Here is a 55,631-nt window from a genome sequence, read left to right on the forward strand (position 1 = left end):
AAGCGCCAGATGTACGGAAGAGCAAAACTCGATCTCCTGCAGGCGCGGTTGATCGGTGCGTCGTAGACCTGCACAGCAGCAAATGTGCGTCAGAGCCAAATCTCGGTGGAAATACCGGGTCAGTTCCTACCGGAAATCAACACCGCTTCAGATCAGAGCGGGGACGGTGTTCGATCTTCCCGTCATCGAGAACCTTCGGCTCACCCGGAATGACGTACGGCCCCAGCTTCTTCAGCTCGGTCAGGATGACCTGTGCGGGCCCATTGAGGATGATTGTCTTCTTCCTCGTCTTGCTATCGTCAAGGAAGAGCAAACCACGCTGCAGGTCTACGTTGGACCATTTGAGCTTGAGGATTTCGCCACGCCGGGCGCCTGTCAGAATGAACAGTCGTAAGGCGGCGGCGGCAAAGGCGTCGATCTTGATGCGCCGATTTTCTGCTTTAGGCGCATGCTTGACCTTCTTTTCCGGATCGGGATCCCACGGAATGCCATCGGTCTCAGCCTCCCGGATAGCGTCTCCGAGCCTTCCAAGCTCCTCGTTCGTGAGGTACCTATCCCGATTGTCTTCCGGATATTTCTTGATGCCGCTGGCAGGGTTTTCCATGCTTGGAAGAGCCGTCACGCTCATCCCCCAAGTGTACATGGAACTGATCGTGGAAAGGACCCGGTTCGCCGTTATGGGCTTGTCCTTCAGGGTGACGTGAAGCTTCTCGATTTCTCCCCGGCCAACATCTTTCGCCTTCCTGCGGCCGAGGACTTCAGAGGCGATATTCAACCAATGGGCATAGAGCTTGTACGTGGAGCTCTTCTGCTTCGCATCTACGGACAATAGATAGTCGTCCTTCAAGACTTCGAAGGTTGGAGACAATCGATCGTTGGTTTTCTCTTTCGCCGGATCTTTTCCGTGGACCACTTCGGCCAAGATTGTCTTTGCGAGGCGCCTTGCTTCGTCTGGGGTTATCTTTTTGATGCTTCCGATCGTGTATTTTCGCGTCGCACCGTCTCGGCCACCTCCATACCGATACAGGACAACATATGACATCGACCCGGACGGGCGAACCCGGATTGCAAAACCCGTTACGCTGGAATCCGAGACGAAATACTCGCTCTCGCCCGGCTCGATCCTCTTGAGCAGGTTAAGGGTGATTTCTGCGGTTATAGCAGAGTTGATAGGAGGTTCTTTTTTTGCCATTAGATTTTGGGAAACACCAGGGAAGCACAGAAAGGTAATCTCAGTATCTCTTGGTCACCGACTATAGCAGAAGTTTATTGAAATCAAAGAGGTTTTGGTAGGCCCGTATCGCTCTGTATTCCAGGGTAATAGGATGGCCTGTTGCATGGCATGCAAGAGGTCAGCGGTTCGATCCCGCTTAGCTCCACCACGCTTCGCCCTTACGGGCTTCGCGTGGCGCAGCCGCGGGAAACCGTTAGGCCGAAGCAGTGCCCGGCATAGCCCATAGGGCGACGACGGGCTTAGATTTCAAAAAATATTGCTTCGTATATTGATACTTAGTGAGCGTATTGATCATTTCAGATTTTTAACGAGACTTGCGGGGCGCCGATAGATCGGGATGCCAATGTGGTACGTGTATATTCTGCAAAGCGTCGATTCTCCCGATCAGCAATATACCGGATCAACTTCCGACCTGAAGCAGCGGCTTGCAGCTCACAATTCAGGCAAATCGTCTCACACCGCGAAGTTTGCACCGTGGGTTCTGCGATGGTACTCGGCCTTTCCCGATAAATATCGAGCATTGGAATTTGAGACATATCTAAAATCTCATTCCGGTAGAGCGTTTGCCAGGAAGAGGCTACTTTGATCGGCTTCATTCCGCTGTAGCCGTCGGCATTTTCGTTCAGTGAAATGCCTCCGCATGTGCGTTTGCAATTCACTCCGGGAATACCCCAACATTGTGCTGGTCTCTCTCCTCCTGCAACTCATTCGATTTAGCTAGAACGAGAAAGCGTTTACCCGTCTCATAATGGCCAGTCGCTGAATGAAGAACTACTTCTCATTGTATCGCTCTCCCTCCTTGCCTGCATGGACTCGTCGAGCTCTTTAAACGCCGATCAATAGTTCTCATACGTAAGTAGACAGACGGATTCTACGAATAGTTTCATCGAGCTTGGACTCGACTTTTAATCGATTCTTTTGCAAGTTGCCGATCAGAGAAACGGAGGTGCTTGTAATAACATGACGGAAGTAAGTAAGCTTCATAAGGCAAAGACATTTTTAAACGATTTTGGGCTTATTATTACTGCCATTGCTGCCGTTGGTGGCGCCGCCATAGTGATAAATTCTTACAAAGAGAAGGTTGATCAGGCTCAGGTTGCGGTCGATTTGCTCACAAAGCAGGTCACTGAACTGCAGGGTACAATCAACCGCCTGGCAAAAGTGCCTGATGGAAAAACTGGCCCACAGGGTCCCAAAGGTGAACAAGGCGACCCAGGCGTTCAAGGTCCTCGGGGGGAACGCGGGCCGCAAGGCGAGCAAGGGCCGCCTGGCACTGGCTCCAATATTGATCGACTTGCGATAGAGACTCTAGTCAAAACCACTGTGGCACAAGAGATTGCCAAGTTACCCGGACCGACAAACTCCGGAACCAGTGCGCCAGCGAGCGCTACAATCGATTATTCAAAATGCCTTGCTTCCACGTCCGTCACATCTGCAAGCAGTTTGATCGTCAAAGAGGGTCTAGAGATTTGTGGGGCCGATGGTGAGCTACTGACAACCGTAACCAGAATCCAGACCTCAAACAACGGAGGCGTATTCTTTAAACAGCCCGGCTCGTCGGAGTGGTATTGCGGTAGTACATCAAAATGCTGGTTCGGCTTCGACGACGGTAGGCAGTTTGTTGTTGAGCGCATTTTCAAATCGGATGGTGAGGACGTCGCCTCCTTAAGGTTTTCACGAAAAAAATAGCGCTGTCCACCGGTGAAGCGGCATCGCGAAAATGGCCCAGCTTGGAGCGTTGGCCCGCTGCGAGGCGGCTGCTTTATCCATTGCTCCAACTGCTTTTCACGACCAGCATTTCCATATTGCCCCAAAGGCAATCATAGATCAGCGCCCTATCTCAACCCCAAGCCTTTACTTTAACCAGCCGTCCCATAGTTAAGTCCCCATAGCCAATGGTGTTTTTAGTTTGCGAAGGGAAAGTCCATGCTTGGTGCTTCAGTTCTGGTCGGGATTTTGATTACCTTCCTTGTCATCGTCCTGGTTCTCTACTTGGTCCAGCGCTTGCCGCTCGATGGCCGCACGCGGCAGATCGTGCAGATCATCGTCATCATCATCGGCATCGTTTCCCTGCTGAGATATTTGAGCGTCTGGTAGGCGGCCGCCTTATCTGCGGGGAGGCCTTTCCATAATTCTCGGCATCTCACCCATGCCATGCTAGCCTTCGGCCTTCCGCAACTCATCCGATTCGGACATGACCAGACAGCGCCGCCGTCGTCTTATCAAGACCCGCCGCAGGGTGACGGGGTTGCTCCTCGTTGCCTCGATCGCTTTTCTCGCCGGCATGACCGATGCGGTCGGTCTGATGCTCACCGGCAACTTCGTGTCCTTCATGACCGGGAATACAACGCGTGCGGCGATTGCTTTCGGCACGGGTGATTTCGGCCATGCGCTGGTGCTGCTGGCCGCGATCGTCACCTTCATTGCCGGCAATGCGCTCGGGATCGTTGTTGCCCACCTTGCCGACCGGCGCGCCTTCGTCGTGCTTGTCTGCGTCAGCGTTCTTCTTGCTGCTGCGGCGGGCCTTGGGTTGCCGTCGCTTCTGCTGGTGCAGTTCTACCTGGTCGTGCTGGCCATGGGCATGGTCAACGCCACGGTCGAACATATCGAGGGTCTGCCGATCGGGCTCACCTATGTAACCGGCGCGCTGTCGCGGTTTGGCCGCGGCATTGGCCGCTTTCTGCTCGGCGATCGGGATTTTGCCTGGACGGTGCAGATCGTGCCCTGGAGCGGCATGATATTCGGCGCCGTCATCGGCGCGGTCCTGGCCCATTCACTTGGCGCAGGCGCGCTCTGGCTGGTTTCGATCGCTGCATTCTTGCTGGCCCTGGTGACGCTCCTCATTCCCCGGCCGCTACAGCATCGCTTCAATCAGCGGCTGATGATTTCGTCGTCCATGGCGCGGCGAACGAAGTAGCCGTGTGTAACTTGCCCGGCAAATCTCGCTCTATGTGCAACTTCGGCAATTGTGGAATGAACAGATACCATTAAAAATCCTGTGGTTGATTTTTCGGCTCCTTTCTCTCTCCTCAGCGTTGCTGTCTAGTAAGGCCGTAAACATGCTGGGGATCCTGAAATGAATCGTAAATTTATTGCGGCGCTTGCGCTGTTGCCACTGGCTGCATGCGCGAAGCGCCCTGATGCCATCGTACCTACGGATATTCCGATGGCTGCCTATTCAAACCTTGATTGTGCTGCGCTCTCACAAGAATTGAAAAAGGAGCAGGCCAATCTCGCGGCGCTGTCCAAGCAACAGAATAATGCCGCCAACGGAGATGCCTTTGGCGTTTTCCTGATTGGCGTTCCGATGTCCAGCGTTACCGGGGGCGATAAGGAAGGCACCATATCGGTTTCAAAGGGCAAGGTATTATCGGTTCAAAACACAATGAAAGCCAAGGGCTGCAAATAGCCAATAAAAACTATTGGTCCATGCATCTCCACACCCTGCCAGAGCTCTTGCGCTCTGGCAGATTCGACAATGCTTGCCGACACTTGTTCTCCAGCCACTACACAGCGAGAGCATGAAGGTTGCGGCCTCAATGGCGCGGCGATCGAAATAGCCACATTGCAGTGCACAAAATCTGCTAGGGAGAAAACGAATCGTTTTTGCCGACAAGCTTGAGGTGCGCCGTGTTTGTTTTTTCGAAACTTGTCTGGATTTTCGGTCAGCCGCTGTCGCTGGCATTTTTCCTCGATCTGCTGGCGTTCATCGCCACGCTTCTGCGTTGGCGCGCCTCTGCGATCACTGCATCGCTATTGTCTCTGCTGATCCTGTTCGTCGCGCTGTACACGACGGCGGGCGCCTATGTCGTGCAGGGGCTGGAAGAGCGCTTTCCGCGCGCTGCCGCCGACCCTGCGGATCTAAAATGCATGATCGTGCTGGGTGGCGCCACGCAGAACGAGGTGACGACGGCGCGGGGCGGCTATGAGCTCGATTCGGCCGGCGACCGGCTCGTCGAGGCCCTGCGGCTGGCGCAGAAATATCCGCAGGCACGCATCGTCATTTCGGGCGGCGATGGTTCGATCGGCGGTAGCTATGAGGGCGATGCCGTCATCTCGGAGCGCTTCTTCACCGCACTCGGCATCTCGACGAGCCGCATGGTCGAGGACAGGACCTCGCGCACCACCTTCGAGAATGCAGTCAACACCAAGGAGCTGCTGGCGCAGAACGGCCTTTCGGATTGCCTGCTCATCACCTCGGGCTTCCACATGCCGCGCTCGATGGGCATCTTCCGCAAGCAGGGCATTCCCGTCGTGCCCTGGCCGGTCGATTATCGCAGCACCGGCAAGGAAACGCTGCACTTCGATTTCACCCAGCCCTCGCTCAATGCGCAATTGCTGGCAACCGGCTTGCGCGAGTGGACCGGCCTCGTCGGCTATTATTTCGTCGGCCGCACATCGGCGCTGTACCCCGCGCCCTGAGACCTATTTCTTGGAAATGGTGACGAATTTGACGCCGCGCACCCTGACGGTGATCTCGCACGGAACGTTGTCGGTGCGGTCGCAGAAGCGCGGGTGCATCTTCATGACCAGCACCATGTTGCCGAAACGCTGGATGAAATCATAGCCATAGGTCTGTGCTGTGGCGATGAGCAGATAGCCGCCCTCGGCCACCTGGACATAGAAATTATAGGGGCAGCCTTCGTCGGTGCAGTAGGGGCCTTTTTCGCCTTTGCAGGTGATCTCGCCCTCGTTGATGACGATATCCATCAGCTTGTCGTTGTTGATGTCCTGCTGGGTGGCGAAATGGTCGCCAAAGCTCACCTGGCCATCGCAAGCCTTGGTGAAATGTTCTTTCTCGAAAGCCACCGGGTCCTGCAAGAGCGATTGCTGCGCCACCGCTGCGGCGGGCATGATCACGAATGCGATGAGATTGAGAATCACGATCAGCAGGGATTTCACCGGGGGAGGTCCTCTTCGAAGCGCCGTCGCGGCCACCTTGGCGCCATGACCGCTGCGCCATCTTTACACGCGCCTGCTTGCGCGACCCTTGCCGTCGTGATTCATTTCGTCAAAATTGCCGCCGGCGCCCTTTTGGAGTTCCCGATGTCGCTTCTCTCGCTTTTGGATTATGTCGGCGTCGCTCTCTTTGCCGCAACCGGCGCGCTCGCGGCGTCGCGCAAGCAGCTCGATCCGATCGGCTTCCTGTTCCTGGCCGCCGTCACCGGCATCGGCGGCGGCACGCTTCGGGATATCATCCTTGGCAGGGTGCCGGTCTTCTGGGTGCTGAACCCGATCTATATCATCATCTGCGCCATCGTCGGTGTCCTGGTGTTCTTCACCGCGCATCTGTTCGAATCGCGCTATCGGCTGCTTCTCTGGCTCGATGCGGTGGGGCTTTCGGCCTATTGCGTGATGGGGGCGGCCAAGGGCATGGCGGCCACAGGCTCGCCGACAGTTGCCATCATCACCGGCGCGCTGACGGCGACCTTTGGCGGCATCCTGCGCGATCTCCTGGCAAACGAGCCCTCGGTGCTGCTACGGCCGGAGATTTACGTAACGGCGGCTCTCGTCGGCGCCGGCGTCTTCACGGCTGCCAATGCGACCATGCTGCCGCTCTATGCTTCGGCGGGGCTCGGCGTTGCGGCGGCCTTTGCCGTGCGCGGCGGCGCGCTCTGGTTCGGCTGGACCTTCCCGACCTATCATCACAAGCCTGGGCGGCATCCCGATGATGTCATGTGAGATGGAGATGGGGAGGCAATAGGAATTAGGCAGCAGGCAATCGCAAAGGACTGCGGAACAATTCTACTGCCTACTGCCTACTATCGCTGCTTGCGGCGCAGGCGAATGACAACGTCGACATGGGCGATTTCCATGCCCTGCGGCGGCTCCGGCAGGTTGCCGATCGTCAGATTGCTGATCGGAATATCGAGCACCTCATTATGGCCTTCCACGAAAAAGTGATGGTGGTCGGAGACATTGGTGTCGAAATAGGTCTTGGCGCTCTCGACGGCGAGAACACGGATCATGCCGGCTTCGGTGAATTGATGCAGCGTATTGTAGACAGTTGCGAGGGAAACAGGCACGCCCGCGGCGACCGCTTCCTCGTGAAGTTCCTCGACTGTCAGGTGTCGGTCGCCCTTGGCGAAGAGAAGATCACCCAGCGCGATCCGCTGCCTGGTGGGTCTCAGACCCACATTGCGCAGCCTGGTCTCGATCGCGATTTCGGCTTCTTCCGCCATTCAGGGACTCCGGATTCCTGATTTCCATAATTCTTCACTAAGCCATATAACTTTTGCCTTGATTGCTTTCAATAGTTTCAATGGGGTGGGAAGGTGCTCAAAAGCCGGAAAAATCGGGCTTTTGGCGCATTTGCCACTGGCAGCAGCTCTGGCGTTCCTGTATGCGACCACCACATAAGAGCTGGTACGTTCGATCGGACAGATAAATGAGAGTGTAATGGTTGCGCTTCATTTTCTGTCGATCTTGCACTAAAGCTTCACATCCATCGGCATTCATGCGGGGGAAACGGAATTTTTATGACGACGAGACAATCCAGCTTCAACTACGAGGAAATCCTGGCCTGCGGTCGCGGCGAACTGTTCGGCCCGGGCAACGCACAGCTTCCCCTGCCACCGATGCTGATGGTCCATCGCATTACAGATATTTCCGAAACCGGCGGGGCTTTCGACAAGGGCTACATTCGCGCCGCGTATGACGTGCGCCCCGACGACTGGTACTTCCCCTGCCATTTTGCCGGCAACCCGATCATGCCGGGCTGCCTCGGCCTTGATGGCATGTGGCAGCTGACCGGCTTCTTCCTCGGCTGGCTCGGCGAGCCCGGCCGCGGCATGGCGCTGTCCACGGGCGAAGTGAAGTTCAAGGGCATGGTTCGCCCGGATACGAAGCTCCTCGAATACGGCATCGACTTCAAGCGCGTCATGCGCGGCCGCCTGGTCCTCGGCACCGCCGACGGCTGGCTGAAGGCCGACGGCGAAACCATCTATCAGGCGACGGACCTGCGTGTAGGCCTGTCCAAGGACAAGGTTGCCTGAACTGCGGCGCTGCCGCCTCCACCAAGACAGACTGTTTAAGAAAAGGTCATCGACATGAGACGGGTAGTTGTTACGGGTCTGGGTATTGTCTCTTCGATTGGAAACGATGCTCAAGAAGTGACCGCCTCGCTGCGCGAAGCCAAGTCCGGCATTTCTTTCTCCCCCGATTTTGCCGAGCATGGCTTCAAGTGCCAGGTATGGGGCGCGCCGACCATCGATACCACCGATCTGGTCGATCGCCGCGCCATGCGCTTCCTGTCGCAGGGCGGTGCGTGGAACCATGTCGCCATGAAGCAGGCGATCGCCGATAGCGGCCTCGAGGAAGGTGACATCACCAACGAGCGCACCGGCATCATCATGGGTTCCGGCGGCCCGTCGACCCGCACGCTGATCGAAGCCGCCGATATCACCCGCAAGAACAACAGCCCGAAGCGCATCGGCCCCTTCGCGGTTCCGAAGTCGATGTCGTCGACGGCATCGGCGACGCTTGCCACCTGGTTCAAGATCCACGGCGTCAACTATTCGATCTCGTCTGCCTGCTCGACCTCGGCGCACTGCATCGGCAATGCGGCTGAAATGATCCAGTGGGGCAAGCAGGACGTGATGTTTGCCGGCGGACACGAAGATCTCGACTGGACCATGTCGAACCTCTTCGACGCCATGGGCGCCATGTCTTCCAAGTTCAACGAGGATCACCCCGAAACCGCCTCGCGCGCCTATGACGCCAATCGTGACGGCTTCGTCATCGCCGGCGGCGCCGGTGTGCTGGTTCTGGAAGAGCTTGAGCACGCCAAGGCACGCGGCGCCAAGATCTATGCCGAGATCGTCGGCTATGGCGCCACCTCCGATGGCTACGACATGGTCGCACCGTCGGGCGAGGGTGCGGCACGCTGCATGCGCCAGGCCCTGGCGACCGTGAAGGGCGACATTGACTACATCAACACCCACGGCACTTCGACGCCGGTGGGTGACAGCAAGGAAATCGGCGCTATCCGCGAAGTGTTCGGCGACAGGATCCCGCCGATCCAGTCGACCAAGTCGCTGACGGGCCATTCGCTCGGTGCTGCCGGCGTGCAGGAATCGATCTATTCGATCCTGATGATGCAGCAGCGCTTCATCGGCGAAAGCGCTCATATCACCGAACTCGATCCGGAATTTGCCGGCGTGCCGATTGTTCGCAAGCGCATCGATGACGCCAAGATCGACATCGCTCTTTCGAATTCCTTCGGCTTCGGCGGCACCAACGCCACGCTCGTATTCCAGCGCTACAACGGATAAGGCAATGACCGGAATCATGCAGGGTAAGCGCGGCCTCATCATGGGCGTCGCAAACAATCATTCCATTGCCTGGGGCATTTCGAAGGCGCTCGCTGCCCAAGGCGCGGAACTGGCATTCACCTTTCAGGGTGAGGCGCTCGGCAAGCGCGTCAAGCCGCTCGCAGCCGAAGTCGGCTCCGATTTTCTTCTCCCCTGCGATGTCGAGGATCTCGCTTCCGTCGATAGCGTCTTTGACGCAATTAGAGAACGCTGGGGCAAGCTCGATTTCGTCGTCCACGCCATCGGCTTCTCGGACAAGAACGAGCTGAAGGGTCTCTACGCCAACACCACGCGCGACAATTTCACCCGCACCATGGTGATTTCCTGCTTCTCCTTCACCGAGATTGCCAAGCGCGCCGCCGAGCTGATGACGGAAGGCGGCAGCATGCTGACGCTGACCTATAACGGCTCGACGCGTGTGATCCCGAACTACAACGTCATGGGCGTCGCCAAGGCAGCACTCGAGGCGTCCGTTCGCTATCTCGCCGCCGATTACGGCCCGCGCGGCATCCGCGTCAACGCCGTTTCCGCCGGCCCGATCCGCACGCTCGCCGGCGCCGGCATTTCCGATGCCCGCGCCATCCTGTCGTGGAACCAGCGCAACGCACCGCTGCGCAAGTCGGTCACCATCGATCAGGTCGGCTCGTCCTCGCTCTATCTCCTGTCGGAGCTGTCGGCAGGCGTGACCGGCGAAATCCACTTCGTCGACGCCGGCTACAACATCACCTCGATGCCGACGCTGGAAGCGCTGTCGAGCGCCGACGCCGAGTAACGTGCTGATTTGAATTGCCCTCCCGGTTACTAGCCGGGAGGACTAGCTTTCCGGATATCCTTTTAGAGGATTGCCGATGACGAATACGAACGCCGAACCCTTCGCATTCACAGAGCGGCTCATTCTCCGCCGCTTTGTGCCTGAGGATTTCGAGGCCTATCGCGCCTATCGCTCGCTTCCTGAGATCTATCGTTTCCTGTACCGCGATCCGCCTACGTTGGCGGTGATGAAGGAGCGTTTCGATGCACGTTTGAATTCCTCTTTTTGCGAAGATGGAGATGCACTCCTGTGTGCCGCCATTCGGCGGGAGGACGGTGCTCTGCTGGGTGACGTCAGCCTGAAGCTTGCCAGCAAGGCAGCCCTTCAGGCCGAGGTTGGCTATACCTTCAACCCGGCCTATGCCGGGAAGGGATATGCGACCGAAGCCACCGGAGCCATCATCACTCTTGGCTTTGAAAAATTCGGCTTTCACCGGATCTTCGCGCGGCTGGATGCGAAGAATGCCGGCTCCGTCGGCGTCGTTGAGCGGCTCGGCCTGCGGCGCGAGGCGCACCTCATCCAGAACGATCGGTTCAACGGCATTTGGGGCGACGAGTATGTCTACGCTGTTCTGCGCCAAGAGTGGTCGGAGAGAGAGCTGGCCAGATCGCGGTAGCCTGTTAGCCACCGCTTTCGCTGATATTGCGAGGTGACGCTTGGCGTGTCCGGATCAGACGGGCGCAAACCGATAATGTCCTGTCCGCTGATAGGCAAACAGGGTGTCGTCCTCGCTTGCCCCAGCACCGATGTTCTGGATGACCAGCGGACGTCCCGGCGCCTCTGTCGATGTTTTCGATGAGACGATGACGATATGGGTCAGATTGCCCGGAAGTATCTGCGTGACGAGGTCACCGGGGCGATAGGCCGCAAAATCCTCGCTGAGTGGTAAGGCCGCTTTCCGCCGGGTGAAGTAGACGGCGAGATTCGGCACGCGGCGGTGGTCGATATTGGGGTCGGTCGCCTTCATGCCCCATGCTTTGGGATAGGCGGAAAAATTGGCCTTCATGTCTTCGTGCAGCAACGCTTGCAGATCGAGCCCGAAGGCACGGCGATAGGCACGGATGACGACGTCGGTGCAAACGCCGCGATCTGGAGGCACATCTCCGCCCGGATAGGTTATTTTGACATAGGTGGGGTCATAGCGCGTGGTAACGCCGATCTGCGCTCTCGCGGCCTGTACCAGAGATGACGGCCAGGCTGGAGTGGCGGCGGTGGCCCGGCTCATGGTCGGCAACGTCGAGGCGAAGGCCAGAAGGCCGCTTTGCAGCACCGTGCGGCGCGTGACACCCATCATTGGCTTCCCCTCCTCACGATATCAGCAGCATGCGGCTTCTGTTCGAGAGACGAACCTTCCTTCGAATAGAGGCGAATCTATGGGTGATTCATGCATGGGTGGAGCGCGGGTGCGGCTCCTTTGTCCTAACACGCTGAAGGACGGATTGACCGCGAGAGCGCCGAATCGGCCGCGTTAACCCGCATTGGCTAAAATTTTACGAAAACTTTAGGTTAATTCTATGTTGCCGGGGATGGCCCGTTACCATCGGCCGGAATTGCGATACATCAGGCGCATTCAACAGTATCTCGTGCATGTCCATCGGCGGTCATAGACCATTTACGGGAACCCCAGCCGTGAACACCATAACTGTTGCCAATTCCAAGCTGCTCGCTCCACCGAGCGAGACGACATCGCTCTCCGCCATTGCCCGCTCAAGAGCGCTGGGGCCGGATATACTGCGCGCGATCGCTATCCTGCTGGTCATGCTGCTGCATCTGCCGGCCGAGGCGACGCCGCTGCCGCTTGTGGGTCTCAGACCCTATGGATGGCTCGGCGTCGACATATTCTTCGTCCTCAGCGGCTTCCTCATCGGCACCCAGTTGATGGCGGAGGCGGCGCGCAGTGGCAGCATTGATCTCAAGAGCTTCTATCTGCGTCGGGCGTTGCGCATATTGCCGGCATTTCTCGTCGTCCTTGGCCTCTACGCACTCATCCCGCCCCTGCGCGATGCGCCGGCCATGCAGCCGGCCTGGCGGTTCCTGACTGCCACGCTCAATTTCGGTCTCGATCCCCGCTCCGGTACCGCATTCACCGAGGCGTGGTCGCTGAGCGTCGAGGCGCATTTCTATCTGGCCCTGCCGGTGCTGGTTCTTTTGCTGAGACGCCATGCAACGATCGTCTCCGTCACGCTGCTGGCAGCAACGATCGTGATTGTCGGCATGGGCTTGCGGCTTGCCATATGGCAAGGCGAGGTCGGTTTGCCGGCAGCGGCGTACCAATATAACGAAGCCTTTGCCGCCTATCTCAGGGATATCTATTACCCGACTTACAATCGACTCGATGGCCTGGCCTTCGGCGTCGTTCTGGCCGCGGTCCGGCTGTTCAGGCCGCTGCTGTGGGAGCGCTATATGCCGCCCTATATCGCCCTTGTCATCGGCAGCATTCTTGCCACCTCAGCCATCATGATCTTTTCCGAACGAGGGCCTTTTGCGGAAACCAATCTGCCGTTCCTGCTGCAGCCGCTTCCCGGCGCAGTCGCAGGCTTCCCGCTGTTCTCGGCCGGAGTTGCATTCATCCTCGGCGCCCTGCTGGACCTGCAGCCGAAGATCGGGCGCTGGCATCTTCCGGCGGTCACAGGCATTGCGACGCTGTCCTACAGCCTCTATCTGACCCACAAGGCCGTCTACCAGCTCGACAGGATGGTTTTTGGCCGGGAGAACCTTCAGGGCCTGTCAGGCTTCGTGATCTATATCGCCACCTGCTTCATCGTAGCGGCGACGCTCTGGTTTGTCGTCGAAAGAAGCTTCCTGCATCTGCGGGATCATCTCATGTCCCGCATGCGCTGAGCCGACTGGCCCGTGCACGCAAAAAAGGCGGCCACTGGCCGCCTTTGCTTTGCTTATTTCTTTGCCCAGAGCACTTTGTAACGGGCATTGCGGCAAGCCTCGCCATGCTCCTTGAAGTTCTCCGCCAGCACGGGCTCGTAGGGCAGGCCGCGATTGGCGACCAGCATCAGGCGTCCGCCGCCGCGCAGCGCCGAGGCGGCTGTCTTGATCATAGCCTGGCCGAGCGAAGGTTCGGCGGCGTGGCCTTCATGGAAGGGCGGATTCATGATGATCAGATCGTATTTGTCCTTGACCGGCTCGCTCGCCAGATCGTGCCAGAAGAAGCGCTGGGCGACCTTCGGGCAATTATCAAGCAGATTGGCGCGGGCAGCCTCCAGCGCGTCGTAATGGGCCTCGTAGAGGTCGATACGGGCGATTCTTGGCGACTTCGTTGCCAGTTCTACGGAGAGATAGCCCCAGCCGGCGCCGAAATCGGCGGCGTCGCCGGTAAAGTCCGTTGGCAGGCGCGAGGCGAGCAGCTCCGAGCCGGCATCGATCCGGTCATGGGAGAACATGCCGGCCGTGGTGGTGAAGCGGTCGTCGACGCGCGTCGCCGGCTTCACGAGCTGTGCCGTCAGCGCCTTGATGTCGGCAGGGCGCGTGAACCAGAAGGCGACGCCATGATATTTCGGCATGTGCTCGACCGTGATGCCAAAGCCCTCGATGCGCTTGCGCAGCGGCTGGATGCCGTCTTCCTTGCCGCCGGCAACGACGACTAGGCCACCGTCCTTCACCCGCGACAATGCTTCGGCGATATGGCTTTCGTTCTCGCCCTTGTGCTTGCCGCAAAGCACGAGTGCGCCGTCATAATCTCCGCCCTCGATCTCCGGCGTCACGTTGATCCGCTGCGCCTGCAGTTGGCGATAGAAGGGGCGGAAGCCCTGGACGGCGGAAAGCTCGGCAGTAAAGCCGTCAGGCAGGGCAAAGCCGGCCTCGGCGCCGAGAAACAGAATCCGCTCGCCCTCGCCGGGCGCGTCAACGGTACCGGAGGCAAAGGGATGAAACAGGGTCTTCAGGGCGTCGCGGCTCATGGGCGTGGTCTCGTTATTGTTTCGTTGGTTGGGCCTGCGGGCAGATGTCTGTCCCTTGTGCTTGCCCCTCACCCTAGCCCTCTCCCCGCATTGCGGGGAGAGGGCTAGGGTGAGGGGCCGGGCACAGAGCTTCGGAAAAACCGAAATCGCCAGCCTTTTCAATATAAAAGGGGCGCGGAAACGAATCCCGCGCCCCGGAACCTGAATGAAGGCGCAGCTTATTCGGCTGCGTCATCCTTCTTCTTTTCGGCAGCGAGTTCCTGGCCGGTGGCCTGGTCGACAACCTTCATGGACAGGCGAACCTTGCCGCGCTCGTCGAAGCCGAGCAGCTTGACCCAGACCTTGTCGCCTTCCTTGACGACGTCCTGCGTCTTGGCAACACGCTCGGAAGCGAGCTGCGAGATGTGGACGAGGCCGTCACGGGCGCCGAAGAAGTTGACGAACGCGCCGAAGTCGGCGGTCTTGACAACCGTGCCTTCGTAGATCTGGCCGACTTCCGGCTCAGCGACGATCGAGTGGATCCACTTGCGGGCCGCTTCGATTTCCTTGCCGGAGGACGAGGCGATCTTGACGGTGCCGTCGTCTTCGATGTTGATCTTCGCGCCGGTCTTTTCGACGATTTCGCGAATGACCTTGCCGCCCGAGCCGATGACTTCACGGATCTTGTCGACCGGGATGTTCATGACTTCGATGCGCGGTGCGAATTCGCCGAGCTGGCCACGGCTTTCGGTGATTGCCTTGGACATTTCGCCGAGGATGTGCGTGCGACCGCCCTGTGCCTGGCCGAGAGCGACCTTCATGATCTCTTCGGTGATGCCGGCGATCTTGATGTCCATCTGCAGCGAGGTGATGCCGTCGGCAGTGCCGGCGACCTTGAAGTCCATGTCGCCGAGGTGGTCTTCGTCACCGAGAATGTCGGAGAGAACGGCGAAGCGTTCGCCTTCCAGGATCAGACCCATGGCAATGCCGGCAACCGGCTTGGCCAGCGGAACGCCGGCGTCCATCAGAGCGAGCGAGGTGCCGCAAACCGTTGCCATCGAGGACGAGCCGTTGGACTCGGTGATCTCGGAGACGACGCGCAGCGTGTAGGGGAACTGTTCAGCCGTTGGCAGCATCGGGCGGATAGCGCGCCATGCGAGCTTGCCGTGACCGATTTCGCGACGACCCGGGGAACCCATGCGGCCGGTTTCGCCAACCGAGTAGGGAGGGAAGTTGTAATGGAGCAGGAAGCGCTCCTTGTACATGCCGGTCAGGCTGTCGACATACTGTTCGTCTTCGCCGGTGCCGAGCGTGGCGACGACGATTGCCTGCGTTTCACCGCGGGTAAACAGCGCCGAACCGTGCGTGCGCGGCAGAAGGCCGACTTCCGAAACGATCGGGCGAACGGTCGACAGGTCGCGGCCGTCGATGCGGCTCGAGGTGTCGAGGATGTTCCAGCGAACGATCTTGGCCTGCAGGTGCTTGAAGACGGCGCCGATGACTTCGGCGGAATACTTCGGCTCTACGCCTTCCGGGAAGAAGTGTTCCTTGACCTTGGCCTTGACGGCGTCGACGGCAGCGTAGCGTTCAGCCTTCTGCGTGTTCTTGTAGGCGGTGCGCAGTTCGGCTTCGGCAATGCCGAGCATTTCGGCTTCCAGCTCGGAATGATCTTCCGGCGTGAAATCGCGCGGTTCCTTGGCAGCGACTTCGGCGAGCTTGATGATCGCATCGATGACCGGCTGGAAGCCGCGATGACCGAACATGACGGCGCCGAGCATGACGTCTTCAGGCAGTTCCTTGGCTTCCGACTCAACCATCAGAACGGCGTCCTGCGTGCCGGCAACGACGAGATCGAGGCTCGATTCGTCCATCTCGTCGAGATGCGGGTTCAGCACGTATTCGCCGTTGATGTAGCCGACGCGAGCGCCGCCGACCGGGCCCATGAAGGGAACGCCGGAGAGCGTGAGCGCTGCGGACGTGGCAACCATCGACAGGATGTCGGGGTTGTTTTCGAGGTCATGCTGGATGACCGTGACGACGACCTGCGTGTCGTTCTTGTAGCCTTCCGGGAAAAGCGGGCGGATCGGGCGGTCGATCAGGCGGGAAACGAGGGTTTCGTTTTCGCTCGGGCGTCCTTCGCGCTTGAAGTAGCCGCCGGGGATCTTGCCGGCTGCGTAGGTCTTTTCCTGGTAGTTGACGGTGAGCGGGAAGAAATCCTGGCCCGGCTTCGGCGACTTGGCGGAAACGACGGTGGCAAGAACCACGGTCTCGCCGTAGGTGGCGACGACGGCGCCGTCAGCCTGACGGGCGATCTTGCCGGTTTCGAGCTTTAGCGGGCGGCCTGCCCACTCGATTTCGACAGTATGGATATCGAACATATCTTGTCCTTACATTGTGCGGGAAAAGGCGCCGTCGCCGATACGTTCGGCAAGGCGCATCTTCAACCGCACGAAGTGTGACGCATCACGGGCAAGACAACGAGAGGCTTTCGAAATCAGGCCGAAGCACGAAGCTTCGGCTGAAAGCATCCGGCAATCCTGCCCCATGACAGGTCAACGGTTGTTGTTGGCAGCACCGGCCCATCCGGGCTGCCGGCAGTTTCGCTTCGCGCAAACAGAACGCGCGAGGGAAGCTGGTCTCAAGGGTTCATACCCTTCATAAGCATCCGGCGGACGTTCAGGTGAACGCCCGCCGGAAATTCGATTAGCGGCGAATACCGAGGCTGGTGATCAGCTTGGTATAACGGCCTTCGTCCTTCTTCTTGAGATAATCAAGAAGCGAGCGCCGGCTGGAGACCATCGTCAGGAGGCCACGACGGGAGTGGTTGTCCTTCTTGTGGTCCTTGAAGTGGTCCGTGAGGTTGTTGATGCGCTCGGTCAAGATCGCAACCTGGACTTCCGGAGAACCGGTGTCGCCTTCGACGGTAGCGTATTCCTTGATCAGCGCAGCCTTGCGCTCAGCAGTGATCGACATCGGATAGTCCTTTCTATGAGAGGAAATTAAAGTCGCCAAACGCCGGGATGTCGTCCAGCATTGGCCGCGAATGCAATCGGGCAGGCCCGATGCTGGCGCTGCCTATAAACCAAATAAGCCGCAATGGAAAGAGGCTTGTCCTCCAGGCGGTTTTCAGCGGCCCGCCATGGCATTCCGGATCATGGCATCATAACCCTCGGGATCCTGCAGCATGGCGAAATGGCTGGCGTCCTTCAGGATCACGAGCTTTGCGCCCGGTATCTCCTTTGCCATCATCTCAGTATGGTCGAGCTTCACCGCTTCATCATGGTCGCCGATTGCAAGCGTGACAGGCACGGCGATCTTTCCAAGGTCGGCTGCCGTCCATGCCGGCTGCGTGGCCCACATCTGCGAGATCTGGTTGACGAAGGCGTCGTATTCGTTCGGTGTCGGCGACAGTTTCCGGTAATATTCGCCGGCGACATCGATGTAGTTACTGAAGGTCTTGTTGTTCATGACGTCAGGCTTCACGCCGTCGGTGGTGACATTTGCCGCCTGGGCGATCACGCGTGTCAGCTTTTCGGGGTGCTTCATCGCCATGTCGATGCCGATAATGCCGCCATCAGACCACCCGACCAGCGTCACCTTGCCGATCTTCAGGTAGTCAAGCAACGCGACGTAATCCGAGGTCATCAGATCGTAGCCGAAGGGCTGCTCGCTGCGCGTCGAGCGGCCATGGCCGCGGCTGTCGGCAACGATGACGAGATGATCCCTGGCGAAATCGGCGACCTGAGCGCCCCAGACATCCGCATTCCCAAGTCCTCCATGGATGAAGAGGATCGGGTCGCCCGCGCCGTATTCGGCATAATACATCTTGATGTCGTTGATATCGGCCATGCCGCTGGCCTTCGGCTGTGGCATCGGCGGAAAGGCCGGGAGCGCGGCCCACCGCTCGGCGGCATGCGCGCTCGCAATTGTCAGGAACAACGAAAGAAACGTCAGTAATCCGATGGCAGCTCTGCGCATGGTCTCCCCCTTGGACGGGCCTTCATGACCCGTCGGGGAGCATATCGCATCGCTATTGCCCTGCAATAGCCGCCTCTTTGGCCCGGATGCCGGTCAGGCGAAAACGCGTTTCGGGCGGAATTCGCCTTCGCCGATCTCGCCGATGGCGATCAGCTTGCCGCGCGCCGTGGCATAGGCCTCGGTTTCGGCAATCGGCGCATCGCGGCCGCGCACGAGGATGGGGTTGCCCATCTTCAGGCGGTGGGCCTGATCGTCGTTGATGATGAGATGCGGCAGGGATGACAGTGCTTCGGCCGTATCGATCAGCAATGCATCGAGCGCGGCGAGCCGCTCGTCGGCATCTTCGATTGCCTCAAGCGCCACGAGATCCGCCAGCGGCACCATCGCCTCTTCGGCAAAGGGGGCGACGAAGCTGCGACGCAGCTCGGAGATATGGCCGAAACAGCCGAGATTGCGGCCGAAATCGCGGGCAAGCGCCCGAACATAGGTGCCCTTGCCGCATTCCACTTCAAAATGCGCCGTGTTGGCATCCGGGCAGGCCAGCAGCGTCAGGCGGAACACTTCCACCTCGCGTGAGGGGATCTCGACGGTTTCGCCCTCGCGGGCCAGGTCATAGGCGCGCTCGCCGGCGATCTTGATCGCCGAGAACTGCGGCGGGATCTGGCTGATGACGCCGGTATATTGCGGCAGCAGCGCCCGAATGTCCTCTTCGCTCGGACGCTTGTCAGAACTCTCGGTCACTTCGCCTTCGAGGTCGTCTGTGGCGCGTTCTTCGCCCCACGTGACGGTGAATTCATAGATCTTGCGGCCGTCCATGACATAGGGAACCGTCTTGGTGGCATCGCCAAGCGCGATCGGCAGCATGCCGGAGGCAAGCGGATCGAGCGTACCGGCATGGCCGGCCTTTTGGGCCTTGAACAGCCACTTGATCTTGGAAACGGCCTCGGTCGAGCCGAAATCCACCGGCTTGTCGAGAATGAGCCAGCCCGAAATCGGGCGGCCCTTGGGCTTGCGTGGCTTGGACATTGTCTGTCTCTGTTATCGGTTTTCGTCGGTGTCGGTATCGTCGTCCTTGAGGTCGCGCTGGACCTCCGGCGACCGCAGCAGCGCATCGATCTTCTTGTAATTGTCGAAGCTGGTATCGTCGCGGAAGCGGACTTCCGGCATGTACTTCATCTGCCGAAGCAACGGGCCGAGACGGCCGCGGATATATTTCGAATGACGATTGAGGGTGTCGATGACGACATCATGGTCGGCGACGCCCAGCGGCGTCACATAGGCGGTGGCGATCTTCAGGTCCGGCGACATGCGCACTTCGGAAATGGAAATCACGGTGCGCTCGATCAGGTCGTCGCGCACTTCGCCGCGCTGCAGGACCTGCGTGATCGCGGCGCGCACTTGTTCGCCGACGCGAAGCATACGCTGCGAAGGCGCGGAAGAGGTTGGTCTGGTCATGGTTTTTCCGTTAGCAGCGTCCCCTGGACGCTATAAAGCGGGTCACATGACTCGATCCGGCGCAAAGGTCAAGGCTGGATGGCCCGATCTGCCCTCCAGAGGCCCAGAATCCGGCTGAATATGGCGTCCTGTTCCTCCCGATCGGGGAAAGCGGCAGGGTGCAGCACCCTTCTCCAACTCCATCGAACCCAATGAAAAACCGCCGGCGATAACCGGCGGTTTTGATATCTGGCCAAAAGGAAGGCCGCTTACAGCGTGCGGGTGATGTGCTCCACGCGGAAGCATTCGATCGTATCGCCGGCGCGGATGTCTTCGTAGTTCTCGAAGGCCATACCGCATTCCTGGCCGACGTTGACTTCCGAGACTTCGTCCTTGAAGCGCTTGAGCGTCTTGAGCTTGCCTTCGTGGATGACGACGTTGTCGCGCACCAGGCGGACGCCGACGCCACGTTCGACCTTGCCTTCGGTAACGCGGCAACCTGCGACCTTGCCGACCTTCGTGATGTTGAACACCTCGAGGATTTCGGCATTGCCGAGGAAGGTTTCGCGACGCTCCGGAGAGAGCAGGCCCGACATCGCTGCCTTCACGTCATCCACCAGGTCGTAGATGATGTTGTAGTAGCGGATTTCGATGCCTTCACGCTCGGCCATCGTACGGGCCTGGGCATTGGCACGGACGTTGAAGCCGATGATCGCCGCGTCGGAAGCTCCGGCCAGCGAAATATCGGATTCGGTCACGCCGCCGACGCCCGAATGGACGATGCGGGCGCGAACCTCGTCGGTGCCGAGCTTGTCCAGTGCGCCGGCAATGGCTTCGATCGAGCCTTGCACGTCGCCCTTGATAACCAGCGGGAACTCCTTGGTGCCAGTGGCCTGCAGCGTCATCATCATCTGTTCCAGCGAACCGCGCTGGACGGACTGACGGGCTGCTGCCTTGTCGCGGGTGAGGCGCTGGCGGTATTCGGAGATTTCGCGGGCACGGCTTTCGTTCTCAACGACGGCGAACTTGTCGCCAGCCTGCGGTGCGCCGGAAAGACCGAGGACCTCGACCGGCATGGCCGGGCCGGCTTCCTTCACATGCTCGCCCTTGTCGTTGACCAGTGCGCGCACGCGGCCCCACTGATCGCCTGCAACGACGATCTGGCCGGGACGCAACGTGCCCTTCTGGATGAGGACGGTAGCGACCGAGCCGCGGCCACGATCAAGCTGGGCTTCGATGACGGTGCCTTCCGCGGTGCGGTTCGGATTGGCCTTGAGGTCAAGGATTTCCGCCTGCAGCAGGATGGCTTCGAGCAGCTTGTCGAGGTTGACGCGGTTCTTGGCCGAGACTTCGACGTCGAGCACTTCGCCGCCCAGGGATTCGACGAAGACCTCATGCTGCAGCAGTTCCATGCGGACCTTCTGCGGATTGGCTTCATGCTTGTCGATCTTGTTGATCGCCACGATGATCGGAACACCGGCCGCCTTGGCGTGATTGATCGATTCGATCGTCTGCGGCATCACGCTGTCGTCGGCGGCAACGACCAGGATGGCGATGTCGGTCGCCTGGGCGCCGCGAGCACGCATTGCCGTAAAGGCGGCGTGGCCGGGAGTGTCGATGAAGGTGATCTTCTGGCCGTTATGTTCGACCTGATAGGCGCCGATATGCTGAGTGATGCCACCGGCTTCACCGGACACCACATTGGCGTGGCGGATGGCGTCGAGCAGTGATGTCTTGCCGTGGTCGACGTGACCCATGATGGTGACGACGGGCGGACGGGACACCAGTTCGCCGTCTTCGTCGGCAACGTTGAAGATGCCGTGTTCGACGTCGGATTCGGAAACGCGCTTGACGGTATGGCCGAATTCGTTGGCGATCAGCTCGGCCAGATCGGCGTCGATGACGTCGCCCGGCTTCAGCATCTGGCCTTCCTTCATGAGGAACTTGATGACGTCGACGGCGCGTTCAGACATGCGCTGCGACAGTTCCTGGATGGTGATGGTTTCCGGCAGCACGACTTCGCGCGAGATCTTTTCGCGCGTTTCCTGCATCTGGCTGCGGCGGAACTTTTCCTGGCGGCGGCGCATGGCCGAAAGCGAACGGCCGCGAGCGCTGCCGTCTTCGTCGACATTGGCCGTCGTCACCGTCAGCTTGCCGCGGCGGCGCTCGTCATCCGTCTTCGGGCGGGTGGTAACCGGCTTTGCCGGCTCAGGACGCGTAACCTTGCCGCGTACCGGAGCGCCGCGCGGAGGACCACGATCGGTTTCTTCTTCGTTGACCCGGCGGCGATTGGCCGGAGCCTCTGCCGCGGGAGCACCAGGGCGTGCCGGAGCCGCATCGGGGCGACGGGCAACGACAGGAGCCGGAGCAGCCTGAGCTGCCGGCTTCGGTGCTTCGACCGGTGCAGGTGTCTCTGTCTTGGCTTCGAGGGCGCGAGCCGCTTCTTCTTCGGCGCGGCGTGCGGCTTCAGCCTGCTCTTCAATGCGGCGGGCTGCCTCTTCCTCGGCGCGGCGTGCGTCCTCCTCGGCGCGACGAACCGCATCGGCGGCGTCGCGGACCTGGGCTTCGGCAAGCGCGCGGCGGCGAGCATCCATTTCGCCGGCTGACAGATGGTTCAGAACCACCGGGCGCGACGAACGTTCCTGCTGCGGGCGCTGCTGGTTGTTCTGGTTGGATTGCTGCGGACGCTGCTGCTGGCCACCCGGCTGATGAATGCGCGGAGCCGGCTGCGGCGGGCGCGGCGGCTGCGGCGTCGGTTCCGCAACGCGCGTCACGGATGGTGCCGCGGCAGCGGTCGTCGAAGCAACGATCGGCTTTTCGTCTTCGGGGCGTAGCGGACGGCGCTTGCGGGTTTCAACCACGACCGCCTTGGTGCGACCGCGGCCCATGTCCTGGCGCACGGTGCCCTGGTTCACGCCTGAAGGCTTCAGGGTGAGAGTCTTCTTACCTGAAACATTCAGCGTCTTGTCGTCTTGATTGTCGGTCATTCCGTTCCCGTTCCTTCGGACAGGGCTCGGAAACGTCCGTCAGACCCTGTCGTTCAATGCATGTACCTTAATGAGGCGTCCGGTATTCACCGGTGACCGCGTCATTGTTTTCGCCGGCCAGCGCCGCCCGTTGCCCGGGACTGACCGCCGTTGCGGTACCGTTCGAGCAGGTTTGCGCGCTTCACTACACCTTCACCCGCCCGCCCTGCAAGCGCTGCGGCATGGATAAAAGCGTTCTGGCCCATCAGTTCTTCCATTTCCGCCTCCGTAAAGACACGGAAAGACGGTATTTCCTCTTCGGTTTCCATACCGAGATGCCAGGCCTTTCGTGCCTGGTCGATCTTGCGAACGCCGTCGGCTGCGGCATCGATCGCATGGAACACGGCGAGTGCCGAACCATTGCGAACCGCGCCGTCGACCTTCGACGAGCCATTGACGAACTGGCCCGCCTTGCGCGCCATGTGCATCATCCCGGCAAGCTGCGCCACGAGAAGGCGGTCGACGGTGGCGCCGAGATCGCCCGGTGCCGTCACCTCCGCCTTCAAGGCGCGTGAAAACAATTTCTTTGCCACTGCCTTGTCCACGAGTGCCCGGTCGAACTTGACCCAGCAACCGCGTCCCGGCAGCTGCCGCTTCAGATCGGGAACAACGGTTCCGTCCGGAGCGGCGACGAAGCGGATCAACTCGTCGGCTGATCCGCTTTCGCGTGTTACGATGCACATGCGGCCGTTTGCGCCGTCACCCCCGAGATTGTCGTCTTCGGGCGGTGCGCTCGGCCCCTCGGTGATCGTCATGCCTGTTGCTCGGCTTCATCCTCCGCGGCGACCTCTTCGGTCTCGGTGGCGAGATCGGCTTCGGTGATCCAGCCGGCCAGCAGGCGAGCCTGTACGACCATCTGTTCGGCTTCGACGCGCGAGACCTCGAGCTTGGAGAACAGGCCCTCGAACTTCTTTGTCTCGCCGTTCTTGCGTTCGGACCAGCCGACGAGGTCGTCTGCGGCGCAGCCGGCGAAGTCTTCGATCGTCTTGATGCCGTCCTCACCGAGGGCAACCATCATCTGTGCGGTCATGCCGTTGATCTCACGCAGCTCGTCGGAAACACCGAGCGCCTTGCGCTTCTCGTCCATTTCGGCTTCGAGCTTCTCCAGATATTCGCGGGCGCGGGTCTGGATTTCCTGGGCGGTGTCTTCGTCGAAGCCGTCGATGGAGGAGATTTCCTCGAGATCGACGTAAGCCAGTTCCTCGACGGCGGCAAAGCCTTCCGAAGCCAGAACCTGGCCGACCATTTCGTCGACGTCGAGCGCGTCCATGAACAGGTTGGTGCGCTCGTTGAATTCCTTCTGGCGGCGCTCCGATTCCTCGGCTTCCGTCATGATGTCGATATCCCAACCGGTCAGCTGCGAGGCGAGGCGGACGTTCTGACCGCGGCGGCCGATGGCCAGCGACAGCTGCTCATCCGGAACCACGACTTCGATACGCTCGGCATCCTCGTCGAGAACGACCTTGGCGACTTCGGCCGGCTGCAGCGCGTTGACGACGAAGTTCGCCGGCTCGCTGGACCAGGGAATGATGTCGATCTTTTCACCCTGCAGCTCGCCGACGACGGCCTGAACGCGCGAACCGCGCATACCGACGCAGGCGCCGACCGGATCGATCGACGAGTCGTTCGAAATGACGGCGATCTTGGCGCGCGAGCCCGGATCGCGGGCAACCGATTTCACCTGGATGATGCCGTCGTAGATTTCAGGCACTTCCATGGTGAAGAGCTTGACCATGAACTGCGGATGCGTGCGCGACAGGAAGATCTGCGGACCGCGCTGTTCGCGGCGCACGTCGTAGACATAGGCGCGGACGCGGTCGCCATAGCGGAAGTTTTCGCGCGGGATCATCTCGTCGCGGCGGATGATGCCTTCGCCACGACCGAGGTCGACGATGACGTTGCCATATTCGACGCGCTTGACCGTGCCGTTGACGATTTCGCCGACGCGATCCTTGAATTCGTCGAACTGGCGGTCACGCTCGGCTTCGCGCACCTTCTGCACGATGACCTGCTTGGCCGACTGGGCAGCGATGCGGCCGAAATCCATCGGCGGCAGCGGATCGGCGATGAAATCGCCAAGGGCTGCATCCGGGTTGCGGTCGCGCGCCAGTTCCAGCGGGATCTGCGTGGAATAGTCTTCTGCCTTCTCGACGACTTCGAGCAGGCGCTGCAGACGGATTTCGCCGGTCTTCGGGTTGATGTCGGCGCGGATGTTCGATTCCGTGCCGTAACGCGAGCGCGCGGCCTTCTGGATCGCGTCCGCCATCGCGGCAAGCACGATCTCGCGGTCGATGACCTTTTCGCGCGCCACTGCATCTGCGATCTGCAGAAGTTCTAGCCGGTTCGCACTGACTGCCATTTTTAGTCTCCGTCTTCCTGCCCTGGGGTTCCCGTCCCGTTAGGCGGTTCGTTGATCGGTTATTCTTCTTCGTCCGCTTCGTTCTGGTTCGCTGCCTCGGCTTTCGCCAGCTTGTCGGCGCGCAACGCATCGCGGATGAGATCGTCCGTCAGGATCAGCTTGGCGTCGGCCAGCGTGCTGAACGGAATGATTACTTTCGGCTCTTCGCCATAAGCGACCTGGTCGCGTTCGATCGTAAAGCCTTCGTCGGTGACGTCGGCGATCTTGCCGCGGAACCGCTTGCGGTTGTCCACCAGGATCGATGTCTCGCACTTGACGATATGGCCGATCCAGCGGACGAAATCCGACTTGCGCACCATCGGGCGGTCGATGCCCGGCGAAGATACTTCGAGATGATACGCCTTATCGATCGGATCTTCCACATCCAGGACCGGAGAAATGGCCGTCGAGACCTCTTCGCAATCCTGGACGGTCATGGTGCCGTCGTTGCGCTCGGCCATAATCTGCAAGGTCAGGCCGTTCTGGTTGAGAAGGCGTGCCCGCACAAGGCGAAAGCCCAAGCCGACGATTACGGGCTCGATGATGGCGGCGACGCGCTGGTCAAGGCCGGTTTCGACGATCAGGCGCGGTTCATTGGTATTGTCTGCGTTTGTCACTTCCGACAAGCGTTCACTCCTGCAGGGTGCTGCATTTGGGAGATCGAGCTAATAAAAAAGAGCGGGTCCTTGCGGCCCACTCTTCATCACACGATCAAGAATTTGAAAGCGGATATAAGCCCGTTTCCGGCAAATTGCAAGGCTTTTGCCGGACGCTTTAGCCATGCGCGAATGGCATTGGGATATCGATGGTCGCAAAGAACTCTGTTTGACAGAGTACTGGTCGTTATATACTCTGTACTACAGAGAACGATGTCACGCAGAGTGTGATCCCCGATCGCCTTGAAACATTGGAGGAGCAGCGCCTATGGAGATCTCTCCCACGGAAGCCCGGCATGCCTTGCATGAAGTCGAACTGGCAACCCTGCGCAGCAACCGCTCGAAACGGTATCGCGGCTCGGCCCCCTATCTCGTTCTTTGGGGCGCCATCTGGTTTGTCGGTTATTCGAGCATGTTCTTTTGGCCGACATTATCGGCAAATTTGATCTGGCTGGTTTTGGATGGCTTGGGTCTGGCGGGCAGCGTGCTGATTGGCGTGAAGACATTTCGCACCCGCGACGACGTGAAGAAGGTCAACGGGCGCGTCTTGGCCGTCTTTGCGATTATCACGCTGTTCATGCTTGCCACGATCAAGGTCATGCAGCCGATGGATGCCGCTCAATACGCCATATTTCCGGCGCTGGTTCTCAGCCTCGCCTATGGATTGATCGGGGTATTTTTCCTCCGCGGCTTCGTGTGGCTTGCCGTGGCCGTATCGCTTGGCAGCCTCGTGCCATACGTCTTTCTGCAGCCGTGGTTGTCGCTCTGCATCGCCGTGTTCGGCGGCGGCAGCCTGCTGATCGGCGGTTTTTGGATGAGGAAGCTGTAATGGCGGTTCTCAACGAGGTGATCCACCAGTCCCTGCGCCTGAAGATCATGGCCGCTCTTTACGCTCAGGCTGCGAGCGAGGCGCTGGAATTCACCACCCTCAAGAAGATTACCGGCGCGACGGATGGCAATCTGGGCAGCCATCTGTCGACGCTCGAGCAAGCGGGATACATCTCTACAACCAAGGCCTTCGTCGACAGGAAGCCGCAGACCCGCATATCTCTGACGCGGGAGGGGCGTCGCGCCTTCCGGGAACACGTAGCCTATCTCAGGGAAATCGTCGAACTGGCTGAGGGCAAATAGGCCAATTTTCCCGACATCATCCGATGGCGGGAGGCCGGATGAACTTCCTGCATCCGGGAGGCAGTTACTTCAAGACGCCAAGCATGGAACTGTCGGGATAGCAGGTTGGCTTCATGCCGCTCTTTTCCTGCCATTGGCCGATCGAGCGTCTGGTTTTGTAGCCCGGCAGGCCATCCGTGCCGCCGACGTCGTAGCCCTTGCGTTCCAATGTCTTCTGCATTCCGGCGACATCGGAGCGCAGCATCTTGCCGACATCGCCCCATTTTTCCTGAAAGGCGCCGCCGCCATAGGCAATGCGATCGGCGAGATTGCCGATGTAGAGGCCGTAGAGGTCGGAATTATTGTATTCCTTGATGACGTAGAAATTCGGCGTCACGATGAATTCCGGCCCGTCACGACCGGCCGGCACCAGCATCATGCCGCTGGCGCGCAACTCGTCCGAGGGAAATGCCTTGCCGGAAATCCGTGCGATCCCAAGCGCAGTCCATTGCGAGATCGGCTTGGCAAGGTCCGGTCCTTCCTGCGCGCAGGACACATTCTGCGGAATGGTGACCTCGTATCCCCAGCCGCGGCCGCGTTGCCAGCCCTTCTGAACCATATAGTTGGCTATGGATGCCAACGTGTCCGGCACCGAAGTCCAGATGTTGCGGTGGCCGTCGCCATCGAAATCGACGGCGTATTTCAGGTAGTTGGTCGGCATGAATTGCGGCTGGCCAAGCGCGCCGGCCCAGGATCCCTTGAACTGATCCGGCGTGACGTCACCGTGATCGAGGATGCGCAGCGCGGCGATGAGCTCGGTGCGGAACATGTCCTTGCGGGTCGACATGAAGGCCTTGGTCGCCAACACCTGGATCGCCGAATTCGGCAGTTTGGCGGCGCCAAAGCCGGTCTCGCGACCCCAGATGGCGAGCAGGATCGGTCCCGGCACGCCATAGGTCTTCTCGATCTGCCGCAGCACTGGCCCATATTGCGAGGCGAGGCTCCGGCCGGTGGCCGCCAGCTTCTGTAGCCGCGCCTCGTTGAAATAGGGTGCGGGCGAGGAAAATTCGGCCTGCGTCTGTTTCTGCTCCTTCGGCTTTGGAAAGCCCGGCGGCACCAGATCCGGCAAATCCCAGTTCAGCGTCACGCCGGCGAAAGCGGCCTGGAATATCCTGTCGGAAATCCCGTCCTTCCGTGCTTCCGGCCGCAGGTCCTTCTGAATCCAGGCCTGAAACTGCGCTTCGACATCGGCCTTCGAGGCGGCGAGCGCGGGCAGGGGGAGGAGGGTGAGGAGGAGGATGAGCAGCCGTAGAATGTGTCGGAAGATACCCCCCTCTGTCCCTTTCGGGACATCTCCCCCACAAGGGGGGAGATCGTTGGCGGCGCGTTTCGTGCCATGCCGACGGTCCGAGGTTTCTGCAGATGCGGCAGCTGATTGTTTGATGAAGACGGTGCCACAAGCGACCGATCTCCCCCCGTGTGGGGGAGATGTCACGAAGTGACAGAGGGGGGTGAGCACTCTCCTCATACGCAGTCCTTTATTGCAGCAGTCAAATCGCCGTCCGCGCCCTAAGCGCCGCCGTGAGCGTGCCTTCGTCGAGATAATCGAGCTCGCCGCCTACAGGCACGCCATGGGCAAGACGGGTGATCTTGACCTCGAGGCCGGCAAGCCTGTCGGTTATATAGTGTGCTGTGGTTTGCCCTTCCACCGTGGCGTTAACAGCGATGATGATCTCGCGGATGCCACCTTCGCTGACGCGCTCGATCAGGCCGCGAATGTTGAGATCGTCGGGCCCGACGCCGTCGAGCGGCGACAGCACGCCGCCGAGCACGTGATAGGCGGCGTTCATCGCGCCGGCTCGCTCCAGCGCCCAGAGGTCGGAAACGTCTTCGACCACGATGATGATGGACTGGTCGCGGCGATCGTCGGTGCAGACGGTGCAGGGATCGACGGTATCGACATTGCCGCAGCGCGAGCAGATCTTCACCTTGTCATAGGCATCGCCCATGGCGTGAGAAAGCGGGCCGAGCAGCTGATCCTTCTTCTTGATCAGGTGCAGCGCCGCGCGCCGCGCCGAGCGTGGTCCGAGCCCAGGCACCTTCGCCAGAAGCTGGATGAGTTTTTCGATTTCGGGGCCGGTGACTCGCTTTGCCATGGGAGGCTTTTAGCCCATATGCTCACGAAACGGAATCATCGAAGGGACGGTTGGCCGATGAAAATTCTGGCCGTTTGCGTCGGCGGCGCCGAAACGCTGCCCGGCAGGAAAAGCAGGACCGGCATCAACAAGCATGCCGTGAGCGGCGCCGTCATGATCGACGGGGAAGGTCTGATCGGCGACGCGATCTGCGATCGCCGGCATCATGGTGGCCGCGATCAGGCCGTCTATGTCGAGGGATCATTGACTTTGGACTGGTGGGCGAAAGAACTCGGCCGGGCTGTGGAATACGGTTCCTTCGGCGAAAATCTCGTCATCGAAGGGCTGGACAATTGCGCGGTGGCAGTCGGTGACAGATTCATAGCTGACGATCTAGTTCTGGAGGTCACCTCGGCTCGCATCCCCTGCGCCACCTTCGCAGCGAAGATGGGCGATCCGAAATTCGTGAAGCGCTATATGCAGGCAGGGCGGCCCGGCATCTACTGCCGTGTCCTTCAGAGCAGCACGGTGGGTGCCGGCGCGGAGGTGACATATCTTCCCTATGAGGGCAGCCGTGTCACCATGCCGGATTTGATGGCAATGCTCGGCGGGCGGTTGTCACCGGAAGATCGGGCGCGTTATCTCACAACACCCATTCACCATAGGCTGCGGGCTTTTCTCGAGACTGATCCTGGCGGTTAGCGCATGGCAATCGCCACGGCAGCGCCTGCCATGGTGGCGGCGCTGGTGCGGTTGGCGATGCGCACGGCGCGGCGGCTCTTGAGGAATGTTCTCGCCTTCGCCGCAAGCATTGCCCAGGAAAGGTCGATGACGACAAGCACCACGAACATCGTCGCCACCAGCTCGGCCCAGCCGGAAAGCGTGACGGCGTGAAGATCGATGATCGAGGGCAGCAGTGCCACATAGAACACCATGATCTTCGGATTACCCATGGTCACCGTGAAGCCGGCAAGGAAAAGCCGTGCGGCTGATTGTTCGTCCGGCAGCTGTTCTTCCGCCGTATCCGAGGCGGCGGACCACATCTTCCAAGCGAGGTAGAGCAGATAGGCGACGCCGAGCCATTTGATGATCACGAAAGCCCAGTGAAAGGTCTCGGCGACGGTCGCAAGGCCGGCAACAGCACACGTCAGCCAGATCGCCTCGCCAAGCCACATGCCGGAGAGAAAGGGCAGCACGTTACGTGCACCCTTGGTGAGGACGCGTGCCACAAGCGCTGCGATGTTGGGACCCGGCGATCCCGCCGCGATGAACAACGCACCGGCAAAAATAAGCAGCATCGACAGGCTCATCGCATTCTCTCCGATCGGGCAGGCCAGAGGATTTCTGGAAGACGCCAGAAATAGCACTCCGGCCGCCGTTTTCCAAATTGCCGATTTCGCACTCAGCCGAGTTGCGCGCGAAATCGCTCGAAGAGTGCCTTGCCATCGGGCCAGTCGCTCAGCCCGGATGCCGAGTTGATGTGGCCGAGCGGTCCGGCATCGACAAACGCACTGCCCCAGACTTCGGCGCTATCGCGGGCATAATCGTAAGGGCCGTAGGGATCGTCGGTGCTGGCGACGAGCATGGAGGAAAACGGCAGTCGTTGCCGTGGCGGATTGGCGAAACTGCCGGCCTCGGCGAGATAGACCTCACCTGTCGGTTCCGGTGGGGCGACAAGAAAGACACCGAGGATTGGTCTCTTTTGCAGAGGTGCCCAATGGGAGATCAACTGGCAGGCAAGACTGTGGGCGATCAGGATCGGCGGCATTTGCGAGCGGGCGATTTCGCGGTCCAGCGCTTCGATCCAGTCGGTGAGGATCGGCTTGTCCCAGCTCGATGGCTGGAATCGGCGCATGCGCGGATCCTGCCGCTCCCATAAGGTCTGCCAATGATCTCCGTCGGAGCCGCCAAGCCCCGGCAGCATGATGATGTCGCTCATCTCTGTCCTCTCTTGCTATCTGACGAGAGAAACTGACACCTTGCTCAGGCAATTGACATTGCAATCCATCGGATAAAATCTTCACCGCCCGATGAATTGAAGGTGAAATATGGAAAGCATCGAAAAGGGACTGGATCCGACTGATATGTCGATCATCGAGATCCTGCAGCAGGATGGAAGAATTTCCGTATCGGAACTCGGCCGCCGCGTCGGCCTTTCGCAGCCGGCGGCGTCGGAGCGGTTGAAGCGGCTGGAAGAAAGAGGTGTTGTCGCAGGCTATCGCGCCGTCATCGACCCCGCCGCCGTCGGCCTCGGCATGATGGCGGTCATCCGGCTGCGTACCTCGCATGAGCATATTCGCCCCTGTCTGAAGCAGTTTTCGGAAATGCCCGAGATAATCGAAGTTCTCAGATTGACGGGGGAGGATTGTTTCCTGCTCAAGGTCCTGGTGCCGACAGCGGCAAACCTTGAAACCATCGTCGATTCCATCGCCCGCCATGGTGCGGTCACGACGTCGCTCGTACTGCGAAACGAGCCGGCAAAGGCGATCGGCCGCGAATTGATCCGCAAGGCGACCGCCCGGTAGCTAAAGTCTTTGGGCGCCGATCTCAGAAAGGCAGCTTGAAACCGGGCGGGATCGGCAGGCCGGCCGTCAGTTCACGGGTCTTTTCGGCGGTGATCGCCTCGGCCTTGTCCTGGGCATCCTTGTTGGCGGCAACGATCAGGTCTTCGAGGATCTCGACATCCTCTTCCTTGAAGAGCGACGGATCGATCTTGATGCCCAGCATCACGCCCTTGCCGTTGACGGTGGCGGTGACGAGGCCGCCGCCGGCCTTGCCTTCGACGCGAATGTCGGCAATCTCCGACTGCATCTTCTCCATCTTGGCCTGCATTTCCTTAACTTTGCCCATCATGCCCATGATGTCGCGCATCGTCATTTGTCCTTCTTCTGCATGTTGCTATTCCCGACGGCTACAATCTGCCGCCAGCCGCTGCGGTTGTCGAGCCGAGCGGTCCTGCTGTTGTCTATTTTAACCTTAAAATTCTATGTCGTCGCCCGGCAGGATGTCGCCGTCGACGGATTCGGCGATGGCCGGAGCAGCGGTCTGCTCTTCTTCCTCGACTTCCGGAGCCCGCACGCGCACGTCGATGATCTTGGCGCCGGGAAATTGCGACAGGATCGCCGCGACATCGGGGTCCTGGCGCGCGTCGGCAACCCGTTGCTTCTGCGCATTCGCTTCGGCTTCCACCAGCGTCGGCTCGCCCTCGTCGCGGCTGAGGCTGACGATCCAGTGTATACCGGTCCATTCCTTCAGCTTGACGGCGAGCTCGTTCAGCAAAGTGCCCGGCGCGCCGGGCGCAAGGCTGACATCGAGCCGGCCCGGCTCAAGCCTGACAGGGCGCACGAAGCTGCGCACCAGCGCCTTGACCTTCGGATCGCGCTTCTGGCCTGCAAGCTCGGCGATATCGGTCATCGAGTTGATCGGCACCAGCGGCTTCGGCGCTTCGGCAGGCTTCTGCTCGATGCGGCCCACAGGTTGCGAATCCAGCTGTGTATTCGGCACAGAGCGCAACATCGCGACCGGCGCTGATGGCGTGGGTCGTGGAGCCGATGTTTCGATGGCTCGCGCCACGGCGCTGCCTTGATAGGAAACCGCCGATCCCCCGCCATTGCCCGCAGGCGCTCCCAAGGGTGGACGTGCGCCGCCATTGCTATCGGAAAATTCCGCAAGCCTGCGTGCGGCATCTTCCGGCGCAGGCAGATGGGCTGCATGTGCCAGCCGGATCAGCACCATCTCAGCAGCGCCAGCGGTTCTCGAGGCGTTTTCGGTCTCGGCGATGCCCTTCAGAAGCATCTGCCAGATACGCGACAGCGCCGTCACCGCCACACCCTGCGCAAACTCGGAGGCCTTTATGCGCTCGACTTCGCTCAGCGACGGATCGTCAGCGGCATCGGGCACATATTTCAGGCGAGTGACGAGATGGGTGAAATCGGCAAGGTCGGTCAGCACGACGACGGGGTTGGCGCCGGCTTCGTACTGGCTGTTGAATTCTGCCAAGGCGGCCGAAACGTCGCCTTTGACGATATGGCCGAAGAGATCGACGATGCGGGCACGGTCGGCAAGGCCCAGCATCGCGCGCACGGCATCGGCGGCAACGAAACCGCTGCCATGGGCAATTGCCTGGTCGAGCAGCGACAGGCCGTCACGGGCCGAGCCTTCGGCGGCGCGGGCGATCATGGCGAGCGCTTCCGGCTCAGCCTCGATGCCTTCCTTGCCGGCAATGGTAGTGAACAACCCGACGAGATCGGAAGCGCTGATGCGGCGCAGGTCGAAGCGCTGGCAGCGCGACAGCACCGTGATCGGAACTTTGCGGATTTCGGTCGTGGCGAAGATGAACTTCACATGTTCGGGCGGCTCTTCGAGCGTCTTCAACAGCCCGTTGAAGGCCGCCGTCGACAGCATGTGCACTTCGTCGATGATGTAGACTTTATAGCGCGCCGAGACCGGCCGGTAGCGCACCTGCTCGATGATCTCTCTGATATCGTCGATACCGGTATGGGAGGCGGCGTCCATCTCGATGACGTCGACATGCCGGCCTTCCATGATCGCCTGGCAATGCTCGCCGGGATCGCGCAGGTCGATCGTCGGACGATCGATGTCCGATGTCTTGTAGTTGAGGGCGCGGGCAAGGATACGGGCCGTCGTCGTCTTGCCGACGCCGCGCACGCCGGTCAGCATATAGGCCTGCGCAATGCGACCGGTCTCGAACGCGTTTGTCAGCGTTCGAACCATCGGCTCCTGGCCGACCATGAGGTCCGTGAAGTCCTTGGGCCTGTACTTGCGAGCCAGCACCCGGTAACCGGTGCCGGTCGAGGCGGCATCTTTTGCTTGTCGCTCGCTGTCGCTCATCGCCCTGCTTATTTTGCCCGCAGAAAGCCGGGTCTTGCTTTCAGAAAGGGTGGGAGGCTGGCACGATGACCCGTGCCGGGCTCGTTGGGGCTGCTTCCTTCCGGACCTGACCCGGTTGGCGAGTGGCTCGTCCACCACCAACCTCCCGGATGCACATATCGGCAATATCGTCATCAAAAGCAAGCCAAGGTCAAAAAAAACTGCTAAACATTTGATAAAACAATGGAGGATGCCCCCTTGAAGGAGTTTACGCTCGACGACCGTCTGGCGAATGACAGCGTTTCTGTGGCGATCACCGGCCTTTGCGACGTGCGGCTGATGAAGGACAGCCGCTGGCCGTGGCTTTTGCTGGTTCCCCGCCGGCCCGACAAATCAGAAATTTTCGAGCTGACGCCGCTCGACCGCATCCTGTTGACCTTCGAGAGCGACAAGGTCGCAAGTGCCCTGAAGACGGTGACGGGGGCGACAAAAATCAACGTCGGGGCTCTTGGAAATATCGTCCGTCAGCTTCATGTTCATGTCATTGCGCGGTTCGAAGGGGATGCGAACTGGCCCGGCCCGATCTGGGGCTACGGCAAGGCGGAGCCCTATTCGGACGAAGACATGAACAGCCTCATAGCCAAGTTGCGGGAAACGCTTTCACAATGAGCCCTTCCATCTTTTCCTCGGATGTGCCGCATCCGGAACCCAGCAGTCTCACCGCCTTTGCGGAAAACCAGCTTAACCGGGATGCCGAGCATCGCGACGAGGAAACGATCAAGCAGGCGCTTGCCAGGGAAGGCACGCATATCCTGGCTTTCGCGAAGGAACAGCTGGTCCTGAAGCATGACGGGCAGGTGCTCGATCCATTGTTTGCCCGCTACGAGCTGAAGGACCTCGATCCGGATTGGGAGGCGGCCGTGTTGCTCGGCTACCGCAACACCGGCGAACCGCGGCTCGCCGTGCCGGTGCGCATCAATGCCGATGAGCTTGCCAGCCAATACAAGCCGGCTGACATGCGCTCGCTCTGGCGCGACCTCTTGCTGGAGGGCGAGATCCTCGGCGAGGCGGCGCAGGGCATCAGCCTGCTGCGCTGGAACAGCGACAACCGCTTCTGCGGGCGTTGCGGCTCGGTCATGGAAAGCCGCATCGGCGGCTACAAGCGCGTCTGCACCGCCTGCGAACACATGATCTTCCCGCGCACCGACCCGGTCGTCATCATGCTGGCGGTCGACGAGGAGAGAAACCGCTGCCTGCTCGGCCGCAGCCATCATTTCGCACCCGGCATGTATTCCTGTCTCGCCGGTTTCGTCGAGCCGGGCGAAACCATCGAGAATGCCGTGCGCCGGGAGACGCTTGAGGAATCGGCCATTCACATCGGCCGGGTGCGCTATCACGCTTCGCAACCCTGGCCGATGCCACATTCGCTGATGATCGGCTGCTATGCCGAGGCGAAATCGACCGAGATTCGCATCGACGATGCCGAACTTGAGGATTGCCGCTGGTTCACGCCGGAAGAAACGCTCGCCATGCTCGATCGCGTTTCCGCCTCCGGCAACACCTCCCCGCCCAAGGGGGCCATTGCCCATCGCCTGATGCGCGACTGGGTCGAATGGAAGCGATAGGTTTCCCCCTGCCATGGCGCGCTCGGAACGTTTGCTGACACTGTTGCAGACGCTGCGCCGCTACCGCCGTCCGGTCAGCGGCGCTGTGTTGGCGGAGGAAACCGGCGTCAGCCTGCGCACGCTCTACCGCGACATTGCCAGCCTGCAGTCACAGGGGGCGATGATCGAGGGCGAGCCCGGCATCGGCTATGTCCTGAAGCCCGGCTTCATGCTGCCGCCGATGATGTTCTCGCAGGACGAGATCGAGGCGCTGGTGCTGGGGTCGCGATGGGTGGCGCGCGCGACCGACGAGCGTCTGGCCGCTGCCGGCGCCGATGCGCTTGCCAAGATCGCGGCAGTGCTGCCCGCCGAAATGCGCGAGGCGATCGACCAGGCAACGTTGCTCGTCGCGATCAAGCGCGTGATCGTCGACAAGGCTGATCTTTCGCTCATGCGCAAGGCGATCCGTTCCGAGCGCGTGGTGCAGCTGACCTATGGCGACGTGAACGGTTCCATTTCGACCCGGCGCATCTGGCCCTTCGCGCTCGGCTATTTCGACGACGTGCGCATGATCGTCGCCTGGTGCGAATTGCGCGAGGGCTACCGTCATTTCCGCGCCGACCGCATTGTCGACTTTGCGGTGCTGGATGCACGCTATCCCCGCCGCCGCGTCGCTCTGGCAAAGGAATGGCACACGCTGCATGGCAGAGCGAATGATTGATCCAGCAGCCTAACACTACTGCCAGAAACTGTCAGTAGGCGCGCCTATTATCGATCCCATCCAAGCAGGACGGAGGATCGATCATGGCAAGCAATATTTTCGTCACGACGAAACAGGCGCAGCGCGATCACGCCGGGGCCGGCAGGGGCGCTTCCATAGCGGCGCCACTGGCTCGCCTCTCGCAGATTGCGCTTGGCTATTTCACCCATCGCTGGAATCGCCTCGATATCGAGGAGACGCCGAATTCGGTGAAGCGCGACCTGGGCTTCCTGGACGGACGCGCCCCTTACCGTGAGGAAGAGCGGATGCACTAACTGCACCGCCAACACCTCTCCAACGTTCGACACAGTCAACCAGCCTTCCACCGGCAAGCTCTGCACAGCTTGCCGGGCGGACCACCGCTGCCTTCATATCCATCCAAAACGAGAGGAATATCCCATGACCAACCCGAATCTCATCATCTTCTATGTCAAGGACCCGGCGGAAAGCACGCCGTTCTATCGCGACTTGCTCGGCCGCGAGCCGAGCTTTGCTGCACCGACCTTCGTGGCCTTCGAGCTCGGCAATGGTTTCAACCTCGGTCTCTGGCGCCGCAGCAGTGTCGAGCCGCAACCCTCCGCCATCGGCAATCGCGGCGAGTTGGGCTTCATGGTCGAAGGCCCCGGCGCTGTCGAACAGCACTACAAGGATTGGAAAGCGCGTGGTTTGCCGATCGCTCAGGAATTGACGACCATGGATTTCGGCCCGACCTTCGTCGTGCTCGATCCCGACGGCCATCGCCTTCGCGTTTGTGAGCCGGATAAGTAAAATACAACATTCGATCCGCCTCCCACGGCAGCCTCTCTCCGCCCTGAGCTTGTCAAAGGGTGGGGAGAGGTGGTTGGCAGGCCGGATGAGGTGCAGATCGTCCATCATTCGGGTTGACTTGCAGCATTCACGGAAGAGACTGAGCGATAACCCAGAGAGCCACGGGAGGCACAGTTGCTGCATCATATTTCATTCGGTGTCGCAGATATCGAGAAAGCCGCTGCATTCTACGACGCCGCATTTGCGCCGCTTGGCTACGTACGGGTTTGGGAAGACCTGAACCCGAGCGACCCCGACCAGGCGATCGGATATGGTCCGGCGGGCGGTGGCGACAAATTCGCCATCAAATTGCGCGGCGGGGATGCCCGAGCTCCGGGCTCGGGATTTCATCTCGCCTTTGCGGCTCCAAGTCGTGCAGCCGTTTCGTCGTTCCATGAGGCTGCGCTGGCTCATGGCGGCGCGGACAATGGACCGCCTGGTCTTCGACCCCATTACGGGCCGAGCTATTTCGCTGCCTTTGTGATCGACCCGGATGGTCACCACATCGAGGTCGTCACCAAGGCCGCTGAATAGCCATTGGATAGGCCTACGATGATCTCGCCACGCGTCCTCGTGTTCGAGGCTCCAGCCCCTTCGACAAGCTCAGGGCTTCCGCACTTCATCATGAGGGCTGATCCGCTGCGTCTGCCGCGGTATGCACTCCACCTCATGGTGAGGTGCACTGCCGTCAGAGCGTAGCGAAAACGGGAGTGCCTCGAACCACGAGGTGGCCCCGAGGCTCGTATCAACCCTTAAAGCTGCCCCCGCGTCGGATGCCCCTTGTAGACACCCAGAATCCGGACCTTCTCCGAAAAGAAGCGCAGTTCTTCCAGGGCGCGGCGCACATGCGGATCGGAGGGATGGCCTTCGATATCGGCATAGAATTGCGTTGCTACAAAACGGCCGCCGAGCTGGTAGCTTTCAAGCTTGGTCATGTTGATGCCGTTGGTCGCAAAGCCTCCGAGTGCCTTGTAGAGCGCTGCCGGAATGTTGCGGACGTTGAAGACGAAGGTCGTGACGATCTTTTCGTCCGGCGAGCTGCGCTCCGCCCAATGCTCGTCGCGCGACAGGACAACGAAGCGCGTCATGTTGTTTTCGGTGTCTTCGACGTTCTCGGCGATGATTTCAAGGCCGTAGAGATCGGCGGCCAGCCGTGGCGCCAGCGCCGCCATGCTGCGGTCACCGGTTTCCTGCACCAGCTTAGCGGCACCAGCCGTATCGCCGGCGATAACGGGCTTCCAGCCGTTGGCGCGCACGATGTTGCGGCATTGGCCAAGCGCATGGATGTGGCTGTGCACGGTGCGGATCTCTTCCTTCTTGACGCCCGGAAGGACCATCAGCTGGAAGCGGATCGGCATGAAATATTCGCCGACGATATGGAGCCGCGATTCCGGCAGCAGGTGATGGATATCGGCGACGCGGCCGGCGATCGTGTTTTCGATCGGAATCATGCCGAGATCGGCCTCGCCATTGTCGATGGCGGTGAGGGCATCCTCGAAGGTCTGGCAGGGCAGCGGCTCCATGGTCGGGAACATGTCACGGCTCGCCATGTCGGAATTGGCGCCGTAGTCGCCCTGGAAGGAGATCTTGTTGGTCTTGGTAATCATGGGACTGCCCTTGGGGGAATGCCGTCTGTCAGGAAGCGGCGGAAAGGATGCGTCTGGCCTTTTCGAGGTCGGCGGGAGTATCGACACCGAGCGGGATCGTGTCAACGATCTCGACATCGATGCGCATGCCGGCCTCCAGTGCTCTCAGCTGCTCCAGCGATTCGCGCCGTTCGAGTGGCGATGGCCCGAGGCTCACGAATTTTTCGAGCGCCGCGCGACGATAGGCGTAAAGACCGATGTGGTGGTAGAGCGGACCATTGCCGTAAGGCGCGGTCGTCCGGGTGAAATAGAGCGCGCGCAGGCGATTGTCGGAAATCGCCGACCCCACGACCTTGACGACGCTCGGTGCGGTCTTTTCTTCCTCGTCCTTGATCTCGACGGTCAGCGTGGCAATGTCGACGGCCGGATCTTCCAGCGGGCGCAGCGAGGCGCGGATGGTCTCGGGGTCGATGGTGGGAAGGTCGCCCTGGACATTGACGACGATTTCGGCGCGGCCTTCAGGGTCGACGGCCTGCAAGGCCTCATAGATGCGGTCTGAGCCGGACTGATGATCCTGGCGCGTCATGACGACTTCGAAGCCTGCATTGGCGACGGCGGCATAGGTATCGTCATGGTCGACCGCAACGATGATGCGACCGATCGCCGCCTCGCGCGCCCGCTTGGCAACCTGTACGATCATGGGCAGGCCGCAAATATCGGCGAGCGGCTTGCCTGGCAGGCGAGTGGAAGCCATGCGGGCGGGAATGAGGACCAGTGTCTTGTCTAAATTTGAATCTGTCATTCTTGGGCCTTCTATTCCTGCGGGAAAAGTGTCAAAACGTCTCACGGTGGAGACCGTTTACAGCGTTGCAAGAAACAGCCAAAAGACATAGGTTTCGCGCGAATTCAAGATGGGCCGGCGGAGGATGCCGGCGGCGAGGGGAGCATAGCAGATGAATTCATCCTACGTGAACATGGGAGTCGGGGCACTTTTGGCCACGCTGTTCGTGTTGAAGTCCGTGTCGCTCGCGTCAGGATTTATTTTCCATTCGGAGGCACCGGAAAAGCCCGGTTTCACCATCGTTGCCGAAGAACCGGCCGCGGGTGGAGACAAGGCTGCTGCCGCCAAGCCGGAAACGCCGATCGCTCAGCTGTTGCAGAAGGCTGATGCCAAGGTCGGCGAAACGATCTTCAAGAAGTGTCAGGCCTGTCATTCCGGAGAGAAGGGAGGGCCAAACAAGGTTGGCCCTGATCTCTGGGGTATTGTCGATCGCCCGGTCGGCGAGCATGAGGGCTTTGCCTACTCGTCCGGCATGAAGGATTTCTCCAAGGGCGGTTCCGAGAAGTGGACGTATGACCACCTCTACCACTTCCTCGCCGCTCCGAAGAAGTTCGTCGCCGGAACGGCCATGGGCTTTGCCGGCCTGCCGAAGGAAGAGGATCGTGCCAACGTGATCGCCTATCTGCGCACGCTCGCCGATACGCCCGAGCCGCTGCCGGATCCGAACGCCGCCCCGGCTGCTGCGACCAACTGATTGCTTCAGAGGCACACACAATCATAAAGCCCGGTCACAACGACCGGGCTTATTCGTGACGTGTCCTAGAGCATTTCCAGGAAAAGTGCGTAGCGGTTTTCCGTCCGGAAATACGTAAAAACAAAGAGATAGAGCGCTTTCGCGATTCGAAGAAAAGCGAAAGGGCTCTAGAGAGCATGTTTGCGCGAACGCGATCTCTGGTCGAGATCGTAGACCTTGAGGCCTTCTTCGGCCTTGGGCGGCACGCGCCATTCTTCCGGCGCCAGTGCCCTGCGGCCGTCGCGCAGGCCCGCCTGCCAATGCTCATGCATGGAAAGCGCCGAAAATTCATAATCCTTGGAATGGGAGCGGAACTGCTTGTTGCGATAGATCAGGTGGATGATCGTGACGCTGTAGTCGCTGGAATGCTCCTGCAGCTTCTGGATCTCCGGATCAGCCTTGGCCTCGTCGGGAAGGCGGGCATAAAGCTCGGCTATGGCGCGCCGCAGACGATGCCGTTCCAGAAAGAGGTCGGTATTGAGGCGGGTACGGCTGGAATAGGTAATGTCCTTGCGGCGCTCCTCGACCTCTTCGAGGTCTTGCGGCAACGGGCCGACGGCGCTGAAGAGGTCGACCTGAAACACCACCGTATCGACGCCGGCGCCGTTGCGCAGCACATAACCGAGTGGCGTATTTGAAACGAGGCCACCGTCCCAATAGTGCTCGCCGCCGATCTTGATTGAGGGAAAGCCCGGTGGCAGGGCGCCGCTCGCCATCACATGCTCCGGCGTGATCTTGGTGTCCTTGTTGTCGAAAAAGGCAAAGTTGCCGGTGCGCACATTGACCGCACCGAGGCTCAGCCGCACCGGGCCGTGGTTGATTCGGTCGAAATCGACATGGTCGAGCAGCGTCTGGCGTAATTGCCCGGTGTCGTAGATGCTTGTCGCGCCGGCCGAGCCGCGTGGCTGGAACCAGGCCGGGATCTGCCAGGGCGAAAAGAATCCGGGCACGCCGAAGGTTGAGACCCACCAGCTGCTGACCGTGCGGTAGAAGGGGCTTGTCTCGCGTTGATGTTCCATCAGCACGTCGACGGGGAGTTGGATGCCCACCTTGTTCCAGAAGGAGCGCAGCTTCTCAAGCCGCTCGCCCGGTACGTTGCCGGCCATGATCGCCGCGTTGATCGCGCCGATCGAGATGCCGGCGATCCAGTCCGGTTCGATATTCTGTTCTCTCAGCGCTTCGAAGGCGCCCGCCTGATAGGAGCCGAGCGCACCGCCGCCCTGCAGGACGAATACCCTATGTGCGTAGGCCGAAGCGGGGTTGCTGAGTGGAGTTGCAATATTCATGTGCCATCCTTTGCTGCGCTCCGGACTTAAAAGCCGCGATGCGCAAATATATGACCATTTTCCTGCCTGCTTCTCCGACTGCGGAGATATATCGTCTTCGCCAGGTGCCGAGCGAGGGTCAGGCTAGCCGAGCATATAGGCCCAGAGTGACACCGAGAATGCGCCGAGCGCGGTCGTCAGCGTAATCGTCGAGGCTGCAAGACTGTGACCGACCCCGAAGCGGTTGGCAATCAGCCAGGCGTTCACACCTGTAGGAACCGCAGCCGTGAGTACGAGCGCCGCCCGCCATTCAGGGCTGAGGCCCAGGACGTATGCGGCGGCAAACACGCAGGCGGGAAGCAGCAGGAGCTTGAAGGCCGCTATCACGCTGGTGATGCCGATATTGCCCGAGAGACCATATTGGCGCAGCGCCATGCCAAGCGAGATCAGCGCCGCCGGACCGGCAATATTGGCAATGTTGTCGACCACGGTTCCGAGCGTCGCCGGGATGGGAATGCCGATCATATGCACGAGGAGACCGCAGAAGAGCCCTATGACCAGCGGATTGCGAACGAGGTTCTTGCCGACCTGCAACAGAAGCTCGCCGGTGCTGCGACCGGCTCCGGCATTCTCCTTGCGCTCGGCCTGTTCCATCAGCAGTGTGCCGGCAATCATCATGGTCGGCAGATGCACGGCGATCAGGATCGACATCGCCATGATGCCGTCTGGTCCGACCGTGCGGCCCACCAGCGGCAGGCCGATGAAGATCGTATTGGCGAAGGCCGACGAAACTCCGGCCAGCACGCCGATGCGCGCATCCCGGCCGAACAACCTTGTCGTCACCAGATGGCCAGCGGTCCAGGTGACCGCAACGCCGGAGAAATAGGCGATCCACAATCGAAACGGCGATTCGCCCTGAAAATTCGCCTCGGCAATGGTCTGGAACAGCAGCAGCGGCACGGCGATCTTGAAGACGAATTCGCTCATGGCCTCGCCGACTTCGGCCTTCAACAGGCCAGTGCGCACGATCACCCAGCCGACGAGGATCATCAGGAAAACGGGAAGGACGTCGGTCAGGATTTCGGACATGCCGGGCGAGGCCGTTGAAATGATGGCTCGAGGGATTTGATCCGGAAGTTGTAGCAGCTTGCTTCATCGTGAGAAGCCGCAAAACAAAAAAAGCGGGATCAAACCCGCTTTTGCCTGTCCGGCTTCGCCGGAGAGTCCCCCCGGTGCACATGCCGCCAGTTCATCCGTGGTCGGCCCGCGTACCGGTGAGGCGGAAGGTATCATACCTTCCGAGACTGGCTTGGAAGCCTTGTGAGCTTCCGATCCCAGCCGCTTGATAAGCATTTAAAGATAGAAAGTGACAGCCAAATGACTGATCGGAATTAAGTTGGTCGCCAATATACCGATTTTTCTTCCAAACTTCGGAAAAACCGATAATACCGATTACCGGCTATCACCTATACCGGGACCTTCCTATTGATGACTCGTTTCGATGTACTGACCGTTGGCAATGCCATCGTCGACATTATCGCCCGCTGCAACGATCAGTTTCTGATCGACAACGAAATCACCAAAGCAGCGATGAATCTCATCGATGCCGAACGCGCAGAGCTCCTTTATTCGCGCATGGGCCCGGCGCTTGAAGCTTCCGGCGGCAGTGCCGGCAATACGGCTGCCGGCGTCGCCAATTTCGGCGGCAAGGCCGCCTATTTCGGCAAGGTCGCCGAGGATCAGCTCGGAGAGATCTTCGCCCACGATATTCGCGCCCAGGGCGTGCACTATGAGACCAGGGCGAAGGGCACTTTCCCGCCCACCGCCCGCTCGATGATCTTCGTTACCGAGGACGGCGAGCGCTCGATGAACACCTATCTCGGCGCCTGTGTCGAGCTTGGCCCGGAAGACGTCGAGGAAGATGTCGTCGCCGCCGCCAAGGTCACCTATTTTGAAGGCTATCTCTGGGATCCGCCGCGCGCCAAGGAAGCGATCCGCGAATGCGCCCGCATCGCCCATGCTCACGGCCGCGAAGTGTCGATGACCTTGTCCGACAGCTTCTGTGTCGGTCGCTATCGTGGCGAATTCCTCGACCTGATGCGCTCCGGCACGGTCGATATCGTTTTCGCCAATCGTGACGAGGCTCTGTCGCTCTACGAGACCGACGATTTCGACAAGGCGCTGACGTCGATCGCGGCCGATTGCAAGATCGCTGCCGTCACAACAGGCAAGGACGGCGCCGTCATCGTGCGTGGAAACGAGCGTTATGTCGTCGATGCGCATCCGATCGATGAACGTGTCGATACGACCGGCGCCGGCGATCTTTTCGCCGCCGGCTTCCTGTTCGGCTATACGCAGGGACGCACGCTCGAAGATTGCGCCAAGCTCGGCAACCTCGCCGCGGCCATCGTCATCGAACAGATCGGCCCTCGGCCGATGCGGTCGCTGTCGGAAGCGGGCAAGCAATTCGGGCTTCTCTGATCGAACTAGATCGCCAAGTCGTTTGACATGCTGAGAATAAGGGCCGCCTTCGACAAATCGTCAGGGCGGCTTTTTTATGAATCGGATCAAGCAGCCGCCTAACTCCAGAAGAGTGTCGCAGTCCTGGCTTCATAGAGAATAAGGATCCCGAGGCAGATCAGAATGAAGGGTACCACCCTGTGCCCATGTTTCCTGATCGGTGCGCCAAGCTTCGGATGGTTGACAAGGGAATGGGCCGCTCCGAGCCAGATCGCCGTCATAACAGCGAAGATGCAGCCGATCGCCAGAACTTCATAGGCGGAGCGAGTGGCAAAGAGCGGCGTGTAGACGCTGATATTGTCGCCGCCATTGGCGATCGTCACGAGGGTGACCGCGATGATATTGCCATGCCCCGCAGAGGCCTTCTCATGGTCTTCCGGATCGCCGTCCGTTTCGATGCCGTTCCAGAGTTCCCACAACCTCCTCAGTCCGAAATAGATCGGGGCGAAGCCAAGCAGGCCGATATAGGCGGCTGGAATGACGAGCACGAGGAACGAGGCAACGACGCTGACGCCGTAAAGCGTGGCAATACCGAGATATTGGCCGATGATGATCTGTTTCGCGCGGAATTTGGGATCGGCAAAGAAGCCGAGCAGAACAAAGATGTCGTCGACATTCGTCGATGTGAACACAACGACCGCAATGCCCAAAACGCCGAGTAGATAGCCCAAGATCGTCGGTCTCCATTTCCGCTGCCAGATATATCATGGCGCCGGAAAAGTCTCGGGGGGTACTGATTTGATGAGATGTTTCGTTACTTGAAGGCTTCGCCGGGGTAGGCACCCCAGATTTCGGACTGAGCGACCCAACCCTCGGTGCCGTCAGCCGTTACCATGCACCAGTCGCCTGTGCATTCGCGCACGCTCATCATCACGCCGGGCTGAAGCTTGGCGATAACGGTGCCGGATGGCTGGGCGTCGCGACGCATGTTGACGAACACTGCCTTGCCCTTGCCCTTCATCCATGGAGCTGCAAGCGCAGAGCGCTGGCCCGATAGAAGCGACTGGTTGACCCAGCCTTCGGTGCCGTCGGCGTCGCGCACGCGCCGCCAATTATCATATTCCTGGATGATCTCAACCGGCAGCCCCTGCTTGAGATAGAGCCAGGACACGGCATAGTCGGCGCTCGGGCCGATGCGCAGATTGACCCGCTTCGATTTCAGCGTGACGAAGCGCGGCAGCGGCAATCCGCTCGGCCCTTTGGCTGCCTGGGCCGCGGCAAGATCCGCCGTTGCGGCGGCCATCATCAGGCCGATCGCGAAAATAGCGCAGGACTTCAATACTTTGCCACGCATGGGATTTCCGTTCGTTCGTCATGACAAAGGCGCGGTTTCGATCGCCCTTGCGCTCCGCCTGTCGGCAAATCCTCGGATCGCGCCAGCGAGTTTTGTTTGTCTTCGCCTGCGGGTCTGGTAGAAATGCCCGGAACGGGAAAATTATCCCGCTTCTTGGTTAAGAACATCTGAACAAGGCATCGCCGCTCTCCATGACGCCGAAGAAAAAACCGAAGGTCTATGTAACGCGTAAACTGCCGGATGCGGTTGAGACGCGAATGCGCGAACTCTTCGATGCCGAGCTCAATATAGACGATCATCCCCGCACCAAGGCCGAATTGATCGAGGCAGTCCGCTCGGTCGATGTGCTGGTACCGACGGTGACCGACCGCATCGACGCCGAGGTGATCGAGGAAGCCGGCGCGCAGATGAAGCTGATCGCCAGCTTTTCCAATGGCACTGATCATATCGATGTCGAGGCCGCCGCCCGTCGCGGCATCACGGTCACCAACACGCCGAATGTGCTGACCGAAGATACCGCCGACATGACCATGGCGCTCATCCTCGCCGTGCCGCGCCGTCTTGCCGAAGGTGCGCGCGTGCTGACTGACAACCCTGGCGAATGGGCGGGATGGTCGCCCACCTGGATGCTTGGCCGCCGTATCCATGGCAAGCGCATCGGCATCGTCGGCATGGGCCGCATCGGCACGGCTGTCGCTCGCCGGGCCAAGGCATTCGGCCTTTCGATTCACTATCACAATCGCAAACGGGTCAATCCGGCAACGGAAGACGAGCTGGAGGCGACCTATTGGGACAGCCTCGACCAGATGCTGGCCCGCGTCGATATCGTCTCGGTCAATTGCCCGTCGACGCCCGCGACCTATCATCTGGTCTCGGCTCGCCGCCTGGCGCTGCTGCAGCCGACGAGCTACATCGTCAACACCGCGCGCGGCGACGTCATCGACGAGACGGCGCTGATCAAGATCCTGCGTGAGGGGAAGATCGCCGGTGCGGGCCTCGACGTGTTCGAGAACGAACCGGCTGTCAATCCGAAGCTGGTGAAGCTCGCCAACGAAGGCAAGGTGGTCATCCTGCCGCATATGAGTTCGGCCACGCTCGAGGGCCGCATCGACATGGGCGACAAGGTCATCATCAACATCCGCACCTTCATAGACGGCCATCGCCCACCCAATCGCGTGCTGCCATTCAGGTGACAGGTTTTCGCTCGGGGGCGGGGCGGCTTGCTGCCGGCTCGGCCCGCACCGAGGTGCAACCTGCCACCCACACCCAAAAACGATCCACATCCCATCCGCCGGTCACGCCCATGTCATAAAGGCGGCCCAGAGGTGGCCGGAAATACGAAGCAGGAAGGGCGAAGATAATGGCGCAGTCGCTGCCGCATGAGCGGATTCAATATGTCGTTGAAGGTGGTTTCAAGCTGTCCGGCGAGATCGAGCCGAGCGGCAACAAGAATGCGGCGCTGCCGATCATTGCCGCCTCCCTTTTGACCGATCAGCGTGTCGTGCTCAGCAATGTGCCCCGCATCCGCGATGTCGAGGCGCTGGTGGAGCTGATCCAGTCCGTGGGCGCCAAGGTGCGCTGGCTCGGGCGCAACGAGCTCGAAATCGAGGCCCGCGAACTCAGACCGGCCAATCTCGATCCCGATCTCTGCGCCCGCATCCGCGCCTCGATCCTGCTTGCTGGCCCGATGCTGGCGCGTTGCGGCGAAATTACCTTGCCGCCGCCGGGCGGCGACGTCATCGGCCGCCGCCGCGTCGACACGCATTTCCTGGCGCTCGAACAGCTCGGCACCAAGATCACCGTCGACGGCGCCTATAGTTTCCGTGCCGAGCGCTTGCGCGGCGCCGACGTATTCCTCGACGAACCCTCGGTGACGGCAACGGAAAATGCGCTCTGCGCGGCCGTTCTCGCCGATGGCACGACGATCCTGCGAAACTGTGCCTCCGAGCCGCATGTGCAGGATCTGGCGCGCTTCCTCATCGCCATGGGTGCCCGTATCGAAGGCATCGGCACCAACATGATGACGATCCATGGCGGCCAACCGCTCGGCGGCGCTACCCACCGCATCGGGCCTGACCATAACGAAGTGGGGTCGCTGATCGGCCTTGCCGCCGTCACCGGCTCCGAGATCACCATTCGCGGCGCAGGTGTGGAGCATCTGCGCTCGACCTTGATGACCTTCGAACGGCTTGGCATCCGCTGCCGCATCGAAGGCGACGATCTGGTGATCCCGGCCGGGCAGGAGATGAAGGTCCAGCCGGATTTCGGCGGTCATATCCCGAAGATCGAGGACCAGCCATGGCCGGCTTTCCCGGCCGACACCATGTCGATCGCCATCGTCACCGCAACGCAATGCGATGGTGTCGTGCTGATGTTCGAGAAGATGTTCGAAAGCCGGATGTTCTTCGTCGACAAGCTGATCGCCATGGGCGCCCGGATCGTACTCTGCGACCCGCACCGCGCCATCGTCGCCGGCCCATCGAAGTTGCGCGCCGCCCAGCTCGAAAGCCCCGATATCCGCGCCGGCATGGCCATGCTGATCGCCGCGATGTGCGCCGAAGGCACGAGCGTCATCAATAATGCCCAGCAGATCGAGCGTGGTTATGAGCGCATCGAGGAGCGGCTGAATGCGCTCGGCGCCCGCATCACGCGGATTCCGCCGCGGGCAAGCTGATCTTTTCGAGTGTGGGCGGCCGAAGCAGTGGCCACCTCGCCCTTCGAGGCTTCGGCTCCTTCGACAGGCTCAGGCGCCGCCGCTCCTCAGGGTGAGGTGGAGCAGCCCCGGTCTTCGATGCCGGTGCCACTCACCGGTCGCGCCGAAGCGAGGAGGTAGAGCTCTTCTTACCGCCGGAGCGAGAAGACTGGAGCGCGGGAGCGAGAAGACCAGCCCTCATGGTGAGGAGGCCCAAAGGGCCGTCTCGAACCACGAGGGCGGCTAGGAAGCATTGACCGAGGTACATTATTCTGCCGCCAGCCGCACCTTTTTGCGCTTGTACCTTATCGTCTCGAATTTCGCCGAGAGCGCATCATAAAGCAGCAGGCGGCCGATCAGCGGCTCGCCGATGCCGGTGACAAGCTTGATGGCCTCCATCGCCATCAGCGTGCCAATGACACCGGTCAAAGCGCCGATGATGCCAGTCTCGGCGCAGCTGGGGATAAGGCCCTGCGGCGGGGGCGCCGGAAAGAGATCGCGATAACGCGGATTGGCTGCGCCGTCGGCGTCGCTCTCATAAGGCTTTAGCGTCGTCACGGACCCATCGAATCGCCCGACCGCGCCCGTCACGAGTGGCAGATGTGCGGTCTCGGTCGCATCGGCAGCGGCATAGCGCGTATCGAAATTGTCGGAGCCGTCGATGACGAGATCGAAGCCGGCGAGCTGCCGGGCGGCTGTATCGAGCGCAAAACGCTCCTCGAAACGGATGGTCCGCACATGCGGATTGAGCCGCGCGATGGCGTCGGCGGCACTTTGCGTCTTCAATTCGCCGATGGTGCCGCTGTCGTGGATCACCTGCCGCTGCAGGTTGGAGAGCGAAACGTGGTCGTCATCGGCAATGCCGATCGTGCCGAGGCCAGCGGCGGCAAGATATTGCAGCACAGGCGCACCGAGGCCACCCGCGCCGATCACCAGCACGCGCGCGGCCTTCAATTTCTGCTGGCCGGCGCCGCCGACTTCAGGCAGCAAGATGTGGCGCTGGTAGCGAGCGATTTCGTCTGAGGTCAAAGGATCCATAGCGGCCACTCTATCACGATCGGCGGTTTTGAGATGCTAGGATTTCGTAATGCCGCCATGCGCAACGGTAAAGAACTGCGCGCGCTCGCCGAGTGCGGAAAACATTGCCTTGTCGGTCCCGGTCATGAAGGCCTGTCCGCCAAGCCCGTCGATCAGGTCGAAAAGCGCGGCGCGCCGGCCTTCGTCGAGATGGGCGGCGATTTCGTCGAGCAGCAGGATCGGCGCATGCCCCGTGAGATTGCCGACCAGGCGCGCATGGGCGAGAATCAGGCCGACGAGCAGGGCTTTTTGCTCGCCGGTCGAGCAGCGCTCAGCTTCCATGTCCTTTTCGCGGTGACGCACCAGCAGATCGGCCCTGTGCGGTCCGTCCAGCGTCCGCCCGGCTGCGGCATCGCGGTAGCGCCCCTCGCGGAGCAGGGCGGCATAATTGTCCTCGAGATCGACGGCCGGCCGGTCGAATTGCCCATCGAAGAAGCCGGAAAGCTCCAGCGCCGCCGAGGGAAAAGCCGTTGCTTCGCGGCTTTCGGCAATCAGCCGGGAAAGCAGGCCAAGCATCTCCTGCCGCGCGATCGCCATGGCAATGCCGAGGCTTGCCATCTGCTCCTCAATGCCGGCAAGCCAGGACGGATCGAATCGGCCTTCGGACAAAAGCTTGTTGCGGCTGCGCATGGCGCGTTCGAAATCGCTGGCGCGGCGGCCATGCGCCGGATCGAGCGACAGCACCAGCCGGTCGAGGAAGCGGCGGCGTTCGGAAGAGCCGCCGGTAAACAGCCCATCCATGGCCGGTGTTAGCCAGAGAAGGCGCAGGTGATCGGTGAGCTCGTCGATTGTCTTGGCGGGCGTACCGTTAATTCGCAGCCGGCGGGCGGCCGATTCGTCCGTCGCGTCGATGCCGGTGCCGATCTCGACCGTGCCGTCCATGCCGTCGAGTTCGGCAAAGATCGAAAATCCGCCTGGCGCATGGACGCGGGTGACATCGGCATAGGCGGCGCGGCGCAGGCCACGGCCCGGCGACAGCAGCGAGACCGCTTCCATCAGATTGGTCTTGCCGGCGCCGTTGTCGCCGGTCAGCACCACATGCCGCTCATCAAGCGTCAGCGCGGCTGCCGCATAATTGCGGAAGTCGGTGAGCTTCAGGCGCGAGATGAAAACCTTGTTCGGCATCGGTCTTTCGGATTCTTGGTCGGTGGCCGAGGGGTATGCCGAACATTGGCCAAGTGCAAGGTTTTTGCCGATGGGCCGCTATGTCTGCGGGGTGAAGTGCCCTCACGGGCCACCCTCGTCCTTCGACGGGCTCAGGATGAGGGTGGAGTGCGGTCTTGCACCCAGCCCCAAAGAGATCGATTCGGCGGAGACCAGCCCTCATGGTGAGGAGGCCCATAGGGCCGTCTCGAAACACGAGGGCGGGTGATTCGCTCGCCAATTCGGCATACTTGTCATTCGAAGAGATCTACCTGAATTCCTGCAGAGGTTGGTATTGGCACATGGCGCTACCTATATCGCGATGCTCGGGGAAGTTTTGAATGAAGGGGGCATCAATTGGAATTTGCAGAAACATTGCTCGCGCATACGCACGCCAGTTGGACACGCGTAAAGGCGGGCGAATCGGGCGATCTTGTCTATCGCCGTGAAGATGGTCTCGCCTATGCGAAAATCGCTTCGTCAGCCCGGTCAGCCGATCTTGCCGGCGAGCGTGATCGCCTCCTGTGGCTGCAAGGCAAAGGTATTGCCTGCCCCGAGGTGATCGACTGGAAAGAGGTGGAGGAGGGGGCCTGTCTCGAAATGACCGCAACCCCCGGCATACCGGCGGTCGATCTGGACGGAGATGCGCTTTTGAAGGCTTGGCCGTCGATGGTGCGGCAGCTGAAAGCTCTTCACGAGCTTCCGGCCGATCGATGCCCCTTCGATCGCAGCCTGTCGCTGATGTTTGCGAGGGCGGCGGATGTAGTCTCCCGAAATGCCGTGAACCCGGACTTTCTGCCGCCGGAGGATGAGGATAAGCCCGTCCGCGAACTGCTGGAGCGCGTTGAGCGCGATCTGCCGCTCCGGCTCGATCAGGAGGCCATCGACAAGGTTCTGTGTCATGGCGACGCCTGCATGCCCAACTTTATGGTCGATCCGCATAGCCTGCAATGTACCGGGCTGATCGATCTTGGCCGTGTCGGGACGGCGGATCGCTATGTCGATCTCTCACTGATGATTGCCAATGCCGAGGAAAGCTGGGCAACGCCTGAACAGGGCGAGCGGGCGCTTTCGATCCTGTTCGAGACAATGGAAATCAAGAAGCCGGATCGCGAGCGTCTCGCCTTCTATCTCCGGCTCGATCCGCTCACCTGGGGCTGATTGGCGGATTGCCAAAGCCAGTCCTCATGGTGAGGAGGCCCAAAGGGCCGTCTCGAACCACGAGGGGGGAGTGATTCGTCGCCAAACAAAAAATCCGGCCGAATCATCGGCCGGATTCATGTGAAACAATGTGATTCGCCGCTCAGTCGCTGAAGGTGTCGAAGAAATCCTTCATGCGGGCGAAGAAGCCCGTCGATTCCGGATTGTTGTCCTTCGATGAGATCTGCTCGAATTCCTGCAGCAACTCGCGCTGGCGCTTGGTCAGCTTCTGCGGCGTTTCGATCTGGATCTGGATATAGAGGTCGCCGACCTGGCTGGAGCGCAGCACCGGCATGCCCTTCGCCTTCAGGCGGAACTGCTTGCCGACCTGCGTACCCTCGGGAACGGTGACGCGCGACTTGGTGCCGTCAAGTGTCGCCACATCAAAGGTGCCGCCGAGCGCTGCCGTCGTCATCGAGATCGGCACCGCGCAATAGAGATCGGCGCCGTCGCGCTGGAAGAACTCATGCGGCTTGACGGAGAGGAAGATGTAGAGATCGCCCGCAGGCCCGCCACGCAGACCGGCTTCGCCTTCGCCCTGCAGGCGAATGCGGGTGCCGTCTTCGATGCCGGCCGGGATGTTGACGGAGAGCGAACGCTCTTCGGTCACGCGGCCCTGGCCATGACATTTGGTGCAGGGATCGGGAATAATCTGGCCGCGGCCATGGCAGGTCGGGCAGGTGCGCTCGACGGAGAAGAAGCCCTGTGCAGCGCGTACCCGGCCGGAGCCCTGGCAGGTGCCGCAGGTCTTCGGCTGCGTGCCGGGCTTGGCGCCCGAGCCGGAACAGACGTCGCAGGTGAGCGAGGTCGGCACGCGGATTTGCGCCGTCTTGCCGACAAAGGCTTCCTCAAGGGAAATTTCCATATTGTAGCGAAGATCGGCGCCGCGCTCGCGGCCGCCGGAGGACCGTCCGCGTGCGCGGCCGCCACCCATCATCTCGCCGAAAATATCCTCGAAAATATCGGAGAAGCCGCCGCCGCCACCGAAGCCGGCGCCAAAACCGCCGCCACCGCCCATGCCACCATGCTCGAAAGCAGCATGGCCATAGCGGTCATAGGCTGCGCGCTTCTGCGGATCCTTGAGCGTTTCGTAAGCTTCGTTGATTTCCTTGAACTTCCGCTCGGCGCTGCTGTCGTCCGGATTCTTGTCCGGATGAAATTGCATTGCCAGCTTGCGAAAGGCGCTCTTCAGCTCTTTCTCGTCCGCCGTCTTTGAGACGCCCAATGTCTCGTAGTAGTCCGCTTTTGCCATTAAGGATAAGACCCCGGAAATGGATTTCCGGCTGCCCGAAGGCAGCCGGATCTAAGTCTCCTAGAGAACCTTTCGGTTCGTACTTATGCAGACCGCTTGCGGTCGTCTTCGTCCTTGATTTCCTCGTAGTCGGCATCGACGACGTCGTCCTTGCCGGCTGCCGAGGCATCGGCCGAAGGGCCTTCCGCCTGCTGTGCTTCATAGATTGCCTGGCCGAGCTTCATGGAAACTTCCATGAGCGTCTGGGTCTTGGCCTTGATGTCTTCGGCGTCCGGCTCGGAGGCTTCCGTCGCCGTCTTCAGCGCTGCGATCGCGTCGGAGATGGCGTTGCGATCGGCTTCGCTGACCTTGTCGCCGTAATCCTTCAGCGACTTCTCGCTGGAATGGATCAGGCTTTCGGCCTGGTTCTTGGCTTCGACGCCTTCGCGACGCTTCTTGTCGTCGGCAGCATGGGCTTCTGCATCCTTGACCATCTTTTCGATGTCGGCGTCGGAAAGACCGCCGGAAGCCTGGATGCGGATCTGCTGTTCCTTACCGGTGCCCTTGTCCTTGGCCGAAACCTGGACGATGCCGTTGGCGTCGATATCGAAGGTGACTTCGATCTGCGGTACGCCACGCGGTGCCGGCGGCAGGCCGACGAGGTCGAACTGGCCGAGCAGCTTGTTGTCGGCAGCCATTTCGCGCTCGCCCTGCGAGACGCGGATGGTCACGGCCGACTGGTTGTCATCGGCGGTCGAGAAGGTCTGCGACTTCTTCGTCGGGATCGTCGTGTTGCGTTCGATCAGACGGGTGAAGACGCCACCGAGCGTTTCAATGCCGAGCGACAGCGGGGTCACGTCGAGCAGCAGAACGTCCTTGACGTCGCCCTGCAGAACGCCGGCCTGGATGGCGGCGCCGAGTGCGACGACTTCATCCGGGTTGACGCCCTTGTGCGGCTCTTTGCCGAACAGCTGCTTGACGACTTCCTGTACCTTCGGCATGCGGCTCATGCCGCCGACGAGAACGACTTCGTCGATCTCGGCAGCCGTAACGCCGGCATCCTTGAGAGCGGCCTTGCACGGAGCGATCGTACGCTGGACGAGATCGTCGACCAGGCTTTCCAGCTTGGCGCGGGTCAGCTTCAGCGTCAGGTGCTTCGGGCCGGTCGCGTCTGCCGTGATGAAGGGCAGGTTGATTTCGGTCTGCTGAGCGGAAGACAGTTCGATCTTGGCCTTTTCGGCAGCTTCCTTCAGACGCTGCAGGGCAAGCTTGTCACCCTTGAGGTCGATGCCGTTGTCCTTCTTGAACTCGGCAACGAGATATTCGACGAGACGCATGTCGAAGTCTTCACCGCCGAGGAAGGTGTCGCCGTTGGTCGACTTCACTTCGAAGACGCCGTCGCCGATTTCCAGGATCGAGATATCGAAGGTGCCGCCGCCAAGGTCGTAAACGGCGATGGTCTTGCCGTCCTTCTTGTCGAGACCGTAGGCAAGTGCAGCAGCGGTCGGCTCGTTGATGATGCGCAGGACTTCAAGACCAGCAATGCGGCCGGCATCCTTGGTTGCCTGGCGCTGGGCGTCGTTGAAGTATGCGGGAACGGTGATGACGGCCTTTTCGACCTTTTCGCCGAGGTAGGACTCAGCGGTTTCCTTCATCTTCTGAAGGATCATTGCGGAAATCTGTGCGGGCGAATAGCCCTTGCCCTGAGCTTCGACCCAGGCGTCGCCATTGTCACCCTTGACGATCGTGAAGGGAACGAGGTGCTTGTCCTTCTCGACGGTCGGATCTTCGTAGCGGCGGCCGATCAGGCGCTTGACAGCGAAGAGGGTATTCGTGGGGTTTGTAACAGCCTGGCGCTTGGCCGGCTGGCCGACGAGACGTTCGCCGTCGTCGGAGAAGGCGACCATTGAGGGGGTCGTGCGGGCGCCTTCGGCATTCTCGATCACCTTGGCGTCTTTACCGTCCATGACGGCGACGCAGGAATTTGTGGTTCCAAGGTCGATACCAATTACTTTTGCCATATCATTCTCTCCTTGAAGCAAGCTGTCGGAACCCCTGTCAGGCATTCCATTGACAGCCCCTTACGGGATGGTCTTGAGGATTGCGCAGCCATGACTGCGGTGATGCCGCGTATATAAGTAGCGGTTTTACTGACTGCAAGGCAGGAAATCACCCGGAATCCAGCAAAACGAATGGTTTGTCGCCCAAATTCCACATGGCCGTGAGTGCGCCGAGACCCTGCGGATTTGAAGCAATCTTATATCAGAGCAGCCTTGCGGCGGCCATGCAAGCGGCAAGGCGCAAAATTGCGATTTTATATAGGTCCGGGCAGATTGGTTCGCAGCGGAAAGTTTGTAAAAGATGGCGTTTTGACGAGCGCCTTCGCGCGATTGATATCTCGTTCTCTTGCGATGCATTGAATCGGTGCTGCTTCGATCGAAGGCGTCGCAACGAGTACCTGCGCCGACAAGTCGATTTCCGTCGTTGGGGATGAGGTTTCCAAGGCCTATCGGCTTCGTCGTCCCGTCTTAAATTTGACGCCTTGCTGCCTCCTGTTTTCGCCGTCGCTTTATCCGACAATCAAAACAGGAAATTGCAATTATATGTCCGTTACAATCACGCGTCGCGTTGCGTTAATGACGCCATTCCTTGCCATGACGGGGCTGTTGGGATCCCATGTTCTCGCCAAAGATAGCGACAAAGGCATCGCGGCAAGACTTAAAAAGCTGGAGAAGCGCAGCGGTGGGCGTCTGGGTGTCGCCGTGCTGAACACCGCCACCGGGCAGCTTGCCGGCAACCGTCTGGACGAACGCTTTGCGATGTGCAGCACGTTCAAGGCATTGGCCGTCGCGTTTACGCTTTCCCGCGTCGATCGCGGGCAAGAGCAGCTCGACCGCCGCATCTTTTTCAAGGAGGGCGATCTGGTGACGCCCTTCAAGGCAACGAAACCGCATCTGGCGGATGGGATGACGATCGAGCAGCTATGCGAGGCGGCGCTGATCGTAAGCGATAGCACCGCCGCCAATCTGCTGCTGGCAAGCTTCGGCGGCCCCGCGGCCTTGAC

58 protein-coding genes and 1 other RNA gene (1 of these 59 running past the window's edge) are annotated in these 55,631 nt (G+C 60.4%); 28 read left to right on the forward strand and 31 right to left on the reverse strand.

The features are described from left to right. Positions 1-136: 136 nt before the first annotated feature. Positions 137-1,192: an integrase family protein gene (locus tag A6U86_RS20325; protein ID WP_068394782.1), complete on the reverse strand. Its 1,056-nt coding sequence runs from the start codon at positions 1,190-1,192 to the stop codon at positions 137-139. Positions 1,193-1,577: 385 nt separating this feature from the next. Between A6U86_RS20325 and A6U86_RS34810 the strand changes: the two genes are divergently transcribed. From A6U86_RS34810 to A6U86_RS20345, 6 genes are all read left to right on the forward strand, one after another. Further along, positions 1,578-1,820, forward strand: a complete 243-nt coding sequence (locus A6U86_RS34810) for a GIY-YIG nuclease family protein (RefSeq protein WP_083196921.1) — start codon at positions 1,578-1,580, stop codon at positions 1,818-1,820. Between the two features lie 374 nt (positions 1,821-2,194). Then, positions 2,195-2,923 (forward strand): collagen-like protein, encoded by a 729-nt coding sequence (locus A6U86_RS36035; protein ID WP_275507280.1) that lies wholly within the window; start codon positions 2,195-2,197, stop codon positions 2,921-2,923. Positions 2,924-3,160: 237 nt separating this feature from the next. After that, complete coding sequence (locus tag A6U86_RS35245; RefSeq protein ID WP_136686861.1) at positions 3,161-3,331, forward strand: Thivi_2564 family membrane protein; 171 nt, start codon at positions 3,161-3,163, stop codon at positions 3,329-3,331. 97 nt (positions 3,332-3,428) lie between these two features. Further along, on the forward strand, positions 3,429-4,151 hold the full coding sequence (locus tag A6U86_RS20335) for a YoaK family protein (protein WP_068394784.1): 723 nt from the start codon (positions 3,429-3,431) through the stop codon (positions 4,149-4,151). A 159-nt stretch (positions 4,152-4,310) separates the two neighbouring features. Next, complete coding sequence (locus tag A6U86_RS20340) at positions 4,311-4,643, forward strand: hypothetical protein (protein WP_068394785.1); 333 nt, start codon at positions 4,311-4,313, stop codon at positions 4,641-4,643. Between the two features lie 221 nt (positions 4,644-4,864). Then, positions 4,865-5,656, forward strand: coding sequence for a YdcF family protein (locus A6U86_RS20345; RefSeq protein WP_068394786.1), 792 nt, complete (start codon positions 4,865-4,867; stop codon positions 5,654-5,656). Between the two features lie 3 nt (positions 5,657-5,659). Here A6U86_RS20345 and A6U86_RS20350 read toward each other — a convergent pair whose 3' ends face one another. Continuing rightward, a complete protein-coding gene (locus A6U86_RS20350) occupies positions 5,660-6,136 on the reverse strand; it encodes a hypothetical protein (protein WP_068394787.1) in 477 nt (158 codons plus the stop codon). A gap of 144 nt (positions 6,137-6,280) precedes the next feature. Here A6U86_RS20350 and A6U86_RS20355 point away from each other — a divergent pair, with 144 nt between their 5' ends. Continuing rightward, positions 6,281-6,916, forward strand: coding sequence for a trimeric intracellular cation channel family protein (locus A6U86_RS20355; protein WP_068394841.1), 636 nt, complete (start codon positions 6,281-6,283; stop codon positions 6,914-6,916). Positions 6,917-6,996: 80 nt separating this feature from the next. Here the strand turns inward: A6U86_RS20355 and irrA are convergent, their stop codons facing one another. After that, positions 6,997-7,416, reverse strand: a complete 420-nt coding sequence (gene irrA, locus A6U86_RS20360; protein WP_068394788.1) for an iron response transcriptional regulator IrrA — start codon at positions 7,414-7,416, stop codon at positions 6,997-6,999. Between the two features lie 297 nt (positions 7,417-7,713). Between irrA and fabA the strand changes: the two genes are divergently transcribed. The 4 genes from fabA (at position 7,714) to A6U86_RS20380 (ending at position 10,973) form a co-directional block, all read left to right on the forward strand. After that, positions 7,714-8,229 carry a 3-hydroxyacyl-[acyl-carrier-protein] dehydratase FabA gene (gene fabA / locus A6U86_RS20365; protein WP_068394789.1) on the forward strand — a complete coding sequence of 172 codons (516 nt, stop codon included), beginning with the start codon at positions 7,714-7,716 and terminating at the stop codon, positions 8,227-8,229. A gap of 54 nt (positions 8,230-8,283) precedes the next feature. Beyond that, complete coding sequence (gene fabB, locus A6U86_RS20370) at positions 8,284-9,507, forward strand: beta-ketoacyl-ACP synthase I (RefSeq protein ID WP_068394790.1); 1,224 nt, start codon at positions 8,284-8,286, stop codon at positions 9,505-9,507. Positions 9,508-9,511: 4 nt separating this feature from the next. After that, entirely contained in the window at positions 9,512-10,318 is an 807-nt protein-coding gene (gene fabI / locus A6U86_RS20375; protein ID WP_068394791.1) for an enoyl-ACP reductase FabI, read from the forward strand. 76 nt (positions 10,319-10,394) lie between these two features. Beyond that, a complete protein-coding gene (locus tag A6U86_RS20380) occupies positions 10,395-10,973 on the forward strand; it encodes a GNAT family N-acetyltransferase (RefSeq protein WP_068394792.1) in 579 nt (192 codons plus the stop codon). A 54-nt stretch (positions 10,974-11,027) separates the two neighbouring features. Here the strand turns inward: A6U86_RS20380 and A6U86_RS20385 are convergent, their stop codons facing one another. Beyond that, positions 11,028-11,651 (reverse strand): DUF1287 domain-containing protein, encoded by a 624-nt coding sequence (locus A6U86_RS20385; protein WP_244510027.1) that lies wholly within the window; start codon positions 11,649-11,651, stop codon positions 11,028-11,030. 335 nt (positions 11,652-11,986) lie between these two features. Between A6U86_RS20385 and A6U86_RS20390 the strand changes: the two genes are divergently transcribed. Further along, positions 11,987-13,198 (forward strand): acyltransferase, encoded by a 1,212-nt coding sequence (locus tag A6U86_RS20390; RefSeq protein ID WP_083196919.1) that lies wholly within the window; start codon positions 11,987-11,989, stop codon positions 13,196-13,198. Positions 13,199-13,251: 53 nt separating this feature from the next. Here the strand turns inward: A6U86_RS20390 and A6U86_RS20395 are convergent, their stop codons facing one another. From A6U86_RS20395 to rimP, 10 genes are all read right to left on the reverse strand, one after another. Then, positions 13,252-14,268 (reverse strand): class I SAM-dependent methyltransferase, encoded by a 1,017-nt coding sequence (locus tag A6U86_RS20395; RefSeq protein WP_068394793.1) that lies wholly within the window; start codon positions 14,266-14,268, stop codon positions 13,252-13,254. Positions 14,269-14,486: 218 nt separating this feature from the next. Further along, positions 14,487-16,625, reverse strand: coding sequence for a polyribonucleotide nucleotidyltransferase (gene pnp / locus A6U86_RS20400; protein WP_068394794.1), 2,139 nt, complete (start codon positions 16,623-16,625; stop codon positions 14,487-14,489). A 325-nt stretch (positions 16,626-16,950) separates the two neighbouring features. Next, a complete protein-coding gene (gene rpsO / locus A6U86_RS20405) occupies positions 16,951-17,220 on the reverse strand; it encodes a 30S ribosomal protein S15 (RefSeq protein WP_047635766.1) in 270 nt (89 codons plus the stop codon). 153 nt (positions 17,221-17,373) lie between these two features. After that, positions 17,374-18,225, reverse strand: a complete 852-nt coding sequence (locus A6U86_RS20410) for an alpha/beta fold hydrolase (RefSeq protein ID WP_068394795.1) — start codon at positions 18,223-18,225, stop codon at positions 17,374-17,376. Between the two features lie 93 nt (positions 18,226-18,318). Next, positions 18,319-19,251, reverse strand: coding sequence for a tRNA pseudouridine(55) synthase TruB (gene truB / locus A6U86_RS20415; RefSeq protein ID WP_068394796.1), 933 nt, complete (start codon positions 19,249-19,251; stop codon positions 18,319-18,321). A gap of 12 nt (positions 19,252-19,263) precedes the next feature. Further along, positions 19,264-19,680, reverse strand: a complete 417-nt coding sequence (rbfA, locus tag A6U86_RS20420) for a 30S ribosome-binding factor RbfA (protein ID WP_068394797.1) — start codon at positions 19,678-19,680, stop codon at positions 19,264-19,266. Positions 19,681-19,928: 248 nt separating this feature from the next. Further along, on the reverse strand, positions 19,929-22,646 hold the full coding sequence (infB, locus tag A6U86_RS20425) for a translation initiation factor IF-2 (RefSeq protein ID WP_068394798.1): 2,718 nt from the start codon (positions 22,644-22,646) through the stop codon (positions 19,929-19,931). 101 nt (positions 22,647-22,747) lie between these two features. After that, positions 22,748-23,440 (reverse strand): RNA-binding protein, encoded by a 693-nt coding sequence (locus A6U86_RS20430; RefSeq protein ID WP_068394799.1) that lies wholly within the window; start codon positions 23,438-23,440, stop codon positions 22,748-22,750. Further along, complete coding sequence (nusA, locus tag A6U86_RS20435; RefSeq protein ID WP_068394800.1) at positions 23,437-25,044, reverse strand: transcription termination factor NusA; 1,608 nt, start codon at positions 25,042-25,044, stop codon at positions 23,437-23,439. The genes A6U86_RS20430 and nusA overlap by 4 nt, the downstream gene beginning before the upstream one ends. Positions 25,045-25,103: 59 nt before the next feature. Next, positions 25,104-25,709 carry a ribosome maturation factor RimP gene (rimP, locus tag A6U86_RS20440; protein ID WP_068394801.1) on the reverse strand — a complete coding sequence of 202 codons (606 nt, stop codon included), beginning with the start codon at positions 25,707-25,709 and terminating at the stop codon, positions 25,104-25,106. A 298-nt stretch (positions 25,710-26,007) separates the two neighbouring features. On the opposite strand from rimP, the gene A6U86_RS20445 reads away from it, so the two are divergent. Together A6U86_RS20445 and A6U86_RS20450 are read left to right on the forward strand one after the other, a co-directional pair. Beyond that, a complete protein-coding gene (locus A6U86_RS20445; RefSeq protein ID WP_068394802.1) occupies positions 26,008-26,568 on the forward strand; it encodes a hypothetical protein in 561 nt (186 codons plus the stop codon). Then, complete coding sequence (locus A6U86_RS20450; RefSeq protein WP_068394803.1) at positions 26,568-26,870, forward strand: transcriptional regulator; 303 nt, start codon at positions 26,568-26,570, stop codon at positions 26,868-26,870. The genes A6U86_RS20445 and A6U86_RS20450 overlap by 1 nt, the downstream gene beginning before the upstream one ends. 64 nt (positions 26,871-26,934) lie before the next feature. Here the strand turns inward: A6U86_RS20450 and A6U86_RS20455 are convergent, their stop codons facing one another. Next, positions 26,935-28,377: a lytic murein transglycosylase gene (locus tag A6U86_RS20455; RefSeq protein WP_141683763.1), complete on the reverse strand. Its 1,443-nt coding sequence runs from the start codon at positions 28,375-28,377 to the stop codon at positions 26,935-26,937. Between the two features lie 22 nt (positions 28,378-28,399). Next, positions 28,400-29,005, reverse strand: a complete 606-nt coding sequence (gene recR / locus A6U86_RS20460) for a recombination mediator RecR (RefSeq protein ID WP_068394804.1) — start codon at positions 29,003-29,005, stop codon at positions 28,400-28,402. Between the two features lie 57 nt (positions 29,006-29,062). On the opposite strand from recR, the gene A6U86_RS20465 reads away from it, so the two are divergent. Then, a complete protein-coding gene (locus tag A6U86_RS20465; protein ID WP_068394805.1) occupies positions 29,063-29,686 on the forward strand; it encodes an MOSC domain-containing protein in 624 nt (207 codons plus the stop codon). Here A6U86_RS20465 and A6U86_RS20470 read toward each other — a convergent pair. Continuing rightward, the gene (locus A6U86_RS20470; protein ID WP_068394806.1) at positions 29,683-30,294 is read right to left on the reverse strand and encodes a LysE family translocator; all 612 of its coding nucleotides are present in this window, start codon (positions 30,292-30,294) and stop codon (positions 29,683-29,685) included. The genes A6U86_RS20465 and A6U86_RS20470 overlap by 4 nt on opposite strands. A gap of 92 nt (positions 30,295-30,386) precedes the next feature. After that, positions 30,387-30,923 (reverse strand): alpha/beta hydrolase, encoded by a 537-nt coding sequence (locus A6U86_RS20475; RefSeq protein WP_068394807.1) that lies wholly within the window; start codon positions 30,921-30,923, stop codon positions 30,387-30,389. A gap of 109 nt (positions 30,924-31,032) precedes the next feature. On the opposite strand from A6U86_RS20475, the gene A6U86_RS20480 reads away from it, so the two are divergent. Further along, positions 31,033-31,509, forward strand: coding sequence for an Lrp/AsnC family transcriptional regulator (locus tag A6U86_RS20480; protein ID WP_068394808.1), 477 nt, complete (start codon positions 31,033-31,035; stop codon positions 31,507-31,509). 22 nt (positions 31,510-31,531) lie between these two features. On the opposite strand, the gene A6U86_RS20485 is transcribed toward A6U86_RS20480, so the two are convergent. The 3 genes from A6U86_RS20485 to ffs form a co-directional block, all read right to left on the reverse strand. Beyond that, the gene (locus A6U86_RS20485) at positions 31,532-31,855 is read right to left on the reverse strand and encodes a YbaB/EbfC family nucleoid-associated protein (protein WP_068394845.1); all 324 of its coding nucleotides are present in this window, start codon (positions 31,853-31,855) and stop codon (positions 31,532-31,534) included. A gap of 105 nt (positions 31,856-31,960) precedes the next feature. Then, a complete protein-coding gene (locus A6U86_RS20490; RefSeq protein ID WP_068394809.1) occupies positions 31,961-33,835 on the reverse strand; it encodes a DNA polymerase III subunit gamma/tau in 1,875 nt (624 codons plus the stop codon). Between the two features lie 49 nt (positions 33,836-33,884). Continuing rightward, positions 33,885-33,981: signal recognition particle sRNA small type (ffs, locus tag A6U86_RS20495), an RNA gene on the reverse strand. Between the two features lie 91 nt (positions 33,982-34,072). On the opposite strand from ffs, the gene A6U86_RS20500 reads away from it, so the two are divergent. From A6U86_RS20500 to A6U86_RS20525, 6 genes are all read left to right on the forward strand, one after another. Next, the gene (locus A6U86_RS20500) at positions 34,073-34,483 is read left to right on the forward strand and encodes an HIT family protein (RefSeq protein WP_083196922.1); all 411 of its coding nucleotides are present in this window, start codon (positions 34,073-34,075) and stop codon (positions 34,481-34,483) included. Next, complete coding sequence (gene nudC / locus A6U86_RS20505; protein WP_068394811.1) at positions 34,480-35,439, forward strand: NAD(+) diphosphatase; 960 nt, start codon at positions 34,480-34,482, stop codon at positions 35,437-35,439. Before A6U86_RS20500 ends, nudC begins: the two co-directional genes overlap by 4 nt. A gap of 13 nt (positions 35,440-35,452) precedes the next feature. Then, positions 35,453-36,139 carry a YafY family protein gene (locus tag A6U86_RS20510; protein ID WP_068394812.1) on the forward strand — a complete coding sequence of 229 codons (687 nt, stop codon included), beginning with the start codon at positions 35,453-35,455 and terminating at the stop codon, positions 36,137-36,139. Between the two features lie 83 nt (positions 36,140-36,222). Further along, a complete protein-coding gene (locus A6U86_RS20515; protein ID WP_068394813.1) occupies positions 36,223-36,453 on the forward strand; it encodes a hypothetical protein in 231 nt (76 codons plus the stop codon). Positions 36,454-36,577: 124 nt separating this feature from the next. After that, on the forward strand, positions 36,578-36,946 hold the full coding sequence (locus A6U86_RS20520) for a VOC family protein (protein ID WP_068394814.1): 369 nt from the start codon (positions 36,578-36,580) through the stop codon (positions 36,944-36,946). Positions 36,947-37,120: 174 nt separating this feature from the next. After that, on the forward strand, positions 37,121-37,519 hold the full coding sequence (locus A6U86_RS20525; protein WP_068394815.1) for a VOC family protein: 399 nt from the start codon (positions 37,121-37,123) through the stop codon (positions 37,517-37,519). Between the two features lie 218 nt (positions 37,520-37,737). On the opposite strand, the gene A6U86_RS20530 is transcribed toward A6U86_RS20525, so the two are convergent. After that, positions 37,738-38,592, reverse strand: a complete 855-nt coding sequence (locus A6U86_RS20530; protein ID WP_068394816.1) for a prephenate dehydratase — start codon at positions 38,590-38,592, stop codon at positions 37,738-37,740. A gap of 28 nt (positions 38,593-38,620) precedes the next feature. Continuing rightward, the gene (locus A6U86_RS20535; protein WP_068394817.1) at positions 38,621-39,373 is read right to left on the reverse strand and encodes a 3-deoxy-manno-octulosonate cytidylyltransferase; all 753 of its coding nucleotides are present in this window, start codon (positions 39,371-39,373) and stop codon (positions 38,621-38,623) included. A gap of 151 nt (positions 39,374-39,524) precedes the next feature. Here A6U86_RS20535 and A6U86_RS20540 point away from each other — a divergent pair, with 151 nt between their 5' ends. Further along, positions 39,525-40,106, forward strand: coding sequence for a cytochrome c family protein (locus tag A6U86_RS20540; protein ID WP_068394818.1), 582 nt, complete (start codon positions 39,525-39,527; stop codon positions 40,104-40,106). Positions 40,107-40,273: 167 nt separating this feature from the next. Here A6U86_RS20540 and A6U86_RS20545 read toward each other — a convergent pair whose 3' ends face one another. Both A6U86_RS20545 and A6U86_RS20550 read right to left on the reverse strand, forming a co-directional pair. Further along, positions 40,274-41,431, reverse strand: coding sequence for a patatin-like phospholipase family protein (locus A6U86_RS20545; RefSeq protein WP_068394819.1), 1,158 nt, complete (start codon positions 41,429-41,431; stop codon positions 40,274-40,276). A gap of 123 nt (positions 41,432-41,554) precedes the next feature. Then, positions 41,555-42,499, reverse strand: coding sequence for an AEC family transporter (locus A6U86_RS20550; protein ID WP_068394820.1), 945 nt, complete (start codon positions 42,497-42,499; stop codon positions 41,555-41,557). Between the two features lie 399 nt (positions 42,500-42,898). Here A6U86_RS20550 and A6U86_RS20555 point away from each other — a divergent pair, with 399 nt between their 5' ends. Continuing rightward, a complete protein-coding gene (locus A6U86_RS20555) occupies positions 42,899-43,891 on the forward strand; it encodes an adenosine kinase (RefSeq protein ID WP_068394821.1) in 993 nt (330 codons plus the stop codon). Positions 43,892-43,989: 98 nt separating this feature from the next. On the opposite strand, the gene A6U86_RS20560 is transcribed toward A6U86_RS20555, so the two are convergent. Further along, a complete protein-coding gene (locus A6U86_RS20560; RefSeq protein WP_083196920.1) occupies positions 43,990-44,601 on the reverse strand; it encodes a cadmium resistance transporter in 612 nt (203 codons plus the stop codon). Positions 44,602-44,684: 83 nt separating this feature from the next. Then, a complete protein-coding gene (locus tag A6U86_RS20565; protein WP_068394823.1) occupies positions 44,685-45,224 on the reverse strand; it encodes an SH3 domain-containing protein in 540 nt (179 codons plus the stop codon). 191 nt (positions 45,225-45,415) lie between these two features. Here A6U86_RS20565 and A6U86_RS20570 point away from each other — a divergent pair, with 191 nt between their 5' ends. Both A6U86_RS20570 and murA read left to right on the forward strand, forming a co-directional pair. Further along, positions 45,416-46,417 (forward strand): D-glycerate dehydrogenase, encoded by a 1,002-nt coding sequence (locus tag A6U86_RS20570; protein WP_068394824.1) that lies wholly within the window; start codon positions 45,416-45,418, stop codon positions 46,415-46,417. Between the two features lie 167 nt (positions 46,418-46,584). Further along, on the forward strand, positions 46,585-47,898 hold the full coding sequence (murA, locus tag A6U86_RS20575; RefSeq protein ID WP_068394825.1) for a UDP-N-acetylglucosamine 1-carboxyvinyltransferase: 1,314 nt from the start codon (positions 46,585-46,587) through the stop codon (positions 47,896-47,898). A gap of 285 nt (positions 47,899-48,183) precedes the next feature. Here the strand turns inward: murA and A6U86_RS20580 are convergent, their stop codons facing one another. Both A6U86_RS20580 and recF read right to left on the reverse strand, forming a co-directional pair. After that, positions 48,184-48,954 carry a molybdopterin-synthase adenylyltransferase MoeB gene (locus A6U86_RS20580; protein ID WP_068394826.1) on the reverse strand — a complete coding sequence of 257 codons (771 nt, stop codon included), beginning with the start codon at positions 48,952-48,954 and terminating at the stop codon, positions 48,184-48,186. A 36-nt stretch (positions 48,955-48,990) separates the two neighbouring features. Next, the gene (gene recF / locus A6U86_RS20585; RefSeq protein ID WP_068394827.1) at positions 48,991-50,118 is read right to left on the reverse strand and encodes a DNA replication/repair protein RecF; all 1,128 of its coding nucleotides are present in this window, start codon (positions 50,116-50,118) and stop codon (positions 48,991-48,993) included. Between the two features lie 375 nt (positions 50,119-50,493). On the opposite strand from recF, the gene A6U86_RS20590 reads away from it, so the two are divergent. Further along, positions 50,494-51,297 (forward strand): APH(3'') family aminoglycoside O-phosphotransferase, encoded by an 804-nt coding sequence (locus tag A6U86_RS20590; RefSeq protein WP_068394828.1) that lies wholly within the window; start codon positions 50,494-50,496, stop codon positions 51,295-51,297. A 142-nt stretch (positions 51,298-51,439) separates the two neighbouring features. On the opposite strand, the gene dnaJ is transcribed toward A6U86_RS20590, so the two are convergent. Further along, positions 51,440-52,588: a molecular chaperone DnaJ gene (gene dnaJ / locus A6U86_RS20595; protein WP_068394829.1), complete on the reverse strand. Its 1,149-nt coding sequence runs from the start codon at positions 52,586-52,588 to the stop codon at positions 51,440-51,442. An 83-nt stretch (positions 52,589-52,671) separates the two neighbouring features. Then, positions 52,672-54,588 (reverse strand): molecular chaperone DnaK, encoded by a 1,917-nt coding sequence (gene dnaK / locus A6U86_RS20600; RefSeq protein ID WP_068394846.1) that lies wholly within the window; start codon positions 54,586-54,588, stop codon positions 52,672-52,674. A gap of 582 nt (positions 54,589-55,170) precedes the next feature. On the opposite strand from dnaK, the gene bla reads away from it, so the two are divergent. Then, on the forward strand, positions 55,171-55,631 hold the 5' portion of the coding sequence (bla, locus tag A6U86_RS20605; RefSeq protein WP_068394830.1) for a class A beta-lactamase. The gene runs 424 nt beyond the window's last position; the window shows 461 of its 885 coding nt (coding positions 1-461); the start codon lies at positions 55,171-55,173; its stop codon lies beyond the right edge, outside the window.

This window comes from Rhizobium sp. AC27/96 (genome assembly GCF_001692325.1).
Taxonomy (GTDB): domain Bacteria; phylum Pseudomonadota; class Alphaproteobacteria; order Rhizobiales; family Rhizobiaceae; genus Rhizobium.

Coding starts and splice junctions, on each gene's coding strand:
- A6U86_RS20455 (WP_141683763.1), bottom strand. CDS start 28,377: ATGAGGAGAGTGCTCACCCCCCTCTGTCACTTCGTGACATCTCCCCCA.
- A6U86_RS20475 (WP_068394807.1), bottom strand. CDS start 30,923: ATGAGCGACATCATCATGCTGCCGGGGCTTGGCGGCTCCGACGGAGAT.
- nusA (WP_068394800.1), bottom strand. CDS start 25,044: ATGGCAGTCAGTGCGAACCGGCTAGAACTTCTGCAGATCGCAGATGCA.
- A6U86_RS20380 (WP_068394792.1), top strand. CDS start 10,395: ATGACGAATACGAACGCCGAACCCTTCGCATTCACAGAGCGGCTCATT.
- A6U86_RS20335 (WP_068394784.1), top strand. CDS start 3,429: ATGACCAGACAGCGCCGCCGTCGTCTTATCAAGACCCGCCGCAGGGTG.
- A6U86_RS34810 (WP_083196921.1), top strand. CDS start 1,578: ATGTGGTACGTGTATATTCTGCAAAGCGTCGATTCTCCCGATCAGCAA.
- rpsO (WP_047635766.1), bottom strand. CDS start 17,220: ATGTCGATCACTGCTGAGCGCAAGGCTGCGCTGATCAAGGAATACGCT.
- recR (WP_068394804.1), bottom strand. CDS start 29,005: ATGGCAAAGCGAGTCACCGGCCCCGAAATCGAAAAACTCATCCAGCTT.
- fabI (WP_068394791.1), top strand. CDS start 9,512: ATGACCGGAATCATGCAGGGTAAGCGCGGCCTCATCATGGGCGTCGCA.
- A6U86_RS20580 (WP_068394826.1), bottom strand. CDS start 48,954: ATGGATCCTTTGACCTCAGACGAAATCGCTCGCTACCAGCGCCACATC.
- dnaK (WP_068394846.1), bottom strand. CDS start 54,588: ATGGCAAAAGTAATTGGTATCGACCTTGGAACCACAAATTCCTGCGTC.
- A6U86_RS20570 (WP_068394824.1), top strand. CDS start 45,416: ATGACGCCGAAGAAAAAACCGAAGGTCTATGTAACGCGTAAACTGCCG.
- infB (WP_068394798.1), bottom strand. CDS start 22,646: ATGACCGACAATCAAGACGACAAGACGCTGAATGTTTCAGGTAAGAAG.
- recF (WP_068394827.1), bottom strand. CDS start 50,118: ATGCCGAACAAGGTTTTCATCTCGCGCCTGAAGCTCACCGACTTCCGC.
- A6U86_RS20520 (WP_068394814.1), top strand. CDS start 36,578: ATGACCAACCCGAATCTCATCATCTTCTATGTCAAGGACCCGGCGGAA.
- pnp (WP_068394794.1), bottom strand. CDS start 16,625: ATGTTCGATATCCATACTGTCGAAATCGAGTGGGCAGGCCGCCCGCTA.
- dnaJ (WP_068394829.1), bottom strand. CDS start 52,588: ATGGCAAAAGCGGACTACTACGAGACATTGGGCGTCTCAAAGACGGCG.
- A6U86_RS20530 (WP_068394816.1), bottom strand. CDS start 38,592: ATGATTACCAAGACCAACAAGATCTCCTTCCAGGGCGACTACGGCGCC.
- A6U86_RS20480 (WP_068394808.1), top strand. CDS start 31,033: ATGGAAAGCATCGAAAAGGGACTGGATCCGACTGATATGTCGATCATC.
- A6U86_RS36035 (WP_275507280.1), top strand. CDS start 2,195: ATGACGGAAGTAAGTAAGCTTCATAAGGCAAAGACATTTTTAAACGAT.
- fabB (WP_068394790.1), top strand. CDS start 8,284: ATGAGACGGGTAGTTGTTACGGGTCTGGGTATTGTCTCTTCGATTGGA.
- A6U86_RS35245 (WP_136686861.1), top strand. CDS start 3,161: ATGCTTGGTGCTTCAGTTCTGGTCGGGATTTTGATTACCTTCCTTGTC.
- A6U86_RS20395 (WP_068394793.1), bottom strand. CDS start 14,268: ATGAGCCGCGACGCCCTGAAGACCCTGTTTCATCCCTTTGCCTCCGGT.
- A6U86_RS20445 (WP_068394802.1), top strand. CDS start 26,008: ATGGAGATCTCTCCCACGGAAGCCCGGCATGCCTTGCATGAAGTCGAA.
- A6U86_RS20485 (WP_068394845.1), bottom strand. CDS start 31,855: ATGCGCGACATCATGGGCATGATGGGCAAAGTTAAGGAAATGCAGGCC.
- A6U86_RS20325 (WP_068394782.1), bottom strand. CDS start 1,192: ATGGCAAAAAAAGAACCTCCTATCAACTCTGCTATAACCGCAGAAATC.
- A6U86_RS20450 (WP_068394803.1), top strand. CDS start 26,568: ATGGCGGTTCTCAACGAGGTGATCCACCAGTCCCTGCGCCTGAAGATC.
- A6U86_RS20465 (WP_068394805.1), top strand. CDS start 29,063: ATGAAAATTCTGGCCGTTTGCGTCGGCGGCGCCGAAACGCTGCCCGGC.
- irrA (WP_068394788.1), bottom strand. CDS start 7,416: ATGGCGGAAGAAGCCGAAATCGCGATCGAGACCAGGCTGCGCAATGTG.
- A6U86_RS20410 (WP_068394795.1), bottom strand. CDS start 18,225: ATGCGCAGAGCTGCCATCGGATTACTGACGTTTCTTTCGTTGTTCCTG.
- murA (WP_068394825.1), top strand. CDS start 46,585: ATGGCGCAGTCGCTGCCGCATGAGCGGATTCAATATGTCGTTGAAGGT.
- A6U86_RS20540 (WP_068394818.1), top strand. CDS start 39,525: ATGAATTCATCCTACGTGAACATGGGAGTCGGGGCACTTTTGGCCACG.
- nudC (WP_068394811.1), top strand. CDS start 34,480: ATGAGCCCTTCCATCTTTTCCTCGGATGTGCCGCATCCGGAACCCAGC.
- A6U86_RS20490 (WP_068394809.1), bottom strand. CDS start 33,835: ATGAGCGACAGCGAGCGACAAGCAAAAGATGCCGCCTCGACCGGCACC.
- A6U86_RS20550 (WP_068394820.1), bottom strand. CDS start 42,499: ATGTCCGAAATCCTGACCGACGTCCTTCCCGTTTTCCTGATGATCCTC.
- A6U86_RS20340 (WP_068394785.1), top strand. CDS start 4,311: ATGAATCGTAAATTTATTGCGGCGCTTGCGCTGTTGCCACTGGCTGCA.
- A6U86_RS20565 (WP_068394823.1), bottom strand. CDS start 45,224: ATGCGTGGCAAAGTATTGAAGTCCTGCGCTATTTTCGCGATCGGCCTG.
- A6U86_RS20510 (WP_068394812.1), top strand. CDS start 35,453: ATGGCGCGCTCGGAACGTTTGCTGACACTGTTGCAGACGCTGCGCCGC.
- A6U86_RS20470 (WP_068394806.1), bottom strand. CDS start 30,294: ATGAGCCTGTCGATGCTGCTTATTTTTGCCGGTGCGTTGTTCATCGCG.
- A6U86_RS20430 (WP_068394799.1), bottom strand. CDS start 23,440: ATGACGATCACCGAGGGGCCGAGCGCACCGCCCGAAGACGACAATCTC.
- fabA (WP_068394789.1), top strand. CDS start 7,714: ATGACGACGAGACAATCCAGCTTCAACTACGAGGAAATCCTGGCCTGC.
- truB (WP_068394796.1), bottom strand. CDS start 19,251: ATGTCCAAGCCACGCAAGCCCAAGGGCCGCCCGATTTCGGGCTGGCTC.
- A6U86_RS20385 (WP_244510027.1), bottom strand. CDS start 11,651: ATGATGGGTGTCACGCGCCGCACGGTGCTGCAAAGCGGCCTTCTGGCC.
- A6U86_RS20535 (WP_068394817.1), bottom strand. CDS start 39,373: ATGACAGATTCAAATTTAGACAAGACACTGGTCCTCATTCCCGCCCGC.
- A6U86_RS20355 (WP_068394841.1), top strand. CDS start 6,281: ATGTCGCTTCTCTCGCTTTTGGATTATGTCGGCGTCGCTCTCTTTGCC.
- rbfA (WP_068394797.1), bottom strand. CDS start 19,680: ATGACCAGACCAACCTCTTCCGCGCCTTCGCAGCGTATGCTTCGCGTC.
- A6U86_RS20515 (WP_068394813.1), top strand. CDS start 36,223: ATGGCAAGCAATATTTTCGTCACGACGAAACAGGCGCAGCGCGATCAC.
- A6U86_RS20545 (WP_068394819.1), bottom strand. CDS start 41,431: ATGAATATTGCAACTCCACTCAGCAACCCCGCTTCGGCCTACGCACAT.
- A6U86_RS20555 (WP_068394821.1), top strand. CDS start 42,899: ATGACTCGTTTCGATGTACTGACCGTTGGCAATGCCATCGTCGACATT.